This is a genomic window from Streptomyces sp. NPDC054796, assembly GCF_053611545.1.
Window position 1 is genome coordinate 1 of the sequence record NZ_JBSHAO010000015.1, and the last position, 55,336, is coordinate 55,336.

The 55,336-nt window shown below is 70.3% G+C and carries 55 protein-coding genes, 1 tRNA gene and 2 pseudogenes (1 of these 58 cut by a window edge); 23 read left to right on the plus strand and 35 right to left on the minus strand.

The genetic code is table 11. The annotated features are described in order from the left end of the window. Together ACWGJ2_RS14945 and ACWGJ2_RS14950 are read right to left on the minus strand one after the other, a co-directional pair. A partial coding sequence (locus ACWGJ2_RS14945; protein WP_453346498.1) for an MFS transporter occupies positions 1 to 2,042 on the minus strand: 2,042 nt, incomplete at its 3' end. Positions 2,043 to 2,079: 37 nt separating this feature from the next. Continuing rightward, positions 2,080 to 2,562, minus strand: a complete 483-nt coding sequence (locus ACWGJ2_RS14950; protein WP_453346499.1) for a MarR family winged helix-turn-helix transcriptional regulator — start codon at positions 2,560 to 2,562, stop codon at positions 2,080 to 2,082. A 181-nt stretch (positions 2,563 to 2,743) separates the two neighbouring features. On the opposite strand from ACWGJ2_RS14950, the gene ACWGJ2_RS14955 reads away from it, so the two are divergent. Further along, positions 2,744 to 2,956: a hypothetical protein gene (locus ACWGJ2_RS14955; RefSeq protein ID WP_453346500.1), complete on the plus strand. Its 213-nt coding sequence runs from the start codon at positions 2,744 to 2,746 to the stop codon at positions 2,954 to 2,956. Between the two features lie 478 nt (positions 2,957 to 3,434). Here the strand turns inward: ACWGJ2_RS14955 and ACWGJ2_RS14960 are convergent, their stop codons facing one another. From ACWGJ2_RS14960 to ACWGJ2_RS14975, 4 genes are all read right to left on the minus strand, one after another. Next, positions 3,435 to 4,142, minus strand: a complete 708-nt coding sequence (locus tag ACWGJ2_RS14960) for a hypothetical protein (RefSeq protein ID WP_453346501.1) — start codon at positions 4,140 to 4,142, stop codon at positions 3,435 to 3,437. Positions 4,143 to 4,381: 239 nt separating this feature from the next. Continuing rightward, positions 4,382 to 5,272 (minus strand): RNA polymerase sigma factor SigF, encoded by an 891-nt coding sequence (locus ACWGJ2_RS14965; protein ID WP_453346502.1) that lies wholly within the window; start codon positions 5,270 to 5,272, stop codon positions 4,382 to 4,384. A 198-nt stretch (positions 5,273 to 5,470) separates the two neighbouring features. Next, positions 5,471 to 6,289, minus strand: a complete 819-nt coding sequence (locus tag ACWGJ2_RS14970; RefSeq protein ID WP_453346503.1) for an RNA polymerase sigma factor SigF — start codon at positions 6,287 to 6,289, stop codon at positions 5,471 to 5,473. A 329-nt stretch (positions 6,290 to 6,618) separates the two neighbouring features. After that, positions 6,619 to 6,783, minus strand: coding sequence for a hypothetical protein (locus ACWGJ2_RS14975; protein WP_453346504.1), 165 nt, complete (start codon positions 6,781 to 6,783; stop codon positions 6,619 to 6,621). Between the two features lie 244 nt (positions 6,784 to 7,027). Between ACWGJ2_RS14975 and ACWGJ2_RS14980 the strand changes: the two genes are divergently transcribed. Next, positions 7,028 to 7,795: a class I SAM-dependent methyltransferase gene (locus ACWGJ2_RS14980; RefSeq protein ID WP_453346505.1), complete on the plus strand. Its 768-nt coding sequence runs from the start codon at positions 7,028 to 7,030 to the stop codon at positions 7,793 to 7,795. Between the two features lie 27 nt (positions 7,796 to 7,822). Here ACWGJ2_RS14980 and ACWGJ2_RS14985 read toward each other — a convergent pair whose 3' ends face one another. Then, positions 7,823 to 8,029 carry a hypothetical protein gene (locus tag ACWGJ2_RS14985; RefSeq protein ID WP_453346506.1) on the minus strand — a complete coding sequence of 69 codons (207 nt, stop codon included), beginning with the start codon at positions 8,027 to 8,029 and terminating at the stop codon, positions 7,823 to 7,825. 274 nt (positions 8,030 to 8,303) lie between these two features. On the opposite strand from ACWGJ2_RS14985, the gene ACWGJ2_RS14990 reads away from it, so the two are divergent. Beyond that, complete coding sequence (locus ACWGJ2_RS14990; RefSeq protein ID WP_453346507.1) at positions 8,304 to 9,344, plus strand: DUF418 domain-containing protein; 1,041 nt, start codon at positions 8,304 to 8,306, stop codon at positions 9,342 to 9,344. Between the two features lie 745 nt (positions 9,345 to 10,089). Then, positions 10,090 to 10,473 (plus strand): hypothetical protein, encoded by a 384-nt coding sequence (locus tag ACWGJ2_RS14995; protein WP_453346508.1) that lies wholly within the window; start codon positions 10,090 to 10,092, stop codon positions 10,471 to 10,473. A gap of 1,295 nt (positions 10,474 to 11,768) precedes the next feature. On the opposite strand, the gene ACWGJ2_RS15000 is transcribed toward ACWGJ2_RS14995, so the two are convergent. Further along, positions 11,769 to 12,317, minus strand: a complete 549-nt coding sequence (locus ACWGJ2_RS15000) for a GIY-YIG nuclease family protein (RefSeq protein ID WP_453346509.1) — start codon at positions 12,315 to 12,317, stop codon at positions 11,769 to 11,771. A gap of 44 nt (positions 12,318 to 12,361) precedes the next feature. Further along, a complete protein-coding gene (locus ACWGJ2_RS15005; RefSeq protein ID WP_453346510.1) occupies positions 12,362 to 13,405 on the minus strand; it encodes a hypothetical protein in 1,044 nt (347 codons plus the stop codon). A gap of 230 nt (positions 13,406 to 13,635) precedes the next feature. Between ACWGJ2_RS15005 and ACWGJ2_RS15010 the strand changes: the two genes are divergently transcribed. Continuing rightward, positions 13,636 to 13,923 (plus strand): hypothetical protein, encoded by a 288-nt coding sequence (locus ACWGJ2_RS15010; protein ID WP_453346511.1) that lies wholly within the window; start codon positions 13,636 to 13,638, stop codon positions 13,921 to 13,923. A gap of 293 nt (positions 13,924 to 14,216) precedes the next feature. Here the strand turns inward: ACWGJ2_RS15010 and ACWGJ2_RS15015 are convergent, their stop codons facing one another. From ACWGJ2_RS15015 to ACWGJ2_RS15025, 3 genes are all read right to left on the minus strand, one after another. Then, positions 14,217 to 14,438, minus strand: coding sequence for a hypothetical protein (locus ACWGJ2_RS15015; RefSeq protein WP_453346512.1), 222 nt, complete (start codon positions 14,436 to 14,438; stop codon positions 14,217 to 14,219). Between the two features lie 2 nt (positions 14,439 to 14,440). After that, the gene (locus ACWGJ2_RS15020) at positions 14,441 to 14,653 is read right to left on the minus strand and encodes a hypothetical protein (protein WP_453346513.1); all 213 of its coding nucleotides are present in this window, start codon (positions 14,651 to 14,653) and stop codon (positions 14,441 to 14,443) included. A gap of 258 nt (positions 14,654 to 14,911) precedes the next feature. Further along, positions 14,912 to 15,172 (minus strand): hypothetical protein, encoded by a 261-nt coding sequence (locus tag ACWGJ2_RS15025; protein ID WP_453346514.1) that lies wholly within the window; start codon positions 15,170 to 15,172, stop codon positions 14,912 to 14,914. A gap of 78 nt (positions 15,173 to 15,250) precedes the next feature. Here ACWGJ2_RS15025 and ACWGJ2_RS15030 point away from each other — a divergent pair, with 78 nt between their 5' ends. Continuing rightward, positions 15,251 to 16,012 (plus strand): GntR family transcriptional regulator, encoded by a 762-nt coding sequence (locus ACWGJ2_RS15030; protein WP_453346515.1) that lies wholly within the window; start codon positions 15,251 to 15,253, stop codon positions 16,010 to 16,012. A 356-nt stretch (positions 16,013 to 16,368) separates the two neighbouring features. On the opposite strand, the gene ACWGJ2_RS15035 is transcribed toward ACWGJ2_RS15030, so the two are convergent. From ACWGJ2_RS15035 to ACWGJ2_RS15080, 10 genes and pseudogenes are all read right to left on the minus strand, one after another. Beyond that, positions 16,369 to 16,917, minus strand: coding sequence for a HEPN domain-containing protein (locus tag ACWGJ2_RS15035; RefSeq protein WP_453346516.1), 549 nt, complete (start codon positions 16,915 to 16,917; stop codon positions 16,369 to 16,371). Beyond that, entirely contained in the window at positions 16,914 to 18,104 is a 1,191-nt protein-coding gene (locus tag ACWGJ2_RS15040; RefSeq protein WP_453346517.1) for a DUF262 domain-containing protein, read from the minus strand. The genes ACWGJ2_RS15035 and ACWGJ2_RS15040 overlap by 4 nt, the downstream gene beginning before the upstream one ends. Positions 18,105 to 18,725: 621 nt before the next feature. Further along, positions 18,726 to 19,640, minus strand: coding sequence for an IS982 family transposase (locus ACWGJ2_RS15045; protein ID WP_453346518.1), 915 nt, complete (start codon positions 19,638 to 19,640; stop codon positions 18,726 to 18,728). Positions 19,641 to 19,937: 297 nt separating this feature from the next. After that, a complete protein-coding gene (locus tag ACWGJ2_RS15050; RefSeq protein WP_453346519.1) occupies positions 19,938 to 20,393 on the minus strand; it encodes a deaminase in 456 nt (151 codons plus the stop codon). Positions 20,394 to 20,493: 100 nt separating this feature from the next. Then, positions 20,494 to 20,868, minus strand: a pseudogene (locus tag ACWGJ2_RS15055) (RibD family protein); the annotation flags it as partial. A 77-nt stretch (positions 20,869 to 20,945) separates the two neighbouring features. Next, positions 20,946 to 21,242: a hypothetical protein gene (locus ACWGJ2_RS15060; protein ID WP_453346520.1), complete on the minus strand. Its 297-nt coding sequence runs from the start codon at positions 21,240 to 21,242 to the stop codon at positions 20,946 to 20,948. Between the two features lie 158 nt (positions 21,243 to 21,400). Continuing rightward, positions 21,401 to 21,487, minus strand: a tRNA-Ser gene (locus ACWGJ2_RS15065). Positions 21,488 to 21,559: 72 nt separating this feature from the next. After that, positions 21,560 to 22,063, minus strand: a complete 504-nt coding sequence (tadA, locus tag ACWGJ2_RS15070) for a tRNA adenosine(34) deaminase TadA (protein WP_453346521.1) — start codon at positions 22,061 to 22,063, stop codon at positions 21,560 to 21,562. Between the two features lie 175 nt (positions 22,064 to 22,238). Beyond that, positions 22,239 to 22,778, minus strand: a complete 540-nt coding sequence (locus tag ACWGJ2_RS15075) for a tRNA adenosine deaminase-associated protein (protein ID WP_453346522.1) — start codon at positions 22,776 to 22,778, stop codon at positions 22,239 to 22,241. A 205-nt stretch (positions 22,779 to 22,983) separates the two neighbouring features. After that, complete coding sequence (locus ACWGJ2_RS15080; RefSeq protein ID WP_453346523.1) at positions 22,984 to 23,271, minus strand: hypothetical protein; 288 nt, start codon at positions 23,269 to 23,271, stop codon at positions 22,984 to 22,986. Positions 23,272 to 23,363: 92 nt separating this feature from the next. Between ACWGJ2_RS15080 and upp the strand changes: the two genes are divergently transcribed. After that, complete coding sequence (gene upp / locus ACWGJ2_RS15085) at positions 23,364 to 23,999, plus strand: uracil phosphoribosyltransferase (RefSeq protein ID WP_453346524.1); 636 nt, start codon at positions 23,364 to 23,366, stop codon at positions 23,997 to 23,999. Between the two features lie 145 nt (positions 24,000 to 24,144). On the opposite strand, the gene ACWGJ2_RS15090 is transcribed toward upp, so the two are convergent. The 3 genes from ACWGJ2_RS15090 to ACWGJ2_RS15100 form a co-directional block, all read right to left on the minus strand. Further along, entirely contained in the window at positions 24,145 to 24,867 is a 723-nt protein-coding gene (locus tag ACWGJ2_RS15090) for a LytR C-terminal domain-containing protein (protein ID WP_453346525.1), read from the minus strand. A 211-nt stretch (positions 24,868 to 25,078) separates the two neighbouring features. Then, positions 25,079 to 25,375, minus strand: a complete 297-nt coding sequence (locus ACWGJ2_RS15095; protein ID WP_003999914.1) for a type II toxin-antitoxin system VapB family antitoxin — start codon at positions 25,373 to 25,375, stop codon at positions 25,079 to 25,081. 157 nt (positions 25,376 to 25,532) lie between these two features. Then, positions 25,533 to 27,131: a M28 family metallopeptidase gene (locus ACWGJ2_RS15100; RefSeq protein WP_453346526.1), complete on the minus strand. Its 1,599-nt coding sequence runs from the start codon at positions 27,129 to 27,131 to the stop codon at positions 25,533 to 25,535. 213 nt (positions 27,132 to 27,344) lie between these two features. Here ACWGJ2_RS15100 and ACWGJ2_RS15105 point away from each other — a divergent pair, with 213 nt between their 5' ends. Further along, positions 27,345 to 28,025, plus strand: a complete 681-nt coding sequence (locus ACWGJ2_RS15105) for a PepSY domain-containing protein (protein WP_453346527.1) — start codon at positions 27,345 to 27,347, stop codon at positions 28,023 to 28,025. A gap of 17 nt (positions 28,026 to 28,042) precedes the next feature. After that, the gene (locus ACWGJ2_RS15110) at positions 28,043 to 28,402 is read left to right on the plus strand and encodes a YrhK family protein (protein WP_453346528.1); all 360 of its coding nucleotides are present in this window, start codon (positions 28,043 to 28,045) and stop codon (positions 28,400 to 28,402) included. Between the two features lie 43 nt (positions 28,403 to 28,445). Here ACWGJ2_RS15110 and ACWGJ2_RS15115 read toward each other — a convergent pair whose 3' ends face one another. Both ACWGJ2_RS15115 and ACWGJ2_RS15120 read right to left on the minus strand, forming a co-directional pair. Further along, a complete protein-coding gene (locus ACWGJ2_RS15115; RefSeq protein WP_453346529.1) occupies positions 28,446 to 29,672 on the minus strand; it encodes an acyltransferase family protein in 1,227 nt (408 codons plus the stop codon). 308 nt (positions 29,673 to 29,980) lie between these two features. Next, positions 29,981 to 30,556, minus strand: coding sequence for a TerD family protein (locus ACWGJ2_RS15120; RefSeq protein ID WP_453346530.1), 576 nt, complete (start codon positions 30,554 to 30,556; stop codon positions 29,981 to 29,983). Between the two features lie 127 nt (positions 30,557 to 30,683). On the opposite strand from ACWGJ2_RS15120, the gene ACWGJ2_RS15125 reads away from it, so the two are divergent. From ACWGJ2_RS15125 to ACWGJ2_RS15135, 3 genes are all read left to right on the plus strand, one after another. Continuing rightward, positions 30,684 to 31,199: a BlaI/MecI/CopY family transcriptional regulator gene (locus tag ACWGJ2_RS15125; protein ID WP_453346531.1), complete on the plus strand. Its 516-nt coding sequence runs from the start codon at positions 30,684 to 30,686 to the stop codon at positions 31,197 to 31,199. A 3-nt stretch (positions 31,200 to 31,202) separates the two neighbouring features. Next, entirely contained in the window at positions 31,203 to 32,141 is a 939-nt protein-coding gene (locus tag ACWGJ2_RS15130) for a M56 family metallopeptidase (protein WP_453346532.1), read from the plus strand. 353 nt (positions 32,142 to 32,494) lie between these two features. After that, complete coding sequence (locus ACWGJ2_RS15135) at positions 32,495 to 33,799, plus strand: LCP family protein (protein ID WP_453346533.1); 1,305 nt, start codon at positions 32,495 to 32,497, stop codon at positions 33,797 to 33,799. Between the two features lie 35 nt (positions 33,800 to 33,834). Here the strand turns inward: ACWGJ2_RS15135 and ACWGJ2_RS15140 are convergent, their stop codons facing one another. The 4 genes and pseudogenes from ACWGJ2_RS15140 to ACWGJ2_RS15155 form a co-directional block, all read right to left on the minus strand. Further along, on the minus strand, positions 33,835 to 34,971 hold the full coding sequence (locus tag ACWGJ2_RS15140; protein WP_453346534.1) for a polyprenyl synthetase family protein: 1,137 nt from the start codon (positions 34,969 to 34,971) through the stop codon (positions 33,835 to 33,837). 269 nt (positions 34,972 to 35,240) lie between these two features. Continuing rightward, positions 35,241 to 36,263, minus strand: a pseudogene (locus ACWGJ2_RS15145) (tetratricopeptide repeat protein); the annotation flags it as partial. 318 nt (positions 36,264 to 36,581) lie between these two features. Next, positions 36,582 to 38,081, minus strand: a complete 1,500-nt coding sequence (locus tag ACWGJ2_RS15150; protein ID WP_453346535.1) for a hypothetical protein — start codon at positions 38,079 to 38,081, stop codon at positions 36,582 to 36,584. A 54-nt stretch (positions 38,082 to 38,135) separates the two neighbouring features. Beyond that, on the minus strand, positions 38,136 to 38,726 hold the full coding sequence (locus ACWGJ2_RS15155; protein WP_453346536.1) for an HhH-GPD-type base excision DNA repair protein: 591 nt from the start codon (positions 38,724 to 38,726) through the stop codon (positions 38,136 to 38,138). 339 nt (positions 38,727 to 39,065) lie between these two features. Between ACWGJ2_RS15155 and ACWGJ2_RS15160 the strand changes: the two genes are divergently transcribed. Together ACWGJ2_RS15160 and ACWGJ2_RS15165 are read left to right on the plus strand one after the other, a co-directional pair. Next, positions 39,066 to 41,411, plus strand: coding sequence for a terpene synthase family protein (locus tag ACWGJ2_RS15160; RefSeq protein ID WP_453346537.1), 2,346 nt, complete (start codon positions 39,066 to 39,068; stop codon positions 41,409 to 41,411). A 365-nt stretch (positions 41,412 to 41,776) separates the two neighbouring features. Continuing rightward, positions 41,777 to 42,232 (plus strand): hypothetical protein, encoded by a 456-nt coding sequence (locus ACWGJ2_RS15165; protein ID WP_453346538.1) that lies wholly within the window; start codon positions 41,777 to 41,779, stop codon positions 42,230 to 42,232. Positions 42,233 to 42,367: 135 nt separating this feature from the next. On the opposite strand, the gene ACWGJ2_RS15170 is transcribed toward ACWGJ2_RS15165, so the two are convergent. Together ACWGJ2_RS15170 and ACWGJ2_RS15175 are read right to left on the minus strand one after the other, a co-directional pair. Next, a complete protein-coding gene (locus tag ACWGJ2_RS15170; protein ID WP_453346539.1) occupies positions 42,368 to 43,711 on the minus strand; it encodes an SPFH domain-containing protein in 1,344 nt (447 codons plus the stop codon). Beyond that, positions 43,708 to 45,273 (minus strand): SPFH domain-containing protein, encoded by a 1,566-nt coding sequence (locus tag ACWGJ2_RS15175; protein ID WP_453346644.1) that lies wholly within the window; start codon positions 45,271 to 45,273, stop codon positions 43,708 to 43,710. Before ACWGJ2_RS15175 ends, ACWGJ2_RS15170 begins: the two co-directional genes overlap by 4 nt. A gap of 652 nt (positions 45,274 to 45,925) precedes the next feature. Between ACWGJ2_RS15175 and ACWGJ2_RS15180 the strand changes: the two genes are divergently transcribed. Then, positions 45,926 to 48,055 (plus strand): TerD family protein, encoded by a 2,130-nt coding sequence (locus tag ACWGJ2_RS15180; protein WP_453346540.1) that lies wholly within the window; start codon positions 45,926 to 45,928, stop codon positions 48,053 to 48,055. A 62-nt stretch (positions 48,056 to 48,117) separates the two neighbouring features. Here the strand turns inward: ACWGJ2_RS15180 and ACWGJ2_RS15185 are convergent, their stop codons facing one another. Continuing rightward, positions 48,118 to 49,074, minus strand: a complete 957-nt coding sequence (locus ACWGJ2_RS15185) for a DUF72 domain-containing protein (protein WP_453346541.1) — start codon at positions 49,072 to 49,074, stop codon at positions 48,118 to 48,120. A gap of 347 nt (positions 49,075 to 49,421) precedes the next feature. Here ACWGJ2_RS15185 and ACWGJ2_RS15190 point away from each other — a divergent pair, with 347 nt between their 5' ends. From ACWGJ2_RS15190 to ACWGJ2_RS15210, 5 genes are all read left to right on the plus strand, one after another. Then, positions 49,422 to 50,588, plus strand: coding sequence for a helix-turn-helix domain-containing protein (locus ACWGJ2_RS15190; protein ID WP_453346542.1), 1,167 nt, complete (start codon positions 49,422 to 49,424; stop codon positions 50,586 to 50,588). A 112-nt stretch (positions 50,589 to 50,700) separates the two neighbouring features. Then, positions 50,701 to 51,138: a hypothetical protein gene (locus tag ACWGJ2_RS15195; protein WP_453346543.1), complete on the plus strand. Its 438-nt coding sequence runs from the start codon at positions 50,701 to 50,703 to the stop codon at positions 51,136 to 51,138. Next, positions 51,135 to 51,473, plus strand: coding sequence for a hypothetical protein (locus ACWGJ2_RS15200; RefSeq protein WP_453346544.1), 339 nt, complete (start codon positions 51,135 to 51,137; stop codon positions 51,471 to 51,473). Before ACWGJ2_RS15195 ends, ACWGJ2_RS15200 begins: the two co-directional genes overlap by 4 nt. Further along, complete coding sequence (locus tag ACWGJ2_RS15205; protein ID WP_453346545.1) at positions 51,470 to 51,748, plus strand: hypothetical protein; 279 nt, start codon at positions 51,470 to 51,472, stop codon at positions 51,746 to 51,748. Before ACWGJ2_RS15200 ends, ACWGJ2_RS15205 begins: the two co-directional genes overlap by 4 nt. A gap of 31 nt (positions 51,749 to 51,779) precedes the next feature. Further along, positions 51,780 to 52,286: a hypothetical protein gene (locus tag ACWGJ2_RS15210; RefSeq protein ID WP_453346546.1), complete on the plus strand. Its 507-nt coding sequence runs from the start codon at positions 51,780 to 51,782 to the stop codon at positions 52,284 to 52,286. Positions 52,287 to 52,410: 124 nt separating this feature from the next. Here the strand turns inward: ACWGJ2_RS15210 and ACWGJ2_RS15215 are convergent, their stop codons facing one another. After that, a complete protein-coding gene (locus tag ACWGJ2_RS15215; protein WP_453346547.1) occupies positions 52,411 to 52,581 on the minus strand; it encodes a hypothetical protein in 171 nt (56 codons plus the stop codon). Between the two features lie 226 nt (positions 52,582 to 52,807). Between ACWGJ2_RS15215 and ACWGJ2_RS15220 the strand changes: the two genes are divergently transcribed. From ACWGJ2_RS15220 to ACWGJ2_RS15230, 3 genes are all read left to right on the plus strand, one after another. Then, a complete protein-coding gene (locus ACWGJ2_RS15220; protein WP_453346548.1) occupies positions 52,808 to 53,425 on the plus strand; it encodes a Crp/Fnr family transcriptional regulator in 618 nt (205 codons plus the stop codon). Between the two features lie 143 nt (positions 53,426 to 53,568). Further along, the gene (locus ACWGJ2_RS15225; RefSeq protein WP_453346549.1) at positions 53,569 to 54,429 is read left to right on the plus strand and encodes a hypothetical protein; all 861 of its coding nucleotides are present in this window, start codon (positions 53,569 to 53,571) and stop codon (positions 54,427 to 54,429) included. A gap of 394 nt (positions 54,430 to 54,823) precedes the next feature. After that, positions 54,824 to 55,336, plus strand: the 5' portion of a protein-coding gene (locus ACWGJ2_RS15230; RefSeq protein ID WP_453346550.1) for a hypothetical protein. 195 nt of this gene lie beyond the right edge of the window; the window shows 513 of its 708 coding nt (coding positions 1–513); its start codon is at positions 54,824 to 54,826; its stop codon lies off the right edge, out of view.

A 55,336-nucleotide genomic window follows, 5' to 3' on the forward strand; every position in this document is an offset into this window, starting at 1 on the left:
GAGGCCTGGGGCTGGTGGCCGTCGGCGGCGGCGATCAGCACGTAGCTGCCCGCGCTGGGCGCGTCGAGCCCGTAGGAGCCGTCCGCGTGGGCGACGGAGCGGCCGAGCTGACGGCCGCTGAGCGAGATCAGCGTGACCGCGGCACGGGCCACACCGACACCGTCGGCGTTACGGACGGTCCCGCGGACCCCGTAACCGGACTGTCCGGCTCCGGCACCGGCGGAGGCCATCGCTCCGAGAGGTTGTGTCTGTGACATGGGCTGTCCGTACTGCTCCTGCGAGTGCGAGGCGGTGGGGGTGAGGTCGGGCTGCCCCGCGTGGCGGGCGTGCCGCCCGGCTGGCGCACCGGCGCCGACGAGCGCGGGCTCGGGCTCGGGCGCCGGGACGGCGGCGGCCGTGGCCGTGGCCGGAGCGGTCTCGGGAGCCGCGTCGCCCTGCTCCAGGCCCGACTTGGTCTTCAGCGGAACTTCCTTGATGAACAGGACGAAGATCAGTGCCAGCAGCGCTACGGGAGCGGCGTACAGGTAGATGTCGCCGATGCCGTGGCCGTAGGCGCTCTCGATCACCGTCCGGATGGGCCCGGGCAGCTTCTCCAGGTCGGGGATGGCGCTGCCACCGCCGCCCGTCGGGCCGCCGTGGTCCATGCCGATCTTGTGCAGGCCGTCCTCGACGTAGTCCGAGATCCGGTTGGACAGGACCGCGCCGAGCACCGAGACGCCCACCGCGCCGCCGAGGGAGCGGAAGAAGTTGATCGTGGAGCTGGCCGCGCCCAGGTCGGAGGGGGCGACCTGGTTCTGGGTGGCCAGCACCAGGTTCTGCATCATCATGCCGACGCCCAGGCCGAGCAGCGCCATGAAGATCGCCATGTGCCAGTACTCGGTGTCGTAGCGCAGCGTGCCCAGCAGGCCGAGACCCGCGGTCATCAGCACCCCGCCGGAGCACAGCCAGATCTTCCACTTGCCGGTACGGGTGATGATCTGGCCCGAGATGGTGGTGGAGAGGAACAGACCCGCGATCATCGGGATCGTCATCACACCGGCCATGGTCGGGGACTTGCCCCGGGCGAGCTGGAAGTACTGGCTCAGGTAGACCGTCGCGCCGAACATCGCGATGCCCACGAAGAGCGAGGCGAGCGCGGCGAGGGTGATGGTGCGGTTGCGGAACAGCCGCAGCGGGATGATCGGCTCGGCGACCTTCGACTCGATCAGCACGAAGATCAGCGCGAGCACGATCGTGCCGCCGACCATCGTGTAGGTCTGCCAGGACATCCAGTCGTACTTGTCACCCGCGAAGGTGACCCAGATGAGGATCAGCGAGGCCGCGGCGGCGACGAAGAAGGCGCCGGCCCAGTCGACCTTCACGTTCCGCTTCACGACGGGCAGGTGCAGGGTCTTCTGGAGCAGGATCAGCGCGATGACGGCGAAGGGGATGCCGACGTAGAAGCACCAGCGCCAGCCGAGCGCGTCGGTGTCGGTGATCACGCCGCCGAGCAGCGGACCGCCGACGGTGGCGACGGCGAAGACCGCGCCGATGTAACCGGTGTAGCGACCGCGCTCCCGGGGGGAGATCATCGCGGCGATCACGATCTGGGCCAGGGCGGATATACCGCCCATGCCTATGCCCTGCACGGCGCGCGAGGTGATCAGCATCGCCGGATTGTGTGCCAGGCCCGCGCTCGCGGAGGCCAGCACGAAGATGACGATGGCCGTCTGGACCAGCACCTTCTTGCTGACCAGGTCCGCCATCTTGCCCCACAGCGGGGTCGAGGCGGTCATCGTCAGGAGCGAGGCCGTCACCACCCAGGTGTACGAGCTCTGGCCGCCGCCGAGGTCGGAGACGATTCGGGGCAGTGCGTTCGAGACGATCGTCGAGGACAGAATGGCGACGAACATGCCGAGCAGCAGCCCGGACAGCGCCTCCATGATCTGCCGGTGCGTCATGGGCGCGGCTTCGGCGGAGTTGGCCTGCGCGTGCGATGCGTGCTTGGCCCCGCTTTCAGCCCCGGCTCCTTGCACACCGGAATGTGGTGTGGTCGTGGCCATTCGCTTCCTTCTTCTTCCTTCGTGCGTGCGTGCGTGCTCAGCGTCGTGCGGTGGGGATCTTGCTCTGTGTGTCGTTGTGGGTGCCGCGCGTGCGGCAGTCTCCGAAGCTCGTCCGGAGCCGCTCCAGCAGCGCGTTGAGCAGGGCGACGTCGTCGTCGGTCCAGTCGTGCAGGTTCTGCTGGAGCATCTCCGTCGTGTGTTCGGAGAGCTGGTCCAGTTGTTTCTGGCCGTTCTCGCTGATCCGCAGCAGCCGGGAGCGCCCGTCCTGCGGATCGGGGTGGCGTTCGATCCAGCCGCGCTCTGCGACGTGGGTCACGTGGCGGCTGGTGACCGACATGTCCACGGCCATCAGCTCGGCCAGCCTGCCCGTGCGCATCTCGCCGAACTTGCTCAGGAGCATCAGCACGGCGGCCGAGGCGGGCGGGCAGTCATGGGGCAGACCCCGCGCCATCTCCCGTTTGACGGCGCCGATGGCGCTCAGGTGCCGGGCCAGTTCCTCGTACTGACTGCGTGCGGCCATCCGCCACCCCCAGGATTTTGTTGCTTAGGGCAACCATAGAAGCGGTTAGTTGCTGCACGCAAGTTGATTCCGGGCATGCGAGGCAAACAATCAACAAAGTCTCGGTGTGTTGCGGCTCAAGTCGGCCGGGCTCCGGAGCTGGGCTGTATCCCGCTGCCGCGGTTCGCTAAGGTCTCGCCGTATGGCTCACAACCCCCAGTCACCGCAGGGCCCCGAAGGGCACCAGGACCCCGCGGGCAGCACGCAGATGTTCCGCGCGTTCGTCGACGAGGAGGCGCCGCGGCAGCGGGCCGCGCCGCCGCAGGCTCAGGCGGGGCCGCGGGTCGGTCTGATCGTCGGCGTGATCGTCGCCCTCCTCGTCATCGCCGGAGCGGTCTGGCTGGCGCTGGCCTGACACCCCCTTCGCGGGGGCGCCATGAAACGCAGGGTCCCCCCTCCACCGGGCCGCACCCCCTCACGGGGCACGAGGTGAAGCCCTCACGGGGTGCCCCTTGCCTCACAGGGGCGCCTGCCCGGGTGGGGGTTCGTTCGCGTGCGGCCCGTACCGCCAGGTGCGGGCACACAGCATGGGAACAGGCGGAGGGGTCACCGACCGATGGTTGGCCACCGGGTGGGAGGTGGTGCGGTGGGGTGTCCCCGCAGGTCGAGAAAGTCACCGGCCGAGAGCCGTAAACGAGACCTTCACGCCGAGGAGACACCCCGGCGCGGCGCCGACCCCCACCGCACAGCAATCCCACACGGCCACCGGCGCAAGCCAAGAATCACGCGGCGCAAGCCGCATCGCGCCGCAACCACACGCCGCGCCGAAGCCACACAGCCGCACCCGGAACACAACGCACCGCCCAGCGCAGCGCCCCGCACCCCGCGAAGGGCTAACGCTTCCAGCCGGTGACCTTCACGTCCTGGGTCTCGATGTGCATACCCAGCGGCACTCGCCACTGGTCCACGCACACGGTCCAGGTCTTCTCCTTCTTCTCCCCCGCACCGATCGGCACGGGCAGCTTCCGCTCGCTCTCGATCGTCGCCCAGTCCACGCCCAGTCCGCCGATGATGTGCGTACCGAAGGTGACGGTGCCGGTCCGTACGGGCTCACCGCCCGTGTTGCGGAAGGCGACGGTCACCTTCTCGCACCACCTGTCGTCCGTCTTCTTGCGCTCGGGCTCCCCCACCTTGAGCGCCGCGGGCCCGCCGGGCCGTGCCGTCCCGCTGTCCGAGCCGCCGTCCCCGGCACCGGCGTCGTCGCCGCTCGGGCTGGGGTCCGGGCTCGGGTCCGGGTCCGGGTCCGCGCTGCCCCCGGGCTCGGGTCCGGGGCTCTGGGAGCCGCCCCCCGCGTCGTCCGCCTCCCCGCCCGCGTCGGAGGGTGCCGTGCCCGCGCCGGACGGGGTGTCCTCGAGTGAGGGGGACCAGGACGAACCCTCGCCCGCAGCCTCACCCCCTTCATCCAGCGGCACCAGCTCGACGCCGCCCTCCGGAGGAACCCGCTCGGCGGACGACCCCGGCGCGGAGGGTTCCGCCGCGCCCACCGCCACGTACCCCTCGTCGCCGCCCCCACCCCCGCATCCCGCGAGCAGCGGAGTCACCGCGCCGAGACAGAGAAGAGCCGCCGAGGCGGTCAGTGCACCGCCGCCCCGGCGGCCCGTCGCGTATGGCCGTAACGTCGTCGCGGTCGCGGTCCGTCGCGATTGCCATTGCCGTCGCATCGGGCCAGTGTTGCTGACACTACGTCAGATGTGAACCCTGTGAACCCCGCGCCCTGGGCGCGTTCTCCGTGCTTCCGTATCCCCCGAGAAGGCAAAGCACCATCCTCTGCGGTGAGTGGTCAGTCCTCCGCGATCAGTCCCTCGCGCAACTGGGACAGCGTGCGCGTCAGCAGCCGGGAGACGTGCATCTGCGAGATGCCGACCTCCTCGCCGATCTGCGACTGGGTCATGTTCGCGAAGAAGCGCAGCATGATGATCTGGCGTTCCCTGGGCGGGAGTTTGGCCAGCAGCGGCTTCAGCGACTCCCTGTACTCGACGCCCTCCAGCGCGGAGTCCTCGTAGCCCAGCCGGTCCGCGAGGGAGCCCTCGCCGCCGTCGTCCTCCATGGAGGGGGAGTCGAGCGAGGAGGCGGTGTAGGCGTTGCCGACGGCCAGGCCGTCGACCACGTCCTCCTCCGACACTCCGAGGCAGGTGGCGAGTTCGGGCACCGTCGGGGAGCGGTCGAGCGTCTGGGACAGCTCGTCGCTCGCCTTCGTCAGGGCGAGCCGCAGCTCCTGGAGCCGCCGGGGCACGCGCACGGACCAGGACGTGTCGCGGAAGAACCGCTTGATCTCCCCGACGACCGTCGGCATCGCGAACGTGGGGAATTCCACGCCCCGTTCGCAGTCGAAGCGGTCGATCGCCTTGATCAGGCCGATCGTGCCGACCTGGACGATGTCCTCCATCGGCTCGTTCCGGCTCCGGAAGCGGGCCGCCGCGTACCGCACGAGCGGGAGGTTCAGCTCGATGAGCGTGTCGCGGACGTACGTACGCTCCACGCTGTCCTTGTCGAGACCGGCGAGCCGCAGGAAGAGGGAGCGGGAGAGGGTGCGGGTGTCGAGGGCATCGCAGTCTGCGGGCGCGGAATCCACGGTGACCGCGGTGACCGCGGGAGCTTCCAGCGCATCTTGCGGAGCATCGGCTTTCGTGTTCTCGGTGAGCACCTTCGAGCTGCCCAGTTCTACGGACATGCCACCCCCTAGAGGTCGCGGACGGGTCGCGGCGGCACCCTCGCGTGAGGGGAGCACCTCCCCCTGAATACCGGGAGCGCCGCCACGGCAAACGCAGCTCTTGCAGAATGTCACAAGTCAGCAACGCGACGTAGCTTCATGTCGATAAAACTGCACAGTTGAGACCGGTGACCCCCGTGCGGGTGTCCCTCGTTCCGGTTACGCGTCGATCCGGTTTGCGGCGCGCAGCCGCGCGAAGCTGCGCGAGAGCAGCCGCGAGACGTGCATCTGCGAGACGCCCAACTCGGCGCTGATCTGCGATTGCGTCAGGTTTCTGTAGTAGCGCAGCAGCAGGATGCGCTGCTCGCGCTCCGGCAACTGGACGAGCAGATGACGCACCAGATCCCGGTGCTCGACTCCGTCCAGTTCCGGATCCTCGTAGCCGAGCCGGTCCAGCAGGCCCGGCATCCCGTCCTCGCGCTCCTGCGCCGCCTCCAACGACGTGGCGCGGTAGGCCCGTCCGGCCTCGATGCAGGCCAGGACGTCCTCCTCGGCCAGCTTCAGCCGGTCCGCGATCTCGGCGGTGGTCGGCGAGCGGCCCATGAGCGTCGTCAGGTCCTCGGTCGCGCTGCTGACCTGCACCCACATCTCGTGCAGCCGCCGGGGCACGTGGACGGTTCTGACGTTGTCGCGGAAGTACCTGCGGATCTCGCCGACGATCGTCGGCATCGCGAAGGTGGGGAACTGGACGCCCCGGTCCGCGTCGAAGCGGTCGATGGCGTTGATGAGCCCGATCGTGCCGACCTGGACGACGTCCTCCATCGGCTCGTTGCGGCTCCGGAAGCGCGCGGCGACGTAGCGCACGAGGGGCAGGTTGGCCTCGATGAGCGCGTCGCGCACCCGGTTGTGCTCGGGGGTCCCGGCCTCCAGCCCGGAGAGCTGCTCGAAGAGCACCGCGGTCAGTGCCCTGGCCTCCGCGCTCCGGTTCCGGGGAGTCCCCCCGGAAGGAGTCTGGGGGAGGGTCTGGGTCCCACCCACTCAGCCACCACCCCTTTACGGTGTTCACGGTGCAGATCGGTCTCGGTTCGTCGGTCCGCCGGTTCGTCGGGCCAGTAATCCACCCAAAGCGGTCATAGCATCACAAGACATGTGCACTAGGTGCAAGCACCGTATAACTCCGTGTTGGTGACGAGTTGGGGTATACGGCGCCCATAGCCCGTAACCGAACATCAATCCGGAGTCAGGGTGGCGTAAGAGAGGGGGAGGGGCGGGGAGCAGCGGGAAGGGGGCGGGCGACGCGAAGCCCCCCGTCCCGGGGCGGGACGAGGGGCTGTGGCGGTGTGAGCTGCCGGGAGGGGGAGGGGGCGCTAGCTGATGAGCTGCGTCATGAACTCGCCGACCCCCTGGGCCGCGCCCGAGATGCCCTCGAAACCTATCTGGACGAGGTCGGCGGCTCTGGCCGGTGAGGTGATGATCGTGTAGAGCACGAAGACGATCACCAGATAGAGCGCGGCCTTCTTCGCCTGCACCATCGCCCCTGCCTCCCACGCCTGCCGTAGTCCCCTGTTGAAGTCGTGTGAGTGTATCGAGTGCTGTCCAGAGCATGATCCCGGCGTTCGGCACCAAAGCCCCCGCAATCAGGGCCCTTTGCCCGGCCCGCCGGGCCCCGCCGGGCCCTGCCGGGGCAGTGGCGCGGGTCAGGGGCGGGCGGGGGCGCTGCCCAGCGCCGCGTAATCCGGTGGCATGGCCTCCGGCCTGGGACGGAGCATGGGAGCCATGCGTACGCGGCGAACCTTCGACGATCTGGTGGCAGAGGCCGAGTCCGTCCCGGTGGACGGCTGGGACTTCTCCTGGCTGGCGGGCCGGGCCACCGAGGAGCGCCCCTCCTGGGGCTACCAGCGGGCGATGGGCGCCCGCATGGCCCGCGCGTCCGCCGCGCTGGACATCCAGACGGGCGGCGGGGAAGTCCTCGCGGGGGTGCCCGAGCTTCCGGCGCTGACCGTCGCGACGGAGTCCTGGCCGCCGAACGTCGCCAAGGCGACCCGGCTGCTGCACCCCCTCGGCGCGGTCGTCGTCGCGGACGCGGACGAGCCGCCACTGCCGTTCGCCGACGACGCCTTCGACCTCGTCGTCAGCCGCCATCCCGTGACCACCTGGTGGGAGGAGATCGCGCGGGTGCTGCGTCCGGGCGGCACGTACTTCTCCCAGCAGGTCGGGCCCGCGAGCGTCTTCGAGCTGGTCGAGTTCTTCCTCGGCCCCCAGCCCGAGGCGACCCGCCGCGCACGGCACCCCGACGACGCGCGCCGTGCGGCGGAGGCGGCGGGCCTTGAGGTCGTCGAGCTGCGCTCCGAGAGCCTGCGCACGGAGTTCCGCGACATCGGCGCGGTGATCTACTTCCTGCGCAAGGTGATCTGGATGGTCCCGGGCTTCACCGTCGCCGCGTTCCGCGACCGCCTCCGCGATCTCCACGACCTCATCGAGCGCGAGGGCCCCTTCCAGGCCCGCACGACCCGCTTCCTGATCGAGGCCCGTAAGCGGGGGTGAGCGGGACGGGACGGCGCTCGCGCGGCGCTACGGCCAGAGCCCGCGCGCGTACAGGTCCTCGCGGAGCCAGTCCGGCGCGTAGAGCCGCTTCGCGTACTGCTGGGCGCACGGCGAGGGACAGGCGTACTGGCCGCGACCGGGCCCCGATCCCGTCTCGATGACCTGGACGAGCATCATGTCGGCACTGCCGCGCTCACAGACGACGCACCGCACGGCGCCGGGCCACATGGTCACCCTCTTCCTCACCCTTCCCTTTCCCCTCGCGCTGCCGGGCGGCTCAGCGTGCCGCAGGGGTGCGGGGTGGCGCGGGGAGGCGCACGGGGGAGCGGACGGGGGAGGCCCGTTCGGCGCAGACGCGGAGGCGCGGACGCGGAGGCGCGGACGCGGAGGTGCGGACGCGGAGGTGCGGACGCGGAGGTGCGCGGTTGGGCCATATCGGCCGATCGGCCGATGCCGATCGGCCAAGGAGCCGATGCGGGCTCCGGCCCGGCGCGGAGATCGTCGACCCATGACGTCCACGACCCCGACCCCGACCCTGGTCCTCACCGCGCCCGAGCACGCCGCCGCCCCCGGCCGTCCCGCCGCCCCCACCCGCCGGGTCACCGCGCTCGACGCCCTGCGCGGCTTCGCCCTCTGCGGCATCCTCCTGGTGAACATCAACCAGATCGCGCACATGAAGGTGGTCTCCGAGCCGTTCCACTGGTACCCGATCCCCGGGTTCCTGGACCTGTTCGTCCAGCACCGCTTCTTCCCCGTCTTCTGCTTCCTCTTCGGCCTCAGCTTCGCCGTCTTCCTGGACGGGGCCGCGCGACGCTCCGTGCGGCCCCGGCAGCTCCTCCTCCGCCGGCTGATCGCCCTCGGCGTGCTCGGTCTCGCACACCAGCAGCTCCACCCGGGTGAGGCGCTGACGCCGTACGCGATCGTCGGCCTCGTCATCCTGCTGCCCGCCACCTGGCTGCCGACGTGGCTCGTCCTGACCGGCGGCCTGCTGGGCACCGTCGCCTCGGTCACGCTCGCGGGCGGCGGCATCGCCAGCATTCCCGGACTGTTTCTGCTGGGCCTGGCCGTCGCGCGGCTCGGCATCCACCGCACGCTGGAGCGCCGTACCCGCCAGTTGGCCGTCCTGCTCGCTCTCGCCCTCCCCGTCGCGGCGCTCGGCGTCTGGGCGCAGCACACGTATCCGATGGACGGCCCGTACGCGACCCGTATCGCCGCCGCGGCCGGACTCGCCGGCGCCCTCGTCTACAGCACCGCTCTGCTGCTCCTGCTGCGCACCCGACTCGGCCGCCCCCTGTCGGCCGTCCTGGAGCCCCTCGGCCGGATGGCCCTGACCAACTACCTCACCGCGACGCTCGCCGTCGTCGCGGCCGACCACCTGCTCGGCCTCGCGGACTCGGCGCGCTGGGTCACCGCGATGGCGCTGGCCGCCGGTGTCCTGGCGGTGCAGGCCGTCCTCAGCCACTGGTGGCTGGGCCACTTCCGCTACGGGCCGCTGGAGTGGTGCCTGCGCTGCGTCACCTGGTGGAACGTGGTCCCGAACCGCCGCTGAACCGGCGCGGACGTGGACACGTTGTGGGACTTATCCCGCGTTGTGAAGCGGGATCGCTTCCGAAAGAGAGGTCGGAATGCCACCGAGCAGCCGAAGCAGCAGGCAGTCGAGCGCCTGGGACACGCGGGACCTTCAGGTGGAGCTGAGCCGAATCGGCCCAGTCGCCCAGTCGGGTCCTCCCCGCAGCGTCGCACCGTCGTCCCGCTCGCACCAGAGCAGCAGGCACTCGGAATCGAGCCGCCCGGATGTCGAGTACGTAGACGCGCGCGACTACCCGACTCCGAACATCGTCACCGTCACGCCCTCCCCCGCGTTCGACTCCGCGCGGTCCGAGGCCAGCTACGCACCCTCGGCCGCCCCCAGTTACTACAGCGCGCACTCCCGGAGCTCCTACGGGAGTCAGGTCCCGCTCATCCAGCCGGACTCAATCTCTGAGGCGTCCACGTACCAGAGCCGGAGCAGTCGCAGCGGCGCACCACGGGATGACCGCTCGCAATGGAGCGGTACGACGGTCACCCCCAGCCGGGTCGGCGACTACAACCCGAGCCCCCGCACGCACCACTCCTCCAGGCACACCCCCTCCACGCACCACTCCAGGGACGACCGCTCGCAGCAGTACGGACCCGTCAGCCAGGCGCCGACAGCGCCTTCCGACTACACATACGGCTCCGAGAGCACCCGGGGACCGGCAGCTCCTTCCAGCTACCAGTACGGGCCCGCGGGCAGCTACGACGATGGGCGGTCGGTGTCGTACGAATCCACGCTGGAGCGAGTCGACGAGTGGAACAACGGGGTTCGGCCCGAAGACCGGGATGCCCGCGTGGATGCGCAACGGTCGCATGACAGGGGGAAAGAACTGCGAAAGGCCGCACTCTCCGAGCGTCGGGAAAAGGTCGACAGCAAGGCAGCGCGTCACGGCCTCCCGGTCACGACCACCTCAACCGGCAAGTTGGCGATGGTCAACAAGTCGGGCAGGAGCTTGCTGCCGTTTCAGGACCACGGCCCGTATCGGTACGAGCGCAACAAGTACGGGGAGGTGGGCGTCGAGAGGAAAAAGGGGAACTCCGAAGCCTCCAAGGCCATCCTGCGCGGCGAGCCCGCCCAGGGCTCCGGGCGCCGTCGTCGCTAGACGGGTTCCGTCTCCGCGCGGCGGACGGTGACGCGGGGCTTCGCCCCGGCAACTGCTGGACGCGGCCGGTCAGTTTGAGCGCCTTCGCTGACCGACTGTCGCCCGGCCGACTTCTCCCGTATCGCTACGCGACCCGGGCCCGTACAACCGTAGGGCCGGGCCCTCAGCCCGGCTCGGCCCTACGTCCGTGCGAATCGCCTCACCGGGTTGCCTCCTTCCTCTCCGCCGCATCCGGCCCGTGGCGGCCTCCAAGCCGCCCGTTTCCAGTGGTACTTGGCCGACCGCTCGCTCCCGCCACTGAACCACCGCGGACGTGAGTGCGTGGTGTTCCTCAACCCGCGTCGTGAAGCGGGAGCACTTCCGAAAGAGAGGTCGGAATGCCACCAGAAGGAAGCCGAGGCAACACGTACTACTCAAGTGAAGAATTCTTGAGGGTGCGCCGAGGCAACACCACGGTCACCATTACGAACTCCGTCGAGAGCCGTAGCCGTCGCAGGGACGCACCCAGCTACGGCCCCCCGCCGCTGGTCCGTGACGACCGCGAGCGCAGGAGCGACCGCGACCGCGACCGCGAGCGCAGGAGCGAGCGCGACCGCTCCCGCATGAGCGACTCGACGGTCACGCCCCGCGCCATCAGGCCCACCTCGATCTCCGAGGCGCCCTCGGAATCGCACCGCAGCAGCCGGGACAGCCGCAGGGACGGGCCCCGCCTGCTCGGGCCGCCCCCCTCACATCGGAGCGATTCGACGATCACTGCCGGCCACCTGCTGCCCGCCCCGCCGTCCCGTTACGAGGGCTCGCGCCGAAGCAGCCGCATGGAGCCGATCCCCGAATACCGCCCCGCGCCGCCCAGCCGGAGCGAAGTCCGCGACCCCCGCGACCGAGGCGCCCCAGGCGGCTCGTCGGAACTGGGCCGCTCATCCATCGCGGACTGGGCTGCAAATGTGAGGCCCGGATCCCCGGCAGCGCCGTCCGAAGCGTCTTTCGGGCCGGCTCCCAGCGTCTCCGTGCGCTCCAGCGCCTCCAGGCCCCCCGAGTACTCCAGGCACTCCAGGCACTCCAGGCCCTCCGGGCACGGCCTGAAGTAGGGGACAGCCTCCGGTACGGGGCCTTGGCCCCGGCAACGGCTGGACGTGATCGGCCAGCGTGAGGCGCCCTCGCCGACCGACCGTCGCCCGCCCGAGCCGCGAACTGAGCCCCCGTACGCATGACGCAGGGCCGGACCCTCACCAGGGGCCCGGCCCTGCGCTCGTCCCGTGCAAGGCTGACGCGTGCCGTCGCCTCAAGCGGGCCGGTCACGTGGTGACGGGGAGGTCCCGCGCCCTCTGGCGTGCCCGCGCGCGCAGCTCGGTGAGGTGGGGGTGGAAGGCGTTGTGCCGGTTCTGGTCGAGGTTCAGGGGGAGGTCCAGGCGGGCGATCAGATCCGCTTCCACGGTCCACGGCTCAACGTGCTCCAGCCAGCACACCCGCGCGTGCTCGGCCATCCACCGGCTCAGCTCCGCCTCGCCGTCCCTCGCGAACGTCAGACGCTTCCCGCTGCTGCCGACACGGCGCAGCTCCAGCCCCAGCAGGCAGCCCAGCGTGAGCCGCAGTGTGGAGCCGTAGGCGTTGCCCCGGAAGTGGTACCTGACGCGCTTGCGCAGGTTCTGTGTGCTGGTCCTGTTCGACATGCGTCGTGGCGCGATCCCCACGTACAGCAGTCGGCCCGCCGGGAGTTCCGGGTGCGGGGACTCGTCGAAGTGCCAGCCGTACACACCCGGCGTGTTCGGAACCGGGCCCGGACGCGACAGGACGTCGTCGGCCGGCCAGAGCCGTTCCGGGCTGGACAGCGCCGCAGCGTACACACGAGCCTCCTTGAGCCGACCAAGTGCGAACGGTGCTCCGGAAACTACCCCGCGGCACTGACATCCGCGTCCCGCTCCCCGGCCCCCGACCCGGCCCCGCGCGGGCGCAGGCGGTCGTGGAGGGCCGCGAAGGCGGTGAACGTGAGGGGGAGCGTCAGGGCCGCCGCGACGAGGATGCCGACGATGACGGGCGCGAGGATGCCCGCGTAGTACGCGGCGAAGAAGTTGCCCGTGGCCGCTTCGAGGAGCGAGCGCACGAGGGGGCGCAGCGGCAGGGCGAGCTGCGTCACGAGCCGGAGCACTCCGGCCGTGAGCGCGGCCAGCGGCAGCGCGAGGGCGAGCACGCGGAGCCATCCGGTGCGCGTCCACATCAGCTTCCAGGAACGGCGCAGGGCCGCGACGGGGCCGAGGCCGTCGGCTGCGGCAGCCGGGGCGAGGGCGAGCGCGAGGCGCAGCAGCACGGCGATGAAGATGGCCACCATCGGGGAGTCCTGGATGAGGTTGTAGGGCAGCGAGCCGCGTTCCAGGATCTGGTCCTCGGTGTCGATGTGGTAGCCGGTGAGGCTTTCCGACACGTAGATGACGAGCACCGGCAGGGACCAGACGATCAGGCCGCGCAGCGTGTACACGGCGATCATCGGCCACGGCCGCCGCGCGGAGACGGAGACCTCGGCACGGGGCGGGTCCCCCTCTGGGGGCTCCGGAGGCGTCCGCGTCCCCGCCGCGACGGCCCGGGAGCACGCGCCCTGGAGGGCCGCGCTGCCGATGCCGAGGAGGAGCAGGAAGAGGGGCAGTGTGCAGAGGGCGACGAGTCCGAGGTCGGAGCTGTCGTGCAGGTAGGGGTCCTCGACGTAGCGGTACCAGTTGAGCTGGTTCCGCATATGGGTGAAGAGGGGCCAGGAGAGCGCGAATATCGCGGCCGTCAGCAGCAGCCCGGCCAGTCCCGCCAGCCCGACGACGCGCACCGTCGCCCCCGCCAGCACCCCCAGGTGGCGCCGCAGGACGGCGAACGTCGTGGCGGTGACGCCGCGTCGCGGGCTCGCGCCCGTCGATGGCGCCGAAGGGTCGGGCTGTGCGGTGCGCGTCATGGGGGGTGAGCCTTCTGTATGTTCCGGTTCCGTTCCAGGTGGAGACGCGGAGCGGCCCGGCACGGTTCTCCGCACGCGCCCCGGACCTGCGACTTCACGGCCCGACGCGGCATCCGGCGGGCGCGGAGGCCGTCGCGCGACGTGGTGTAGACATGCTGCCGCGCTTGTCGGTAAGCCAATCGCCTTCGAGGAACGGGGAATTCGTCTTCATCATGTTTTCCGTCATTGCCGTGGTCATATCGGTAGTCGTCGGCGCGGTGACGTATCCACTCGTCCGACGTGACCTCAGCCCGAGAGCGACGCTGGTGGCCACCGGGTGCATTGCCGTGGCCGCGGGCATCGGCTGGGTGCTGACGCTTTTCCATGTGCTGGTCGGCTGCGCGGCCGGGCTGATCGTCTACCTGGTCGCGCGCCGACACCTGACGGGCATCCAGGCGGTGGCGGCCGGCGCCGCCGCGTACGCCGCCGGCACGGCGCTGTCGGTGGGCGCCCTGATGATCGCCCTCAGCGGCATGTAGGCGGCCGACCCCGTGCACGACGAAGGGCCGGACCCTCGCCGGGTCCGGCCCTCCATACGTCCTGCTCAAGAGCGGTAGCGGTGGGATTTGAACCCACGGAGGAGTTGCCCCCTCACTCGCTTTCGAGGTCTGTTCGGGGTGGTGAGGGGGGTGTTCGGGGGCGTTCGGCGGTGTTCAGGAGGGGCGGTGGCGGTGCCGTCGGGCCCTTGGTGAACGGGCCTGAACAATCTCGTACGCCGACGAATGAGACGGAAACTGAGACGGGGGTCCGGCGCGAGCGCGGGGGCGTCGACTCAGTCTCCGTCGCCAGGGGACGGGGGCCAGAGTCCGCGTTTGCGGAGGTCGTCGCGGAGCCAGTCGGGTGCGTAGGTGCGGGTGGCGTACTGCTGGGCGCAGGGGGTGGGGCAGGCGTATTGGCCGTGGCCGGGTCCTGAGCCGACTTCGATGATCTGGACGAGCATGAGGTCGATGCGGTTGGTGTTGCAGATGATGCAGCGGGCTGTCTCGGGCCACATGGTCACCATCCCTTTGCGGTGCGGAGTGCGGTGAGGGTGGTTCCGGCGCGGATGACGAGGGCTTCACCGTCGCCGAACTCGATGCGTTTGGCGCCTCCCGCGATGTCGAGCAGGTTGAGGACGGTCATGGGGACGCCGCCGACGTTGATGACGTCGCCCTGGTGGACGGTGGCGGCGGTGATGGTGACGACGACTTGTTTCTCAGTGCGGGACATGGCGGTCCTCGTCCGGAGAGAGGGGACAGGCGCGGGGTCGTCGTTGGCCTCGTTGGCGTTGGCGTGCTTCGTGGGCGAGGACGTAGGGACGGACGAGGGGGAGAGAGGGCTCACTCTCGGACGGCGGGGCGAGGTCGGCAGTGCGGGCGGGCCGGGGAGTCTCCGCCGGACTGGAGTTGGGCGGGGCCTGGCGGTGGCGTCCGGAGGGCGGGAGTAACCAGGCGGCGGCATGGCGGAGAGGCCGGGTGAGGTGGTCGATCACGGGTTCAGCTCCCTTGTGGCGGGCGGCCGGGTGGAGACGAGGGCCCAGGCGGTGGAGCCGTCGGCGTCGCTGTCGAGGCCGAAGCGGTCGCCCCGGTCGAGGGCGGCTAAGACGGCGCGCCAGGTCTCGCGGGAGGGCGCGGCGGGGGCGTCGATCTCGACGCGGACATGACCTGGTCGGCGTCTTACGCGGGGTGTGAACCCGGCAGCGGTCAGCGCCGCCGCGATGGACTGGGCGCGCGCTTCGGGTCCGGGCACAGCGGTCCTCCGACAGGAGAAGGTCACGTGGAGTAAAGCTAGTTAACTAGGTTAGAGCTAGTGGACTAGATTTGCCACATGCCTGAGCAGCCGCCCTACCTCCGTGTCGCTGACCAGCTCCGGCAGCGCGTCAGCGACGGCGCATGGTCACCCGGAGACCGCCTGCCCTCCCGCGCCCAGTTGGGCGCCGAGTACGGAGTCGGCGAGAACGTCATCCGCCGCGCTCAGGAACTCCTCATCTCCCAGGGCGTCCTGGAAGGCCGCGCGGGCTCGGGCACCTACGTCGCCGAACCCCGTCGGCGCCTGCGCATGGTCCGCTCCCACAGCCGCGAACAGAGCGGCGGCTCACCCTTCCGCGCCGACATGAACTTCATGAACAAGGCGGGAACCTGGGAGCACCAGACCGAGGCCAAGATCCCGGCCCCACCAGACATCGCCGCCCGCCTCGGCATCACCGAGGGCGACCTGTGCGTGCGCACCCGCTACGAATTCCTCGCCGACGGCAAACCCGTCCAGCTCTCCACCAGTTGGGAGCCCTACGCGATCACGGGCGGCACTCTCGTCGTCCTCCCCGAGGGCGGCCCCTATGCGGGGCGCGGCGTCGTCGAACGCATGGCGGCCATCGACATCACCGTCACCCACGCCATCGAACAACCCGAACCCGCCCACGCCACAGCGGACGAGGCCCAACTCCTCGGCATCCCCCGCGCCGCCCTGATCACCCGCATCCACCGCACCTACCACGCCACCGACGGCCGCCCCGTGGAGACGGCCGACATCGTCATCCCTGCCGCGCACGCCGAAATCGTCTACGAAGTGCAGATCAGCACCGAGACATAGAGAGCCGACAGTTTCCCTTCGCCCTAAACCAGGAGCGTGAAGGTCGTTGAGGTGTCTCGCCACGGTTGCTGTATTTTTCTGCTTTACTGCCGGTGTTTCGGGATGCGAGATAACGACGTCTAGCACCCAAAGGGATAATATTATCCGATCGCCGCATCGAGTTGCTTTGGGTCCATGAAGGCGTTCACTGCCTGTACAAGGTCATCGAAATCGATCTGATCGGCCAACATGACACTGCGAACTGCATCTACTGCGTAGGGAGAATTAAACAGACGGCCAGCACGGAGGCCCACCCGGTGACCCCAAGAAAGTCGGATTGACAGAAATCGCGGTAAGTCCCCACGCCGAACCCCAAGTCATTCCGTCGATTTATCCGGGTCATTTTGCGCAAAGTCCATTTTCAAGACTTCCGGCAGGGATCTGACGAAGCCGTCACCCCTTAGGTACAAGGCGTAGACTTCCTCTAATGTTTTATCGAGGGGGAATGTGGCATAGTTGTTGTGCACAAGCTGATTCCTGAGTGATCCGAGTTCCATGAAACCGACCATTCCATCCTCGAATTCAGGATTATTTTTACAGTGATCCTTCATCCCTTGTTTAAATTCTGGTCCGAATAGTGCCCAGAATTTGTTTGCGTTGGGGCGATCCCACTCAAACAGAGTGTGATATTGGCGTTTCACTGCTTTCTGATCCACCAACTCGATAATCTTCACGTCCAAGGTATTCACTCGAACATGCTCTATTAGGGATGCACACACCCGAGCCTCAAAATCGCTGGACGCAGCTAGAAGAAGCACCTTTGGCAAGGTTCTTTGAAGCGTGGAGTGATGTGATACCTGAGAGGAAGAGATCAGATAGTCCAGCACACTTTTCTGGTCTTCATACATTCTTTCAATGGGTGTCATGATGCCACTTTCGAAAGCTCCGTTAGGAGTTCTCGAGTGCTCTTGAGGCGCCCCCTAACGTTCGCCGTCTTAGTGGAGCCCTCCTGCTGCCACCTGACGAACTCTGGATGCTTTCCGATGGTCGAAACCCAACTGGGCTGAATCTCCTTTAGCGTGACCCCTTCCTCGCGCATGCTCAACGCGGCACAGTAGATTGATTCAAAAAGTAGCGGACTGAAGCGCGAAGAACCTGCTTTGTATGTCTCCGGCTTCCCGGCTGCATTCAGGGAAAGGAACCAGTTCCACTCTTCACTTGTTACGCTAATAGCTTCGGGGCCGAATCCCTTCGAGTTTTTGCAGTACCGATTAACGAACGCCGTCATCGACCCTGCGTATTCGCCAGTGCCATTCCTCAGCGCCAGGCTGCGAAGGATGATTTCCATGTCTTTCATTCGTGAATCGGGATCTGGTGCTCCCAGTAGCTCACGCCATTTAGCGACTTGGTTCAGGTCGAACAGGCTCGCAAAGAAATCTGAGTGGTAGAGGCTGGCGCGGATCTCTTGGGGGTTTAGATTTACGCCTCCAGTGTTAAGCCGATTGAACATCTCAAACATCGAGGAGTCGTCGTCGCTAGGAGTCATTTGCTTGACGATGATGTTGCGGATCGTTCGAAGGTCGAATTGCCTACGGTAGTCCCCGAGAGTTTTATATGAGAGTCCGGAGAATCTATTCTTTGTGCGACCAGCAATCGTCGGCAGAACAAGATTGAAATTCTCGAAGTAGTCATCGTCTGCCAGGATGTTTTCGGCAATCCCGCCGTCGGTATTAAACAAGCTTCGCAGAGTGGCACGCTTGTCCCTGCGCGGAAATCGCCCCTTAGCGAAGAAGAAAACTGTCAAAAGCCGTTGCTGCCCATCGATTACGAGAAAGTCGTTGCGGTTTTCCTCGTACAGGAATACTTGAGGCACAGGCAGGCCGAGAATGAGGGATTCGATCAGCTTGGAAGCGCGTTTCCTGTCCCATACGTAATTCCTCTGGAAAGGGGGGATCTTGATAGCCCCCTCTTTGATGAAACTGTTAATAGTGAGCGTGTTGAAATCGTTAGGGGATGCCACGATTTCGTATTCGTCGATCTGCCCTGATGAATCGTCATCTTCGGTGATCTCGGAAAGCGCAATATTCTTTAGGTCTGTCGCTTCTTCGGGCAACGGAGTGCTCCTGCTCGGGTGGTCGTTGTCAGTACTCTAGCTTTGTACCGGCGAGTCCGTGGTTCACTTGTTCATCTTTGCTTAGGTGTCGTGCAGAGTGCGTCGGCGGTCGGTGGAGCGGCTTGGGACGGGAGCTGTGGCGAGCGATCATGGCCCCTTGACCCGGCGAGTCGGGCAGTCTGTGGGCCTGCCCGTTGAAGCATGATGTTGGGGCCATGATCATTTGCCCCATGGCGGCTACCTAAAGCCGTGGAGCCAACCGTCCCAGCCACGGGGCGACGATCCAGGTAGCGGGTTTGCCCGCCGGGTACCGGCCGCCCCGATCGGGTCTTTCGGTAACACAAAACTCTCTGTGGCCTGCTGCGCGGCAATCCCTTGTGCCTTATGGTTCCGTGCTTGGTTTTGGCCGCCGGGGCGACGGACGGCACACGCAGTTGGTGGCGTAGACATGGAAGCAGCGGCCGGCGGTCGGTCGACGCCCCCACACTGTGCGCGGCCCCTCAGTCCTTGGATCGATCCCGACTTCGTTGGGTGTCGCGGTCCTGGTGGTCTTGATGTGGTGTGTTCTTCGGCGTGTGCCTCTCGGCCCTAGATGAATGAGTCCAAGAGGTGTGGTGGCGGTTAGTGATCGTAAGCGGTGAGGGACCGCTTGACGGGTTGTCCGGTTCTGTCGTTGTGCCAGATCGCGGCGGTTAACGCGAGGATGCGCAGGAGGACCCGGACTGTCACCCCCGCCGGAGACTTGCCTCCGTGCCTTTCCAGCTCAAGCTGGCCTTTGAAGGTCTGGTTGATCGACTCGATGACCTGCCGGAGTGGTTTGAACAGATGCGTGCCAACCCGCTCGGGCTCGCCCTTGCGAGTCGGCCGTAGCAACGTCAGGTGACGCTCGGTTAGGTCGTGCTCGAACTCCCGGCCGTAGTAGTTCTTGTCGCCGATGATCGTCTGCCGTGGGTGGCTGGCCTGGACCTCCGGTGCGGTGTCGAGCATGTCGCGCAGCGTCTCGCGCTCGTCGGCCTTGGCGCCGGTCAGCGCGAACAGGACCGGCAGACCACCGAGCGTGCAGACCAGGTGCAGCCGCAGGCCCCAGAAGTACCGGGAGTGCGACGCGCAGTAGCCGTACTCGGCCCAGCCCGCGAGATCCGAGCGTTTGGCCGTTTCACGGGAGCAGCCGCAGCCGACCGGGGTGGAGTCGACCAGCCACACGTCATCGCTCCACAGGGAGGTGTCCTGGGCGAGAATCCGGATCATGCTGGTGAGCAGGGAGGACGCGGTACGCAGCCGCTTGCCGTAGCCGGACTGCTGGGGCACATAGGGGAACAAGCCGCGGAAGTCGCGGTCGACACGGCGCAGCCAGCGCCGCTCGGAGGTGTAGCCGAGCAGCGCTGAGGTCACCGCGAGCGTGAGCAGTTCGGCGTCACTGAGCGTAGGCGTAATCCCGACCTTCGGACGCCAGGGGGCCAACCACGGCGAAGCCTTCAGCTCGTCGTCGATCCGGGCGTACAGTGCCGTTGCGAGGGTGTCCAGGTCTTTCGTCACACATCGACTTTGGATGCCCTCGCGCCATGTCCGCAGGCGATCCCTTGGACTCATTCATCTAGGGATGCTGCTGGTTCTTTTCCCTCTCTAGGTCGGCCGCAGCAGCGGTAGCCCACGGGCTTCTCTCGCATCACCGGAGACGGAAGTCCTGGGCAAGGGGCGGTTGAGGCTCACGGCTGACTCTGGTGACCGCGAGCGCAACGATCCTTGAAGTCGCAGAGAAGGTAGTACCTCAAGACCGAGCGCTCTCAGCGCACCCGCCGCCTGAGCGCACTGACTGCGACGTTCCCGCGCAGCTCACCCCAACACGTGCCCGTTCATCGCCCGTGCCGCCTCCGCCAGCTCCGGCAGTTCCTCCACGACGATGCCCGCTGCCTCCAGCGTCTCGACTCCCGTGCAGTTGGTGACGAAGAGGTCGGGCTCGCGCCAGGCGATCATCACGCGGCGGACGTTCGCCCGCAACAGGAGTTGGGTGCACGACAAGGGCCGGGACTTGCGTTGGGAGCAGGGCTCAAAGGTGCTGTAGACCGTGGCCCCCGACAGGCGCTCGTCATCCGTGGCGAGCTTGTTCAGCGCCGACTCTTCGGCGTGGACGTGGGCGTCGACCTCGCGGGAGTAGCCGGAGGACATCTCCTGGCCGTTCGTGTCCACGATGACCGCGCCGACCGAGAACGCGGTGTCGCTGGGAGGGCACTGGTGGGCCAGGTTGATCGCGCGGCGCATCCAGCGGTGGTCCTCGTCGGTGGGGGTCATGCGGCGCTCTCCTTCTTGGGGAGGTAGCGCAAAAAAGGGCCACGTCTCCGATGGTTCGGGCCTCGGCCAGCGTCATGCGGCGGGTGGAGCCGCTGGGGTAGTCGGCAGCGTGGAGGAAGCGGGGTGCGGCGTCGTCGCCGACGACCAGGGGCGCTATGGCCATGTGGATCTCGTCCGCGAGGCCCTGGGAGAGGAAGCCGGTGTGGATACGGCCGCCGCCCTCGACCATCAGGCGCTCGATACCGCGCTCGCCGAGGTCGTCGAGCAGGGCACCGAAGTCGATGTCGGGGCCGGTGGAGATGACGTCGGCCAGGCCCGCCAGGCGCTCGCGGAGCTTCGGCTCGGCAGCGTCGGTCGTGTAGGCGACCTTCTCGCCGCCGTGGTGCCAGAACTTCAGGTCGGCGTCCAGGTCGCCGCTCGCCGAGACCGTGACCTTCAGCGGGTACTCGGGCTTCCCAGCCGCGACACGTGCCACGCGCCGCTGTTCACCAGAAGGCGCGGGTACGCCTTGCCGTGTCTTGACGCAGCCGCTGCTGAGGCGCGGTCAGCACCTCAGGACGAGGCGTCCGGTCGGTGGCGTGGGCGCTGGTTGTATCCGCGGGCCGGGTCGTTCGCGCCGTGTTCCACGATGAGTTCGTTCTCGCGCCGGAGCACTTCCCTGGTCGTCGCGTTCTCGGACTCCCACAGGATCTGCTTGCGAAGAGTGAAGTCCCGCAGGTCCGCGCGGTCGAAGTCACGATCCAGCAGTTCCTTCGAAGGGCTTCCGAAGTAGGTGAGCCGACTGTCAGTGCGGTCCGAGCCGACGTAGATCTTCCCGTTGGGGTACGTGATCTTGTAGATGACCTTCATGCTGTGACGGTAAGGGCACGCACTGACAGTGGACGCCGCCTTCGCGGGTCACCAGGTGCCGCGTCACGTCGACTGACTGAGACCCAAGACTGAGACCCCCCCACGACGAAGGGCCGGACCCCCGTGGGATCCGGCCCTCCATACGTCCTGCTCAAGAGCGGTAGCGGTGGGATTTGAACCCACGGAGGAGTTGCCCCCTCACTCGCTTTCGAGGCGAGCTCCTTCGGCCGCTCGGACACGCTACCGAGAGGAACTCTAGCCCACGGGGCCCCGTGGGTCGAAATCGGTTCCGGGATCGTGCGGGGGATCGCGGCGGATCAGGGGGTGGGGCGGCGGAAGAAGTCGGTGAGGAGGGCGGCGGACTCCTGGGCGAGGACGCCGTGGATGACCTCCGGGCGGTGGTTGAGGCGACGGTCGCGGACCACGTCCCAGAGGGAGCCGACGGCGCCCGCCTTGGCGTCGACGGCGCCGTAGACCACGCGGTCCAGGCGCGCGAGCACGGTGGCGCCGGCGCACATCGTGCAGGGTTCCAGGGTCACCAGCAGGGTGCACCCCGTGAGGCGCCACTCGCCCCTCGCGCGGGCCGCCTCGCGGATCGCGACGACCTCGGCGTGCGCCGTCGGGTCGCCCGTCGCCTCGCGCTCGTTGCGGCCACGGCCCAGGACGCCGCCGTCCGGGCCGAGCACGACCGCGCCGACCGGGACGTCCCCCGTCCCGGTCGCCCGTTCGGCCTCGTCCAGCGCGAGGCGCATCGCCGCGCGCCACGGATCGCGTACGGGGTCGGGCCCGGCGGCGGGCCCCGGAACGGCGTCGGGGGTCATGGGGACAGTGTCCCTCTCGGCCCTGTCGCGCGGGCTCACGCCCCCGCCGCGCACAGCGCCGCGCGCCGTGCGCCGCACGTCGCGCGGCGGACCGGACCCGCCCGCGGTCCGGTCCACCGCCGCACGCACACGCGCCGCACGCACAAGCACGCACGCGCACGCGACGGCCCCACGCTCAGCGCACGGCCTCCAGCACATCCGTGCAGCCCAACGCGTCCGCGATCTCCGTGAGCGCGTCCTCCGAGGTCAGCGTGAGCAGGGCCTTCTCCTCCAGGCCGAAGTCGGAGAGCACTGCCGGGTCGCCCAGCGGCCCGGGTGGCGCGGTGCTCTCCGCGTCCGTGTTCTCGGGGTCCTCCTCCTTGGTCTCATCGGGTTCCCCGTCCTCCGTGCCGTCGAGGTCCACGAGCTGGTCGAGAGCTGCGGGATCCTCGGGCTCGCGGCCCAGCAGCTCGTCGGAGAGCAGTATCTCGCCGTACGAACTGCGCATGGCCGCCGCGGCGTCCGAGACGTAGACGCGTGGATCGTCTTCGCCGTCCACGCGGACGACTCCGAACCACTCACCCTCCTGCTCGATGCAGACCAGCACAGTCTCGTCGTCCGTCGCGGCCTCACGGGCCAGGTCGGCCAGATCGGCCAGGGTCTCCACGTCATCGAGCTCTGCGTCGCTCGCTTCCCACCCGTCTTCGGTGCGCGCGAGCAGTGCGGCGAAATACACCGTGACTCTCCCACTGGTTTCAGATGTGCCCGAGTGCTGCTGACGAGGACTGCGGCCCCGCCCCATCGGAATCGTGGCAGAAACCGAGGCTGTGCGAAGGGTCTTCGACAGTGCGTCGTCCGGGTGTTTGCGCAGATCTCACCGTCCAGACCGCTGATCGCGACACAGAGTGACCGATCGCTGGCGCTGCGCTGCCCCGCATGACTCACCAGCGGAAAGTCCGCATACGCATGTGCTGCCGCATACGGGCGGCGCGGGCGCGGCGCGGCTGGACGCGGTCGCGCAGCTCCCGGGCCTCGTTCAGCTCTCGGAGAAAACGGGCCCGGCGGCGCAGCCGGTCCGCGTCGGTCGCGTTGGACCTGCCACGGCCGCCGGCGTCCGCCGCGCTCCCGGCCTTCCCCGGGCGCCCCGGCTTCCCCGGCTGCTCGGGCTTCCCGGACTGCTCGGGTCTCTCAGGTCTCTCGGATCTCTCGGGCTTCTGCGGATAGGGCATCTGCACACCTCCGGCGTACTCGCCTACCTTCCCTCTCGTCGGCGGGGGTACGCCAGTGCTGTCACGGGGACCGCCTCGGATACTGTCGAAGCATGCGGACCCACGTCGTCGACCACCCGCTGGTGGCGCACAAACTGACCACCCTGCGCGACGAGCGCACCGACTCGCCGACCTTCCGGCGCCTGGCCGACGAGTTGGTGACCCTCCTCGCGTACGAAGCGACCCGTGACGTGCGGACCGAGCAGGTCGCCATCCGGACGCCCGTGACGGAGACGACGGGCGTGCGCCTGTCCCACCCGCGTCCGCTCGTGGTGCCGATCATCCGCGCCGGGCTCGGCATGCTGGAGGGCATGGTCAGGCTGCTGCCGACGGCCGAGGTCGGCTTCCTCGGCATGGTGCGCGACGAGGAGACGCTTCAGGCGTCCACCTACGCCACCCGGATGCCGGACGACCTGTCCGGGCGGCAGGTGTACGTGCTGGACCCGATGCTCGCGACCGGCGGCACGCTCGTCGCGGCCATCAGGGAGCTGATCAGCCGCGGGGCCGACGATGTGACGGCGCTGTGCCTGCTGGCCGCGCCCGAGGGCGTCGAGGTCATGGAGCGCGAGCTGGCCGGTACGCCGGTGACCGTCGTGACGGCCTCCGTGGACGAGCGGCTCAACGAGCAGGGCTTCATCGTGCCGGGCCTCGGCGACGCGGGCGACCGCATGTACGGCACGGCAGGCTGACGGCTCGGCTCGGCTCGGCCCGGTTCGCTGTTCGCGGTTCGCCGACGGTTCGGTTCTGGGCTGAGCGGCCGGTTTCGGCCGTCCCCCCTTGTACGGGGCCGTACGGGTCAGGCCCTCGGGCCCGCCCGCTCAGCCGCTCAGAGCCTCAGCACCGCGACGGCTTCGCCGACGGCTTGGGGTGGGCCAGGGCGGCCAGCGCCTTGTCGGCGTCCTTCTCCTTGGCGAGCTTCTTGAAGTCGTCGCCGAGGACGAGGTCGACGTCGTCGCCGTCGCGTTCGTCGTAGCGGGTGTCGGCGCCCTTGAGCTGGGTGCCGAGGACCTTGAAGTTCGACGCGGTCGTCTTGCCTGGCGCGCCCAGGAGGACGCCGGCCGACTTGACCTTCTTGTCCAGCTCGGCCGGGGCGTTGCCCACCTTGCCGATCTTGAAGCCGCGCTTCTTCAGCTCCTCCGAGGTGGACTTGGCGAGACCGCTCTGCTTGGTGGCGTTGAGGACGTTGACGGTGATGGAGCCGGGCTTCGGCAGCTTGCCGTCCTTCCCGCTCCCCTTGCTGCCCTTGCCGTCCTCGCCGCTCTTGCCGTCCTTCCCGCTCTCGTTCTTTCCGTTCTTCCCGGCGGCCTCGCCCTTCGCCGACTCGGTGTCCCCGCAGTCCTCGCCCGAGGCGCTGGAGGCGCGTGCCGTACCGCTGCCGCCGCCAGAGAAGACGTCGATGAGCTGGAGCGTTCCCCATCCGGCCAGACTGAGCGCCGCGACCGCGGCGATGCTCGCGAGCACGATCCTGCGGCGGTTGCGCGGGCGGCGCATCTGCGGGTAGCGGTCGCCCGTCACACGGTACTTTCCGCCCATGCCGGGGGGAGTCAGCATGCTCATATGCGCAGCGTAATGCGCGATGACAGCACTGCCTACTAGATGATCAATGGCCGGTGCGGGGCACAACCCAAAAGGGCCAATATGCGAGCTGATGTCGCGTCAGACGCGAGGTGGGGAGGGGTGCGGGGGCGTCGCGGCCGTGCACCCGTACGGCTGTACGGGCGCTCCCCCGGCGTGGCGGCAGACCCAGCAGGGGGCCGGGCCCGGCGCGTCAGTCCAGTTCGAGGACGCGGGCGTGCAGTACCTGCCGCTGCTGGAGCGCGGCGCGTACGGCCCGGTGGAGCCCGTCCTCCAGATAGAGGTCGCCCTGCCACTTCACGACGTGGGCGAAGAGGTCGCCGTAGAACGTGGAGTCCTCGGCGAGGAGGGTCTCCAGATCGAGCTGGCCCTTGGTGGTGACGAGCTGGTCAAGGCGCACCGGGCGTGGGGCGACATCCGCCCACTGGCGGGTGCTTTCCCGGCCGTGGTCGGGGTACGGCCGCCCGTTTCCGATTCGCTTGAAGATCACACGGAAAGCCTACCGGGCCGCGGGTGCCGGGCGCAGCCTCCTGCCCCTCTTCTCAGTGGCCCGGATCACGTCCGCTGGTGACGTGATCCGGGCCATGACCTGCCGCGCGGGCGGTGCGCACGGGGTTTACGGGGCCTACGGGAGGTCTACGAGAGGTCTACGGGAGGGCGCCGGTGTCCCAGGAATAGTGACCGACGGCGTTGGCGATCACCTTGAGGTTGACGTCGAACGCCTTCTGGTCGATGTTGCCGATGCCGTCGCACGCCTGGTGGTAGCAGCCGTCGTACGCGGCGCCCGCCGTGCCGCCCCACAGTTCCCGCTGGGCCTCGGTCTTGATGCCCTCGGCCCCGGTGAAGGTGCCGCCCGCGGGGATTCCGGCCTCGATGAAGGGGCCGTAGTCGGAGCGGCCGGTGAAGTCGGTGCCGCGGGGCTGCTCGCCGCGCGAGGTGATGAAGGCGTTGATGTCCGCCTCCAGCGCCGCCGAGCCCTCGGGGCCCGGGCCCTCGCCGACGCCGTCGGAGTCGTCGCCGTCGTACACGAACAGGCCGTAGTTGGGCGACGCGATCATGTCGAAGTTCAGATAGAGGGCGATCTTGTCGCGCTCGGCCTGGGAGAGGTGCTCGACGTAGTGCTCGGAGCCCTGGAGGCCCAGTTCCTCTGCCGACCACAGCGCGAACCGCACCTTGTTCCGCTTGTCCCCCGCGTGCGTGTCGTGCCGCTGCCCGCGTACGAAGGAGGGGTCGGCCTTGGCGAGCTGGAGCGCCGACTCCAGGATGCCCGCGCTGCCCGAGCCGTTGTCGTTGATGCCGGGGCCCTCGGCCACGGAGTCGAGGTGGGCGCCGAGCATGGCGACGTTGTCCGCGTCGCCGCCGCGCGTCTCGGCGATGACGTTCGGGGTGGTGCGCTGCTCCTGGAACTCCCGCACCTCCAGGTTCACCCGCACCGTCCCCCTGGCGACCTCGGCGGAGAGCGCCTCGCCGTCGGCCTTGCTGATCCCGCCGGTGGGGACGCGTCCGGCGGTGGCGTCGCCCAGGGTGCCGTTCAGCTCGCCGTCGACGTTGTTGTAGACCACGGCGCCGACCGCTCCGGCCCCGGCCGCCGCCGCCTGCTTCTCCGCGAAGGTGCAGCCGCCGCGCCGGATGAGGGCGATCTTTCCGTCGAAGGCGCCGGACGCGTAGTCGGCGGCCTGGCAGCCGGTGCTGTCGTCCGCGTCGACGGGGACCTCGGCGACGGCCGCCTCCGTGCCGCCGACCGGCGTGCTCGGGGTGTACGTCATCAGCTTCAGCGGCACGTCGCGCCCGCCCTCGCCGAGGACCGTCAGGCGTTCGGCGAGGGTCTCGCGGTAGACGAAGTCGAAGTCCTCGTAGCTGACCTTGTAGCCCGCCGCCTTGAGCAGCACGCCCGCGTACTTCGCCGACAGCTCGTGGCCACGGGTGCCTGCGGCCCGGTTGCCGTCGTGGGCTTCGGCGATGGCCTGGAACGCCTTCAGATGGCGGGTGGCGGCCTTGGCTCCGGTGCGCTGGACCAGCTTGCGGGCCAGCCTGTCGGCCTCTTTGGCGGGGTCTTTCCCGAGGGCGGCTGCCGCTGCCGCGCTTGCGGTGCGGTCGGCGGCGCGTGCCTCGGCGGCCGAGGGGGAGGTGGAGGCGGCCAGGAGCAGGGGGGCCGCCAGGGCGGTCGCGGCCAGCGCCGCGACGGTCGCGCGACTCCTGTACGGAGCCGGGGCGGGTCTTCGGGAGGGCGCCTGGGCTGTGCGCATGATCGGGTCCTTCCTTCCGGTGCGTGCGGCGCGCGTACGGGTGCGTACGGGCGCGCCGACGGGGAAAGCGCTGCTGTTCGGCGTGGGGGGACCCGTGTCCGGGTTACGGACGCGATGCAGGGAACGTAGCCGCCCCGAGGCGCCGGGGGAACAGGCTGGGGCTCGGTCGTGTGCGCGCTGAGCGCGGGGGCGTGACGGGGTAGAAAGGTTCTTATGCGACGTAACGGTAAATTTCTTTCCCTGCTGGGCGCCACCGGACTGCTGCTGGGCGCCGCGCTGACGGGCTGCTCGGACTCCGGTGGCGGCTCGGGTCCGGGCTCGGACTCGGAGTCGGCGTCCCCGAAGAAGTCGGCGTCGGAGTCGGCATCGGAATCGGCGTCCGCCTCGCCCTCCGGTTCCGTCTCCGGCTCCGGTTCCGCGCCGGCCTCCGTACGGAACGGGCTCAAGGCCCTGGACACCGGCGAGAAGGACGTCCAGGGCGGCACGGCCTTCGACCTGGAACGTGACGACGACGGCTCGCACCTGTGGGACCTGAAGGTCGCGACGGAGGACGGCAAGCAGTTCAATCTGCGGATCTCCGAGGACGGCGGCAAGGTCACCCAGAAGCGCGAGGACACCACGCCCGACGACGACGTGGCCAAGCTGAAGGGCGCCGAGGTCACGGCGCAGAAGGCCGTGGACATCGCGTCAGGCCGTCACAAGGGCGAGGACCTGGCGTCGCTGGAGATCGACCAGGACGCGCGGGGCACGCTCATCTGGCAGGTGAACACGGTCAAGGGCGATGGCGGCGGGGACGGCGCCAGCGCCAGTGCCGACGCCGACGATGCGGCGGAGAACGAGACCCTTATCGACGCCAGGACCGGAAAGGTGACCGGACAGAAGGCCGACGACTGACCGGTGGGAGGAGAGCGATGCGCGGGACAGGTCCGGCTCAGGAGCCCGAGTCGGAGCCGGAGCCGGAGCCGGAGTCCGGGGCCAGGAGGGCGCGGAAAGCCTCGTTGACCGTGCACGTGGGGCACGAGGAACTGGTGATCCGTCAGCGGTACGAGACGGTCAGCATCCTCAACGACATCCTCATCGCCGTCTGGTTCATCGTCGGCAGCGTCATGTTCTTCTCCCCCGACTGGACGAGGACGGGGACCTGGTGCTTCCTCTTCGGGAGCGTGGAGCTGCTCATCCGGCCGGTGATCCGGCTGTCCCGGCAGCTCCACCTCCGGCGGCTCGGCTCCCTGCACGAGGGAGCCACCCCCGAGTCCTCGCAGGACTACTGAACGGCCGCTGAACGGCTGTCGTGCGACGGCTACCGCGCGACGGCTACCGCGCCGCGCTCTTGTCCTCGCGGCGGTGCCGGGCAGCCGCAGCCGGGTCCTCCTTGAAGGCCCACCGCATCTTCGGCTCCATCGCGAACCGGAACGCCCGCTGCACGGGCGTCGTGCACAGCGCCGTGATGACCGCTCCCGCGATGACCGTCACACCGATGGCGCCCCACGGGGTGTGGATCCAGTCCGTCTCGTACCAGTCCCAGAAGCGGGAGCCCTTGGCGAGGAAGCCGTGCAGCAGGTAGCCGTAGAGCGTTCCTGCGCCCAGTGCGGTGAACCACATGTGGCGGCGCGGCACCCAGGCCAGGAAGCAGGCCGTCAGCACCATCGAGCAGCCGAACAGCGCGAAGGTCATCACGACCCCCACCCACCACTGGACGCCCAGCTCCTGTGCGCTGTCGCGGTGGTAGAACCAGACCGAGTTCATGCGCTCGACGGCCCAGTACGAGAAGAGCAGGCCGAGCCCGATCACCGGGAGTGACAGCAGCCGGGCCCTGCGCGTGCGCACCAGGTCGAAGTGCTCGGGGCGCAGGTTGAGGCCGATGACGAAGAACGGCAGGAACTGGAGCACGCGCTGGAGGTCCAGATCGTCGCCGATGTCGGGGGAGACGGAGGCGAGGACGGCGATGGCCAGCGCGAGCGCGACGGGCCAGCGGACCATCTTCCACAGCGGGGTCGTCAGCCGCCAGATGAACAGGGCGGCGAGGAACCAGGTGAGGTACCAGGGGTCGAGCAGGCTGATCGGGTAGCCGGGGTCGTCGTCGGCCCAGCGCTTGAAGAAGCTGTAGGCGACCTCGAAGAGCACGTACGGCACGCCGACGCCGGTGACCAGGCGCTTGAGCTGGTCCGGCCTGCCCGTGAAGCTGCGCGAGAAGTAGCCGGAGATGACCATGAACGCCGGCATGTGGAAGGTGTAGACGAAGATGTAGAGCGCTGCCGCCGTACGCGATTCGTCCCGCAGTGGTTCCCAGGCGTGGCCGAACGCGACGAGCACGATCGCCAGGTACTTGGCGTTGTCGAAGAACGGATCCCGCGACTTCGGTTTCGGCTTCGCGGTGGCGTCGGTGGTACCAGCGGTACCGGTGGCACTGGTGTTACCGGCCGCGTGGCCGGTTCCGGCCACGGCGGCGTCTTGTCTGCCTGCTGCGTCCTTCGACTCCTGGGGGACGGCCGGGGGGAGCGGGGACCGTTGGGGACTGCGTTGGCGCAGGCTGTGTGTCACAGAGCCTCCCGACGGGGGTAACGGCTGCGACGTACGGCATGCCCTGAGCGCGGAGCTGCGGAGAACATCGACAGCACTGTAGTAGGGGCGACCTGAAGCGTAAATTCACCCGGCCCGTCGCGGTACTCCGTGGTGGCTGAAACAGAGTACGCGGTCCGTTCTGCGGCAAGTCGGTGGGCTGGTCACGGAGTTCGCGGGCGGCGCGCGAAGCGACCGGAACCCGTCCCTCTGGCGACCGGAACCCGTCCCTCTGCGGGGGCACCAGCCCGGGCGGGGCGCGGTGGCCTGCCGTGCCCCGCCCCGGAGGCTCAGACGTTGACGCCGAAGTCGGCGGCGATTCCGGCCAGGCCCGAGGCATAGCCCTGTCCGATGGCGCGGAACTTCCACTCGCCGCCGTGCCGGTACAGCTCCCCGAAGACCATCGCGGTCTCCGTCGAGGCGTCCTCGGTGAGGTCGTAGCGGGCCAGTTCCCTGCCGTCGGCGCGGTTGACGACGCGGATGAACGCGTTGCGCACCTGGCCGAAGCTCTGGCCACGGCTCTCGGCGTCGTGGATGGAGACGGGGAAGACGACGCGCTCGATGGCGGCGGGCAGCCCGGCGAGGTTGACGTTCACCGACTCGTCGTCGCCCTCGCCCTCACCGGTGAGGTTGTCGCCGGTGTGCTCGACGGCGCCGTCCGGGCTGGTGAGGTTGTTGTAGAAGACGAAGTGCTGGTCCGAGGCCACCTTGCCCGAGGCGTCGCACAGCAGCGCCGACGCGTCGAGGTCGTAGTCCGTGCCGGTGGTGGTGCGGACGTCCCAGCCGAGACCGACGGTCACGGCGGTGAGGCCGGGTGCTTCCTTGGACAGCGAGACGTTGCCGCCCTTGGCCAGCGAGACTCCCATGTTGTCCTCCGTGCTCTGCGTGCTTGTGCGTGCGTATCGGACGTTCTGGAAATTCTACATACGTGTAGAAGTTGAGGGCCGGGCGCGGCTCAGTAGGATCGACCACGGTGAAGGAGGTGGTGGCGTCATGGCTTCGAATGGCCAGGACGGCGGCGGCCGAGGCGGCGGCCGGAACGCCGGGCGCGCAGGTCACGCCGGGCACGCCGGGGAGCGCCGCGCGCACGGCCGCAGGCGCGGTCAGGGCGAGCTGGAGGCCCAGGTGCTGTCGGTGCTGCGCACGTCGAGGGAGCCGGAGACGGCCGCCTGGGTGCAGAGCCGCCTCGGCGGGGACCTCGCGTACACGACCGTCGTGACCATCCTCACCCGCCTCCACGCCAAGCAGATCGTGCACCGCACGCGCGTCGGACGCTCCTACGTCTGGAGCCCGGCGGCCGACGAGGCGGGCCTCGCGGCCCAGCGGATGCGGCGCGTCCTCGACAGCGAGGCCGACAGGGACGCCGTGCTCACCAGCTTCGTCTCCTCGCTCTCCCCGGAGGATGAGCGGCTGATGCGCGCGCTGCTGCGCGACGCGGCCGACGGCGGTGGCGCGGCCGGTGGTCCCGGTGGCCATGGCGGCGAGGACGCTGACGGCCGCGAGGCGTGAGCGATGGGCGTCTTCGTCTTCCTGCCGCTCATACTCCCGCTGACCGCGCTGCCGATCGCGCGCCTCGCGGAACAGCACCTCCACCCGCGCGCCGCGACCCGGCTGCTGACCGTCTTCGGCTGCGTCCTGGCGCTGTGCAGCACCCTCTGTCTCGGCCTGCTGATGGTCGTCGGCACGGCGCAGTTGCCCGGCAACCCGCTGCCCGACGCCTGGTCGGACCCGGAGGTGCGCGCCGTGGTGCCGTACGACGAGGTCACCGGGACCACGGCCATCGGCGGGCTCGCGCTGGTGCTCGGCGCGGGTGCCGTCACCGTGCGACGGCACCACCGCGTGCGGGCCCGCGCCCTGCGCGCGCTGGAGGGGCTGCCGCCCGACGCCGAGCCGGACCTCGCCGTACTGCCCGACGACGAGCCCTACGCGTACGCGCTGCCCGGATCGCCGGGCCGGGTCGTCGTCTCCACCAGCATGCTCGCCTCCCTGGACGAGTCCGAGCGGCACGCGCTGCTCGCCCATGAGCGGGCCCACCTCGCGCGCGGGCACCACCGCTATCTGCTCGCCGTACGGCTGGCGGGCTGCGCGAACCCGCTGCTGCGGCCCTTGTACGCGGCCGTCGCCTACGGCGCGGAGCGCTGGGCCGACGAGGAGGCCGCGCACGTGGTGGGGGACCGCAAGGTCACCGCGCGCGCCGTCGCCAAGGCGGCGCTCGTCTCGCGGGGGGCGCCCGCGCCGGGGCTCGCGGGGTTCGCCTCGGCCGGGCCCGTACCGCGCAGGGTCGCCGCGCTGCTCGGGCCCGTGCCGCCCGCGCGCAGCTGGCCGCCCGCGGCGAGCCCGGCGGGGCTCGCCGCGTTCGTCGCCGCCGCCGGAGCGACCGCCTCCGCGCTGTCCGCGCTGAACGCGGCCATCGCCCTGTTCCTGGTCCTGAAGGCCGCCACACCGCTGTAGGCCACACCGCCGTAGGCCGTGCCGCTGCCCTGCGCCGTCCTGCCCTGCCCCGTCCTGTCCGGGGTGCGGGACCACTGCCCTCCCTCTTGTTTCTACAAGACTGTAGAGTTGCAGAAATGCGCAACTGACAGACAGCGGTTCCGCCGTGCGCCGCGCGCCGTGCCGGGACCGGGGAGGGCGGTGACGTGATGGCGCGACGGGGAACCGGGGGCCGAGCGGGGCCGCCCGACGCGGGCGCGGCGCGGCGGCACCGCAGGCCGAAGCGGGAGCCGAAACGCGCGCGGGCCCGTCGAGGAGGCGGTCGAGGGGGCGGGGGCGGAGGAGGCGCGCGGCTGACGCGTCGCGGGCGTGCCGTGGTGTGGTGCGGCGGCGTCCTGGCCGTACTGCTCCTGCTGGGCGGCGCGGGCGGCGCCTGGCTCTACGGCAGCCTCGACGGCAACATCCACTCCGCAGAGCTGGGCGACCGCCTCGGCGGCGACCGGCCCGACAACATCAGCCCCGGCTCGAAGAACATCCTGGTCGTGGGCTCCGACAGCAGGGACGGCGCCAACGCCAAGTACGGCAAGGGCCTGACCACCATGCAGTCGGACACCCTCATGGTCGTGCACATGGCCGCCGACCGGAAATGGGCGGGCATCGTCTCGCTGCCCCGCGACTCCTACGTCCACATACCGTCCTGCGAGCGCGGCGACGGCAGCCGCTCGGACCCCCACTTCTTCAAGATCAACGAGTCCTTCGCCATCGGCGGCACCCAGGGCGGCGACGTCGCCGGAGCGGCGGCCTGCACCATCAAGACCGTCGAGAAGAACACCGGGCTGCGCATCGACCACTTCGCCTCCGTCGACTTCCAGGGCTTCAAGGGCATGGTCAACGCCCTCGGCGGGATCGAGGTCTGCCCGGAGGAGGCGATACACGACAAGAAGGCGCACCTGGACCTGGAGGCGGGCTGCCAGACCGTGAAGGACGAGGAGGCGCTCGGCTACGTACGCGCCCGCTACAGCGTCGGCGACGGCACCGACACCGGGCGCATCGGGCGGCAGCAGGAGTTCATGGAGTCGCTGGCCGCCAAGGCGCAGCGGAAGCTGACGAGCCCGAAGGCGCTGTACGGGTTCCTGGACTCCGCCACCAAGTCCCTGACGACGGACGAGGAGCTGGCGGGCATCAAGCCCCTCTACGACCTCGCCTCCGGACTCAAGGACATCCCCGAGGACCGCCTCCACTTCCTCACCGTGCCCAACTATCCGCGCGAGGCGGACGTGCCCAGCGACAAGGCGAACGTGGTCTGGCAGTACCCGCAGGCCGCGCGGCTGTTCACCGCCATGGCCAAGGACGAGGAGGTGACGAGGAAGCGGCTCACGGCGGAGAGCGCGGACCCCCTCCACGCCTCCCGGGTCAGGGTCCAGGTTCTCAACGGCACCTCCGAGGCGGGCGCCGCCGCCGTCGCGGCACGCTCGCTCGCCAAGTTCGGCTTCCCCGTCACCACCGGCAACGCGCCGGAGGAGGCGGCGAAGACCTCGGTCACCTACCCGCCGGGCAAGGCGGCGGAAGCGGAGGTGCTGGCCTCGCGCTTCCCCGGCGTCACCGCGAAGAAGGACGCCGCCGCCACACCGGGGACCGTCACCCTGACGCTGGGTCCCGACTTCGAGGGGCTGGACTGACGGAGCCGGGCGCCCGGCCCCGTCGCGCTCAGGGTTCACATGGCGCGGTGGACCAGGAAGGGCAGCAGGGTGTGCAGGTCGTGGACGGCGGACGGGGCGAGGGGGACCGCGTTCAGGCAGGCGCGGGCCTCCGTCAGATGGGCGTGGGCCTCCCGCAGCGTGGCGGTGCGCCCGCCCGCCTCCTCGACGAGCCATGCCGCCGTACGGGCGGCCTCCGCGTCCATGGGCCGCGGCGAGGCGAGCAGTTCGCCGAGCCGTCGCGCCGCGGACCCGTCGGTGGACAGCGCGGCGAGGACGGGGTGCGTCTTCTTGCCCTGCCGCAGATCGCTGTGCACGGGCTTCCCCGTGACCCGCGGATCACCCCAGATGCCGAGCAGGTCGTCCGCCGCCTGGAACGCCACGCCCAGATGCCGGCCGGCGCGGTCGAGCGTGTCGACGGTGGCCTCCGGCGCCCCCGCGAGCAGGGCGCCCAGGGCCACGGCGCAGCCGAGGAGGGCGCCGGTCTTGGCCTCGGCCATGGTGCGGTACTCGCCGGGGCGCACGGCGTCGGGCCCTCCCCACGGCCGCCGTTCAAAGAGAAGGTCGTCGGCCTGACCTGCCATGAGGTGGCTCTGCGCGGTGGCGAGCCTGCGTACGGCCGTGCCGACGCGCGCGCCGGGCGTCTCCGCGAGGACCTCGACGGCGAGCGCGAAGATCCCGTCCCCGGCGAGGACGGCGGGGCCGGTCCCGTACGCCTTCCAGACGGTCGGCCGCTGCCGACGTGTCTCGTCGCCGTCCATGATGTCGTCGTGCAGGAGCGAGAAGGTGTGGACGAGTTCCACGGCGACCGCGCCCGGCACGGCGTGCTCGCCGCTCGCGCCCGCGGCCTCGGCGCCGAGCACGGCGAGCGCCTGACGCACACCCTTGCCACCGCCGCTGCTGTTGCTGTTGCCGCTCGCGCCTGTGGCCGTGGGTGCGCCTTCGCGGGGTGGCGGGCCGCCCGGCTCGTGCCAGCCCAGCGAGTAGGCGGCCATCTCGCCCAGCCACGGGTGCATGCGCTCGACGGCGGCGACGAGGCCGGGGCGTACGAGCGCGCGGCAGCGGTCGAGCACGCGGCGTGCGTCGGCCGCCACGTCGGGGGGCCCGGCGTTGCGCAGCGCCGTCGCGGCGGACAGGGACGGAGGCGGCGTCATCGCGGGGCTCCCACGGTCTGCACCTCGGCCTGGGCCCCGACAAGGCCCCCCACACCTGCCGGACCCGCCGCACCGGCCCCGTCCGTCGTGCCCGGCCCGTCCGTCGTGCCGGACTTGTTCGTCGCACCGGCCCCGTCCGTCGTGCCCGGCCCGTCCGTCGTGCCGGACTTGTTCGTCGCACCGGCCCCGTCCGTCGCGCCCGGCCCGTCCGTCGCGTGCGACCCGTCCGTCGCGTGCGACCCGTAGGCCGGGCCCGCGTGGGTGAAGGGCTGGATGCCCAGTTCGGCCTGCGCCTTGTCGACCATGGCGCGGGAGTGGCGCAGGCCGGCCGCGTCGAGGGCGTCGCGCAGTTCGTAGAGGTCGGCCGCGGTCTCGGCGCGGTCCCGGCCCAGGCGGGCGAGGGACTTGACGAGTCCGAGCCGCGACAGCGCCTCGCCCCGCAGCTCGCTCATCGCGCGGAAGCGCGCGAGCGCGCGCTCGTACATCGCGCGGGCCTCGTCGTAGCGCCCGGCGCGGAAGAGGACGTTGCCGCGCATCTTGTGGTTGTACGCCAGCGCGCTGGAGAGGTTCATCTCGCGGCAGATGGCCTCGCCCTCGGACAGCAGCTCCAGCGCGCGCCGCGGGTCGTCGCCCCGCGCGGAGAGGATGTCCGCGATGCCGCGCAGCGCCCACGCGTGGCCGCGCCGGTCGTCGGCCTTCGCGGATATCCCCGCCGCCTCCTCGAACATGGCGAGCGCGGTCTCGTAGGAGCCGGTGTTGCGGTGCATCTGCGCGATGCCCTCCAGCGCCCACACGGTGTGCCGCGCCTCGCCGCGCTCGCGGGCCTCGGCCAGGAGCTGTTCGTGCAGTTCGCCGACGGCCTGGTAGTCGCCCTGGATGCGGCCGGTCTCCGCCATGCCCGCGAGCGAGTAGCCGCGGGCGAGCATGTCCTCGCCCCGCCTGCCCAGCTCGGCGGCGATGCCGAGCAGCCGGAAGGCGAGCGCCAGCGCGCCGCGCTGCCTCGCGAGGGTCCCGCCGCTCCACACGGCCCAGGCCATCGCGCCGGTGTCACCGGCGGCGCGGGCCGCGCGGTAGCTGGCCTTCCAGGCCCGGTCCGCCTCTTCGACGTGCCCTAGCCGCCGCCGCGCCTCTGCCACGGCCAGCCCGTAGCGGGCCATGTCGGCCTGCGACCCGGCCCGCTCGGCCGCGCGCAGCCGCTCGGTCCCCTTGGCGAGCACGTCCTCCAGCGACGAGTTCACCGAGAGCGAGCCGAGGTCGCCTTGGTACTCGGGGGCGAATGCCTTGCTGTACATGAATGCCTTTCTGCGCTCCGGGTGCCGTTTCCGGCTCCGGCCCTGCCGTGCGGCGGGAGAGGAAGGGGGTGGCCTTCGCAGGGCGGCTGGTCGGTCGTTCCGGCCACTATACATACCGTGTATACGCGGAGTGTATAGCTGGCTGGACTCCACGGCGTGCTCATCCTTGACGGACGGATACGCCGAGGTCGGACGGTTGCGGTGGCGTTCCCACCGCTGTGGATCTAGGACGCCGAGTGGGCCCGACGGGTTGCTCCGTCCGGGCACGCGATCTGCGGCCCGGGGGCGCGGATCACTCCGTGCCGACTGCCGCGCGGATCACTTCTTGCGCGGGAGCGCGTCGGTCTCCTCGTCCAGCCCGGGGGCCGGGATGCTGTGGCCGCTGGCGAAGCTCTTGAGCGTCGGCGGGGCCGGGGAGGGAGACGGGGGCTTCTTGGCCGCCTGGTAGAGGTAGCAGATCTCCGTCTGGAGGCACTGCTCGCAGAAGGCCGGGGCGGCGAAGGGCGAGAGCGGAACGGGTCCCTCTGGTCTGCGTGCGTAGAGCGTGTCGTCGGCCAGCGGGCTCGTCGAGGTGAAGGTCCGGCGCGCGAAGTCGGGGTGGTCGCCCATGACGTGCTGCGCGACGACCTCGTACGTGCGCGCCCGCGGCCTGTAGGCGCAGGAGACGGTGAGCAGCCAGGGCGTGTCCCCCAGGAAGCGCGCCTGCTCCAGTGCCCGCTCGAAGGGCGCCGCGCAGCGGCTGACGCGCAGGGCGGCCTCGTGGTGGCCGCGCGGCTTGTCGCCGTGCGCCCAGCGGTTGCGCTCCGACTGGAGCGTCCGCAGATGCGTGGCCAGCCCCGGACCTGGCTGGCCCTCGGGCCCCTCCGGCCCGTCGAGCACCGTCGCGCGCAGGCCGGGAGCCAGGTGCGGGGCGGCGTCGAGGGCGGGCACGAGGTTTTCGAGCCAGGGCGGCCATGTGCCGAACGTGATGCCCGACGCGCGGTAATTGGCCGCGAGGCGCATGAGGGCGAGGTCCACGGGCGAGTCGGGGTCGGCGACGGCGGGCGGCGTGCCCGGCCCGTAGCGGGCCTCGCGCTCGGCGTTGAGGAACGCGGCGGCGGTGACGCTCACTGTTGCGGCCAGGATCTCGGCGGCGTCGAGCAGCGCCTGATAGCGGTCCATGCCGGTGCTCGCGCGTTGCAGGGCGCGGACCGCCCGGGCGACGGGGTGCGGGAGCGTGTGGCGCGCGTGCTCCAGCACCGGCGAGGCGATGAGGTCCTGGGCGGGGAGGAGCGGTGGACTCGTCCGGGGGTCGCTCCCGGCGGGGGGCCCGCTCTCGACGTACGTGACGAAGGCGCCGGCGCCTGGCGGTTTCCCTGTCGACGGCTGGGACGGCTGGGGCGGTGTGACGGGCGGCGGCGCGGAGTGCGCGGGGTGCGGCGGCTGGGCGGGGGCCGGTGGAGGTGGGCTCCACTGGGGCGACGGGGTGGCCCGTGGCGGGTGCGTCGGCCCGGACGATGGGCTCGGGCGCCTTCTGCGCCACCAGAACTGGCGCACCGGGAGCCGCAGCCACGTCGGGACCACCCCGAACAGCAGGGTGAAGACGATGACGGCCAGCGTCGTGTCCAGCCACACGGGCAGCGTGCTCGTCGTGCCGGGGTCGTCCCGGCCCGAGGGGATGGCGACGGCGGCGAGGAGGCCCCAGGCCAGGGTCATCCAGAACGCCCAGTCCCGGTACAACGGCGCGTCGTACAGCCCCAGCACGGCGTTGTGCCGCTTCGGCAGGGGCGGGGGCGCTGAGGGAGCCGCCGACGTCCGCTGCCCCGCGTGCCTGTCCATAGGACCACAGTGCCACTGTGGCGAACCTCACATAAGTGGGTGTGCGGTGCAGCCTCAGGGCTTCTTCTTCGCCTCCTTCGCCGTCCGCTTCAACTCCTGCTTGTGCGCGCGCACCTTGTCCAGGGACTCGGGGCCCGTGATGTCGGCCGCCGAGCGGTACGCGTCCTTGTCGCCGTAGGAGCCCGCCGCCTCGCGCCAGCCCTCGGGGGTGACGCCCAGGCGCTTGCCCAGGAGGGCCAGGAAGATCTGGGACTTCTGCTTGCCGTAGCCGGGGAGGTCGTTCAGGCGGGACAGGAGTTCCCTGCCTGTGGAGACGTCGCGCCAGACCGCGCTCGCGTCGCCGTCGTAGTGCTTCACCAGGTACTGGCACAGCTGCTGGACCCGCTTGGCCATGGAGCCGGGGTAGCGGTGGACGGCGGGCTTCTCGGAGAGGAGGGCCGCGAACTCCTCCGGGTCGCGGGCCGCGATCTCGTGTGCGTCGAGATCGTCGCCGCCCATGCGCTGGGCGATGGTGTACGGCCCGGCGAACGCCCACTCCATCGGCACCTGCTGGTCCAGCAGCATGCCGATCATCGCGGCGAGCGGGCTACGGCTGAGCAGTTCGTCGGCTTCCGGCTGTTGGGAGAGGCGAAGGGTGAGGTCCATGCTCCGATGATCGCTCCCGTCGCGCCCCGGCGCACGCGAGGCCCGAGCCCCGAGCCTGCCCGGCCCGCCCGGCCCGCCCGGCCCCGGCGAGGGGGCGCAGCCTAGGCGCCCGCGGACCGCCGCGCGAGCTCTGCGCTCCCGGTTCACTCGAAGGAACGGCTGGTCGGATGGTGTTGTCATGCGCGGGGTAGGGCTCGGGCCGGACAGGTGGGGCATCGAGCGAGAGGGGGAGGCGTGCGGAACGGCTCTCCCGGTCCCGTGAGCGCGACCCGTACGCGGGCGCGCGAGGCCACCTCGGTGAGCCGCCGCCGGACGCTCAGAGGAAAGACCGGGTGACCCGTGACTCAGCCGTTTGAACTGCCCGACTTCTACACTCCGTACCCCGCACGCCTCAATCCCCATCTGGAAGAGGCGCGCAAGCACTCCAAACAGTGGGCGCGGGACATGGGGATGGTGGAGGGCTCGGGAATCTGGGACGAGCACGACCTCGATTCCCACGACTACGCGCTGCTGTGCGCCTACACCCACCCCGATACCGACGGGCCCGACCTCTCCCTGGTCACCGACTGGTACGTGTGGGTCTTCTTCTTCGACGACCACTTCCTGGAGCAGTTCAAGCGCTCCCTGGACCGGCCTGGCGGCAAGGCGTACCTGGACCGGCTGCCCCTGTTCATGCCGATGGACCTGGCCGACGGGATGCCCGAGCCGACCAACCCCGTCGAGGCGGGGCTCGCCGATCTGTGGGCCAGGACCGTGCCCGCCATGTCGCCGGAGTGGCGGGCACGGTTCGCGGAGAGCACGGAGAACCTGCTCAACGAGTCGCTCTGGGAACTCTCCAACATCAACGCGCACCGCATCCCCAACCCCGTCGAGTACATCGAGATGCGGCGGAAGGTGGGCGGCGCGCCCTGGTCGGCAGGGCTCATCGAGTACGCGGCGCGGGCCGAGGTGCCCGCGGCCATCGCGGGCACGCGCCCGATGCGCGTCCTGCGCGACGCCTTCTCCGACGCGGTCCATCTGCGCAACGACCTGTTCTCGTACGAGCGCGAGATCCTGGACGAGGGCGAACTGAGCAACGGTGTCCTCGTCCTGGAGACCTTCCTCGACTGCGGTACACAGGACGCGGCCGAGGCGGTAAATGACCTCCTCACCTCGCGCATCCAGCAGTTCGAGAACACCACCCTCACCGAACTCGCTCCGCTCTTCGCGGAGTACGGCCTCGACGCGCAGGCGTGCGCGGACGTCATGGCATACGTCAAGGGACTCCAGGACTGGCAGTCGGGCGGCCACGAGTGGCACCTGCGCTCCAGCCGCTACATGAACGGCGCCCAGGAAGCGGACCGTTCGGCCGCCGGGATCCTCAACCCCGGCCTGCCAGGGCTGCCCGGTCTGTCCGGACCCACCGGACTGGGTTCCTCCGCCGCCGACATCCGCGCCCTGAAGGGGCCGACCACCACCCGGGCCGAGACCGCGCGGGCGCGCGCCCTCACCCACGCGCCGCACCAGCGCGTCGGCCCGTCCCAGGTGCCGGACCTGGGGATGCCGTTCACGAGGCGGCTCAGCCCGCATCTCGACGCGGCGCGCGAGAACGTCGTCGAGTGGTCGTACCGGATGGGCATCCTGGAGCCCCAGCCCGGCGTGCCCCTGTCGCACGTGTGGGACGAGGAACGGCTTCGCGACCACGACCTGCCGCTGTGCGCGGCGGGCATCCACCCGGACGCGAGCCCCGGCGAACTGGACATCTCCTCCGCCTGGCTGGCCTGGGGCACCTACGGCGACGACTACTACCCCGTCGTCTTCGGCCGCACCAGGGACCTGACCGGGGCCAAGGTGTGCACGGACAGGCTCCGCGATTTCATGCCCGTCGAGGACCCCACGACGACGCCGGAGCCGGTGAACGCGCTGGAGCGCGGCCTCGCCGACCTGTGGACGCGCACCGCCGGACCGATGGCGAAGGACGCGCGGTGCGCGCTGCGCAAGGCCATCGAGGACATGACGGAGAGCTGGCTGTGGGAGCTGGCGAACCAGGCGCAGAACCGCGTGCCCGATCCCGTCGACTACATCGAGATGCGGCGTCACACCTTCGGGTCCGATCTCACCAAGAGCCTGTGCAGGCTGGCCCACGGCGAGCAGGTCCCGCCGGAGGTCTACGGCAGCGGCCCGATGGGCTCGCTGGAGAACGCGGCGATGGACTACGGGATGCTGATCAACGACGTGTTCTCGTACCAGAAGGAGATCGAGTACGAGGGCGAGGTCCACAACGGCATCCTCGTCGTGCAGAAGTTCTTCGACTGCGGCTACGAGGCGGCACTGCGCATCATCGTCGACCTGATGACCTCGCGCCTGAGCCAGTTCCAGCACGTGGCGGCGAACGAACTCCCGGTCCTCTTCGACGACATCGGCCTCTCGGCCGAGGGCCGCGCCGGGGTGGCCGCCTACGTGCGCGACCTGGAGTTCTGGATCTCCGGCATCCTCACCTGGCACGAGGACTGCCGCCGCTATACGGAGGCGGATCTGCGGCGGCACGCGGAGACGCCGGTACGGCTGCCGTCGGACGACCGCCCGCAGGGCGACCGCGCGGGCGCCGAGGGCCCGGCCGCCGGGCTGCTGAGTCTGAGCCGTCCGACGGGCCTCGGTACCTCGGCCGCGCGCGTGGCCCAGGCCCTCGCGGGCAGCGGGAAGTGAGCTGAGTCTGACGGTGTGAGCGGGATGTGACGGTGGGGCCGGTACGGGGTTCCGGGTTCGGCTTCGGGATTCCGTACCGGCCCCGACGCGTTCACGCCTCCGTACCGGCCGCGCTTCCCCAACTCCCCGTCGCGCGGCCAGAACCGGCGCTTCCAGTGAGGGCCACGGCGCGGCGTGCCGGGGTTACTGTGTAATGACCGAGGGCACGTCGCACACCGCTTCCACGCCGGTGTCGTTCCTTTGGCGAGCGGCGGCGATGCCGGTGAGGCGGCGGTGCCCAACCGTCGTGATCACCGTGCCGGGGGCCGGGCCGAGAAGGGCCGGGCTGTCGCCGTCACGGACCCACGCGGCCGAGGAGGCCAGCAGTGACCGACTCCCGTCAGCGACCGCCGCACGAGCACCGCAGCCCGGAGGACACCCGGGCGGAGGGCACACGCGTCGCCGACACAGCCCCGTCAGCCCCAGCCCTCCCGCCGACCCCCTCCCCGTCGCCCCATCCGGCTCACGGCGACGGCCCGTACGGCGACGCGTACGCCGACGACTCCGTGCCCGTGACCGTGCCCCCGCCGGGGCTGGCCGAGGTCCGCGTCGTCGCGGGCTCGGCCGAGGCCGCGCGGCAGGTCGCCGAGGCGCTGCGGCGCGTCTTCGCCGCGACGGAGCAGCGCACTTGCCCGGCCGGCCCGGACGGCGGCACCCGGCTCCACCTCACCGTGGACACCGCGCGTACCCCCGACGTGTCGGCGACGTTCCGGCCCTGGCTGGTGCGGGGCGACGGCGAGGGGGACGGCGGGAGCGGGCCCGCGCGGGACGACGGCCGCTGAACCGTTTCCCCTCCCCTCCCCCCCCCGGGCACTTGACCTGACCCCGCACACGACGAGGGCCCGGCCGTCGTCCGGCCGGGCCCTCGCGTCAGGCGGTCGTGTCAGGCGGTCGCGCACACCGCCGGCGCCGGAGAGCTACTCCGCTTCGCGCCCGTCCAGCCCGTCGAGTACGCGCGACGCGCGCCCCGCGAACTCGTCGGCCGCCGACGAAGCGGGCAGCGCGGTGAGCCTCGGCAGCAGTTGCGCCGTCAGCAGCGTGGACAGCGCGGAGGTGTCGCCGCCGCCCGCGCCGTCCGTGCGGACGACCACGGGCTGCGGCGCCCTGCCCGCCAGCCGTGCGCCGACTTCGAGCCTGCGGCGGGCCAGCTCGTACTGGAGCACCGCCCGGTTGTCGCGGTACGCCTGCGCGAGACGCCGCTGCGCGCGGGCCTCGTTCTCGGCCGAGATCAGCCCGCTCCTGCCGCGCGTCTCGATCTCGAAGCGGACCTTCTGCGCCTCGGTCTCCTGCTCCTCCAGCAACTGGGCCACGTCCTCGCGGGCCTTGTTGAGCGCGGCCTTCACCTCGACGATGCGCGCGTCGCGCACCTTCTTCGCGCGCTCGATGTCCATCTGGAGGCTGTCGATGCGCCGCTTGCGCGTCAGGCCCCATTCCTGCTCGTACGCGGTGCGCTCCTTGGCGACGCGCTCGCGCGTGGCCAGGTGCTGCTGGTACTGCGCGGGCAACTGGACGTCCGGGATGTTGGAGCCGGTGATCCGGACGCCGTAGCGCGAGAGCTGGTGGTTGAGGAGTTCCTGCATGTCGGCGACGTCAGAGCCGCGCAGGTCGTAGGCGCGCTCGGTCTGCACCTGACGGCCGCGCTGCCGGATGGCGTCCTGGACCGCGCTGGACAGCACGAGGTCGAAGTTGCCCGCGCCGATGGTCCGTACGAACAGCACGGCGTCGGTGATGCGGAACTTCAGGAAGAACTCGATCGAGCGCAGCGGCACGTTCTCCCGCGTCGGACAGGCCACGACCGGCGCCGAGTACGGGATCTCGGTGGCCGTGTCCACCACGAAGTCCACCCGCGACCACGGGTGCCACAGGTAGTGGCGGCCGGGGTCCAGGGTGCGGGTGATCGCGCCGTAGCGGGTGAGGATGCCCGTGGTGCCCTGCTCGATCTCGACGATCGAGGAGCGCCACCACCACAGCACCCCGCCCAGCACCAGCACGGTGCCGAGGACGTACGCGGTCGCCGCGAACCCGGCGTAGGCGAAGCCGGCCACGCTGTCGCCCGTCGACTGGGCACCGGCCATCACGCCGGTGAGCAGCGCGAGCAGGCCGAGCCACAGCGGGACCATCCACCACAGCCGCTGGCGGTTGCGGGGGATGATGACCGGGACGATGTTGCCCGCCTCGCCACCGCGCAGCAGTTGCGGGATCTCGCTCCAGGGGGCCACCTCTTCCGAGATGACGGACCTGCGGTTGCGTGCGGTGCTCACTCTGCGCCCTCCTGCTCGGACCCCTCGGAGTTACGGGTGGCGTTGACGTCGGCGTCGGCGTCGGCGCCGGTGCCGGTGCTGTCACCGTCGCCTTCGCCGCTGCGCGCCGTCGGAACGGTCGGGACCGTCGGCTGCTCCGCCTCCCGCAGGGCGCTGATCTCCGCCTCGCGCTCGGCGATGCGGCGGGACACCTCCGTCAGCCGCTCGCGCGAGGCGGCCATGTCGGCCTCGGAGAACAGCTCACCGCCCCGCTCGCCCACCATTTCGCGGGCGAGGGCGAGGAAGTCGACCCCGGCGGCACCGGACGTGCCGTCGGAGCCGTCGGAGCCGTTCGCGCCGCCGATGCGCACCAGCCTCGGCAGGTGGTCGGCGACGCCCTCCAGCGTGTCCAGCACCTGCTGCTGGTAGCGGTACTCCAGGATCTCCGGGGCCTCGGCCGCCGTCACCGCGCGGATGTCGAGCGCCTGCGCCTCCAGGAGCGCCGCGTTCGCGCGGGCCTCCGACTCGGCCTGCACGTACCGCTGCCTGGCCAGCGCCTCGGCGCGGTTCGTCTCGCGCTCGACGGCGGTGTCCATCTGCGCCTGGTGCTGCGCGATGTCCGCCTGGATAGCGGACAGCGTCTCGTGCCGGGTCGCCAGCTCCTTGCTGAGGTCGCCCTCGTCCTGCTCCTTGCGCAGTTGGAGTGCGTACTCGTGCGTGTAGGCCTCCTTCGCCACCCGCACCATCTCGGGCGCGGCGAGGTCCATGCGGTAGGCGCGGTCGGACGGTTCGGCGTGCGTGATGTTCGCGTTGGTCAGCTCGACGGCGGGACGGAACTGCTGGTTGAGCTGCTCCAGCAGACGGCCGGTGTCCTCCCCGACCATGTCGTAGATCCCGGAGGCCTCCTGCTCGTAGATGAGGCTGCGGATCGTCTCGCTGACGGCGTTGTTCAGCTTCTCCTCGAAGCCGCGCACCGCGCCGAGCGTGTAGACGAACTCGACGGGGTCGCTGATCCGGAACTGGATGAAGAGGTCGATCGACGCCTTGACCCCGCCCCGCGTCGGCGCCTCCGCGACCGGCGCGTTGAACGGGTACTCGCGGGTGGTGTTGATGATGTACGAGACCCGCTTCCACGGGTTGAGCAGGATGACCCGGCCAGGGCCCACGACCTGCTCCAGCTTCCCGAAGCGCGTGATCAGCGCCTGGCAGCCGTCGGGCACCATCACCATGCCCTGCCGCCACCACACGAAGCCCACGGCCAGCAGCGCCAGCACCCAGTAGTGCAGGCCGAAGAGGGGGTGGGCGAGGGTGCTGACGCCCGTCGCCGAGGCGGTCGCCGCGGCGACGGAGGTGCCGACCGCGCCCACGACGAGCAGCAGCGACACGGGGAGCATGCTGCGCAGCGACCTGCCGCGCGGGATCACCATCGGGCAGATGGCGTGGACCTTGCGGCCGTCCTCGCGCTTCTGCTCGCTGCGGTTGAGGACCTCTCCGGCCTCGTCGAGCGGAGCGGTCTGCTCCGCCATCACCGTGTCGATGCTGCCACCCTGCTCGCGGGCGGCGGGGAAGTCGGCGGGGTCCATGCCCTCGTCCTCGGGCTCGGCCGCGTCGCCGTTGCCGCCGTCGCGACGCCCGCCGGACCGCTTCCCCGACCCGCGTCCGCCGCGTCCGCCGCCGCCTTGTCCGGTCCGCCGCCTGACCTCCTCCTCGGCCACCCCCTGCACGTCCACTTCGTCGGCGGCCGCCCGCGCGGCTCTCCGTACGTTCTGACCACGTGCCACATGTCCCCCTTGTGCGTCTGTGCTCTTGTGCTCGCCAGCCGTGCGCGGTCCGCGGTCCGCGATACGCGGCTCCGATTGCGGTGCGCGATGCGCGGTGCGCGGCGCTCCGGGTGCGACGCGGGTGGGCGTGCCCCGTATGCGGCGGCGTGCGTGAGCCGTCGCGATCGCGTCGACACGGCTGCGTGTCCCATCCCACACCATGGCGCGGTCAGCACGTAAGGCGGGCGAACGGCGCGTGACCGCACCGTTGCACTCGCGTATGCCCCGTACGTCGCGAACGCCTCGTCCCTGCCCCGCGTTGTCGCCCCTGTCCTGTCAATTCGGCCTGTGTCCCATGTAGTAGCTGTTTGAAGCGTTAAGGTTCAGCTCCCGCACATGCGTGGGGGACATCACATGAGAAGACGCGGGGCCGTGCCGGATCCGGTCCGACGCGACCGCGTGGCTGGGGGGCCACATGTACGAGATGGTCAAGGGCGCCAACGTCGGCCTGGCCGGGCTGAGCGAGGACGCGGGCTCGGTGACCGTGGGACTGAACTGGCGCAGCGAGACGGGCGAGGGGGACGCGGACGTCTCCGTACTGCTGCTGGGCCCGGACGGGAAGGTGCGCGACGACGCGGACTTCCTCTTCTACAACAACCCGGCGGCGGCGGACGGGAGCGTGCAGCTCCTGGGCAAGACTCCGGCGGAGGACGGCAACGAGGACCGCATCAGCCTCGACCTGACGGCGCTGCCGGCGGAAGTGGAGTACGTGGTGGTGGCCGCCAGCCGGTACGGCGGCGCCCGCTTCGGGGACCTGGACGACCTCCGGCTGACGCTGTCCGACCGCACGGGCGAGGGCCTGGCCCGCTTCCGCATCGACGACGCCGGTGTGGAGAGCGCCTTCGTGTTCGGGGAGTTCTACCGGCGCGGCGGCGAGTGGAAGTTCCGTGCGGTGGGCCAGGGCTATGAGTCCGGTCTGGCGGGCCTCGCGACGGACTACGGCATCGACGTCGACGACTCGGAGGAAGCGGAGGACGCGGCGGAGGCCGGGGACGTCGGCGCGGACGGCGCGGACGGTGCGGAGGGACCGGCCGGGACGCTGAGCGGCGAGACCTCCCCTCTGCCGGGAAGCGCGGGGACTCCGGCGCCGTCCCCCGGCAGGAGCGGCCCCGTCGACGGGCTCTCCGTGACCATCCCCGCGCCGGTGGCGGGCGGACAGCCCGCGCCCGCCGCGGCCCCCGGCCCCGCCCCTGTCCCGACCCAGCGCCCCCGCACGGCGCGGAAGAAGATCACTCTGCCCAAAGCCGTCAAGAAGTCCCTCGCGGAGAACGACGCCTGGCCTCGGGCGCGGCTCTTCCCCGCCCCGTCCCTCAAGAGCGACAGGGAGCGCGAGTCACGGGCGACTTCCGTCCTCCTGTCGGTGATGGCGCAGATCCCCGAGTTCGGCCGCAGGCTCACGGCCCCCTACGGCGCCCCTGCGGGGCGCATGGAGACCTTCACCGAGGTGACCCTGCCGAACGGCGACCTCCCCAGACGCCCCGACGGCGTCATCCGGGTCGAGCGCGCGGGAAAGCTGTGGACCGCGCTCGTCGAGGTGAAGACCAACGGCAACCCGCTGAAGAGCGAGCAGGTGCAGGACTACATGAACATCGCGTCGCGCCGTGGCTACGAGGCGGTCATCACCGTCTCCAACGACGTGGCGCTCGAAGGCAGTCCCGTGGTGGACGTCAAGACCGACGGGCGGCGCAAGCACCAGGTCTCCCTCTGGCACCTCTCCTGGGCCGAGGTGGCGCACCAGGCACAGATGCTGATCCGGCACGAGGGCGTGGGCAACGCCGCCCACGCCTGGCTCCTCCACGAACTGCTGCACTACCTCCAGCACGAGAACTCCGGCTGCCACGGCTTCCAGAACATGGGCCCGGCCTGGATACCGGTCCGCAAGAGCATCGACGACGAGACCCTCTGCCAGGGTGACCAGCGCGCGGTGGAGGTCGTCGGCAGTTGGGAACGCCTCGTCCGCCAGATCTGTCTGCGCCTGGGCGGCGAGCTGGGCCAGAAGGTGCTGCCCGTGTGGCGCGGCAAGCGCGGGGAGGACGCCCACGCGCGCCGGTCCCTGCTCGCCGACCAGCTCTGCCGGGACGGCCGTCTGCACGCGGAGCTGCGGGTGGAGGGCACGTCGGGTGTCCTCGCGCTCACCGCCGATCTGCGTACGGGCAAGCTGCGGACGTCGATGGAGATCCCGGCACCCGAGCAGGGATATCCGCTCTCGTGGGCCAAGCGCCTGGTCAGGCAGCTTGGCGAGGCACCGGCCGACGTGCATATCGAGACGCTCGTCGAGGGCGGGGCCGGGGGCGGAGGACCGAGGGGCACGCTGGAGCGGCTCCGTCCCGAACCCGGCGACATCCTCCCGAAGGACGGCGCGCGGATCACCGGGTTCCGGCTGTCCCTCTTCAAGGGGATGGGCGCGGGGCGGGGCAACGCCGCTTCGGGGTTCATCCGCAGCGTCGACGAGGCTGTGGACCGTTTCCTCTCGGGCGTCGTCGTGCCCCTCGACCGGCGACCGGCACGGCGCCCTCAGCGGGCCGAACCGACGCCTGCGGGCTGAGGGCGTCCACGTCCACGGACAGGCCCGCGCGCTGACGGGGGCTCGCGCACCCACCCACCCCGTTACCCCGCCCGGTGCGCGGGCCCTTCGCCTTCCGATGTGACCTCCGACGCGACCGCCGCCGCGTGGTCCGCGCCCGTGGGTGCCCCGAGCAGCCTCCGCATCGACTCCGCCGCCTGGACGGCCGCGTCGGCGCAGCAGTTGTTGAACAGGACGTGGACCTGGTCCGCGCGGCGTGCCATGGAGTGGAGGCGGGGCAGCCACTCCGTCAGTTCCGGTTCCGTGTAGGTGTGCCGGAACCTGGCCTCCTTCGTGCCGGTGCCCCAGTCGGGGCTGCGGCCGTGGAAGCGGGCCACCGCGAGGCGCGGGGAGGTGACCGGGGTGACCGGGGGCAGCGAGGTGGGCAGGGTCTGGGCCATGTCGACGGCGACGGCGGACATGTCCAGCCCTGTGAGCAGGTCAGAGGTGGCGGTGCGGCGGTCCTCGCGCCACCAGTCGGGGTGCCGGAACTCGACGGCGACGGGCCAGCCCCGAGTGCGCTCCGCGCACCGCGCGAGCCGCGCCTCGGCGCGCGGCCCCGGCGCGAACCAGGGCGGGAACTGGAACAGCAGCGTGCCGAGCCGGTCCGCGCGGCGCAGTGGGGCGAGCGCCCCGGCGAACCGTTCCCACACCTCGTCGAGCAGCCCCTCGTCGGGCTCCACCCGGCCTCGTCCCGCGACGCGCAGATCGGCGGGCAGCGCCTCGGACCGGGTCGGGTGCCCCGTCAGCAGGGAGAACGCCTTCACGTCGAACCGGAAGCCGTACGGGGTGCGTTCGGCCCAGAGCGCGCTGTTGCGGGCGCTGGGGAGTGCGTAGTACGTGGCGTCGACCTCCACGACGGGGAACCGTTCCGCGTAGTACCGCAGCCGTCCCTCGGCGTCGCGCCTGCCCGACGGGTACCAGCCGCTGGCCACCAGCGCGCGGTCCGTCCACGAACACGTCCCGACGAGGATCCCGCTCTTCCCGTTTGTCCCACCCATCAGGGCGGAGTACCCGCGCGCCCCGCGAGCAGCCGCGTCAGGCCGGCGAGGATTTTCCCGGGGTACCCGTGAACTTTTCCGCGAGGCCCGCCATCTCACCTTCCGTACGGCACGGCTCCGACAAACCGCCGCCCCCCACGTGGCGGGGCCCCTCCCCTGTGGCCCCCGCCACCTCCCCCCGTCGGCCCCGGTACGCGCGTGACGACGCCGCGCGCACCGGGGCCGACGTGTGGCGCGGGCCCGTGCATGACGAAGGCCCCCACTGTGCATAGTGAGGGCCAACGAGTGTCTCCCGGCGCGGCGCCAGGCGTACCGTTCTGGTGTCGAGTCAGAACGAGGAGACCAGTATGCCCGAGCACGCTGACATCCACATCGGTACCCGTCTCCGCGAAATTCGCAAGCGGCGCGGTTTGAGCCAGCGCGCGCTCTCAGATGCTTCTGGCGTGTCGCTCTCCCTCATCCGCAAGCTGGAGCAAGGAGAGATCACGAATACTCGGCTAGAGACCGCGCACCGGTTCGCCCGAGCTCTGCATGTTCCAACCTCCCGCCTCGTACGCCAGGACGACGCCGAATCAGCGCCCGTGTCCGAACCGTGGCGTCCGCTCCAGCAGGCCGTCGAGCATCCGACCATGCAGCCCGACGAGGCTCCGACGCTCGACGGGGCTCTGGAGGCCCTGCCAGATCTGCGGCGAGCGTACTTCGCCAACGAACTGCACGACGTCTCCAACCTGCTCACACCCCTGTTGCGGGATGCTGACGCACTCGGCGACGACGCGCGCGCCCTCCAGGCCCACGTCCTCCAGATCGCCGGGTCGGTGCTGACCCAGGCCCGTCAGTTCGACGCGGCGGAGACCGCACTGTGTCGGGCACTGGACACGGCAACGGACCGGCTGCGCGCGGCCAGCATCGTCACGACCTGGACGTGGCTCCTTGTTCGGCAGGGACGCTTGGACGAGGCGCGGGAGATGGCGGTGCGGTGGGCGGATGACATGGAACCGCGTGTCTCTCGCGCGACGCCGGAGGATCTCGCGGCGTGGGGCTGGTTGCTGCTCCAAGTGTCAGCGGCGGCCCTGCGCGACAACCGGCACGGTGAGGCGAAGGACGCGATGCGTCTCGCCCGTTCGGTCGCCGTGATGACCGGCTGCGAACTGCCACGTGGCTCGGAGCGGCTGGCGACGTGGGGCCCTGTGACCGTGGCCTACAAGCGGGCTGAGCGTGGGATCGTGCTGGACCGGCCCGACGAGGTGCTGGCGGTGGCTGACCAGTTGAAGGGGACGGGGCAGGCGACGTCTACGGAGTTTCACCGGCACCGGCTGGACGTGGCCCGTGCGCACACGATGATGCGCCACTACGGGGAAGCGGTGGAGGTGCTGTCCGAGGTACGCGAGCAGGCGCCGGAGTGGTTGGCTGTGCAGCGTTCGGCGCGGGACGTGATGGAGGACGTGGTGCAGCACCGGCGGACGCTGACGCCGGAGATGAGGGAGCTGGCGGACGCGGTCGGCATGCCGATGTAGCGGGCAGCTACTGACACTTCTGGCCCTGGCCTGAGGGAACTGCCATTGAGACCGTGGTCACACGGTCCCTACCGTCGGTGACTAACTGATCACACCGACGTATGGGGCCGTCATGGACGCCGCGACGCACGCACCGCCAATTGCCCAGTGGGCTCCGCCTTCCGGGGTCGCCGCTGAGTTATTGCCCGCCGGGGTGTTTTGGGATGCGGTCGTCGTCCCCGCGTACCTCGGCGACCACATCCTGGCCCGGCTCGGGAGGGAGTCCGGCGCCGTCATTCGCGACCCGTACGGGCACCGGTTGACGTGGCTGGTGCCGCACGGCACGACGCGGGGATGGGTCGTTCCCGAGATCACGTGTGTGCAACTGCTCGGCGCTACGCAGCACTTGACGATTCCGCCCGGCTGGTGCACCCGCTCGGCCTTTACGCACTGGGTGCGGGGGTGGACTGAGTACGGGCTGACGGATGCGCGGTTGCTGTACGTGGTGCTGGATGCGGTGATCCGCGTCGAGCACGGGCCCCGCGAGCACGCGAGGGGGGCCGGGCGGTGAGCCCGCACCTCGTGGCCGTCGCCGCGTGCTGTTTCCGTTGCCGACAGCGGCCGGGCACCGTGGAGATCTACGTCCTGCCCAGGGACGAGCCGGTCCCGCGCACCGTTCCGGTGAAGCTCTGCGACGACTGCGCGCGACGGGCCGCCGCACTCTGCTTCCGCTGCCGCGAGGCGCCCGGTATACAGACTGTCCTCGACCTGTACTCCGGCGACGAGCGGGGCGCGAGCCCACAGACACGCACCCGCACCGTCCCCGTGAAGGTCTGCGCCCCCTGTGCGAAGACGATCGCCGCCGAGGACGAAGCCCGCGCCGCGAGCGCGGAGGCGGACCGGTGACCCGCCCCCAGTGCGCGGTGGAGAGCGGCGGCCACGTGGGCCCCGTCATGCGCTACCTGCCCACAGCCCGCTATCCCTGGCACGAGCCGGTGTGGCTCTGCCCCCTCCACGGCGCCTACCTCCCCCTCGCCGCGATCCGCGCCGAGGTCACGGGGGAGACCGTCGCCCGCGCCATCACCGTCTTCACCGGCGCGGGCAAACGCCGCACCGACGACACCGAGCCGCAGCCGGATGCCGAATCACCGCCCACCCTGCGCGTAGTGCGCACACCGTGACCGCCACCCATCACTGACCTGGAGCAGCCTCGTGCCGCGCGACCACACCGTCCTCATCCCCGCCGACCCCGAGGACGTCTTCTACGACCCTCATGGGTGGGCAACGTCATCGGGTTTCCCCGTCGCCGTGCTGGAAGGCCAGCAGGCGCGTTTCGTGATGCGCCGCATCCAGGACCGTGCCGTGCGCCTGATGTACGAGCTGCCGCAGGGCCCCGTCTTCCTCACCAGCTACCCGCGCCCTATGCCGTCCGGGCAGGTCATCGAGATCATGGAAGGCAACCTCGCCACCCTCCTCACCGCCCACGCCTGTCACCCCCTGCGCCTCCGCGAGAAGGGCGAACGCATCACTGTCGACGGGGAGACACGGGACTGCGTGTCCACCCTGCTCGCGCCCCGGCACTGGTGGCAGGCCCGTCACACCCGTATCGGCAAGGCCCTGCAACACGAGGGACGCACCGTCATCCTCACCGCACCCCTCGTCGGCGGACGCACACTCCAACTGGACACCGTCGAACCCGGCCCGGCCCCGGCCCCGTAAAACCCCCGTCCCCTGGGGAACCGTCGGCAGCGGTCCAGGGGACGGGTTCCGGCTCCGGTCTCGTGACGGCGGTACGAGGCCGGAGCCCCTGGCCGCCCAGCCGCCCGGCCGTGAGGAGGCGCCGTCAGCCGTCCTCGCCCTCCGCCGGGAGTTCGGGGATCTCCACGTCCTCGCTGTCGTCCCCGAAGCCGTGGTTCAGGATCTTCGCCGCCTCGGACCGGGTCGGGTGCCCGGCCAGCAGACAGAATGCCTTCACGTCGAACCGGAAGCCGTCCGGTGGTGTTTCTGATGGCATCCGACGCCGTTCATGTCCGTTGGCTGGCCCGGCAGCCGTATTACGAGGCCTGCATTCGTCCTCTCCGGCAACGTCATTAAGCCGTGGTGCGCGACGACCCTTTACGCCTGTACGCGATCCGGTGCACCCGGAGAGAGGGTCGCCAACCTGGAAAGGGAACCCCCGCCGGGCTACAAACAGTGGGAAGGCGTTACCAGTCGAGTTCCGGTGGTACGGAGGTTCTGACGTGGGCGATGCACTGTGGCACGAAGTCTTCGGGGGGCCGCGGCTGCGGTTTCCGAAGGGCAGGACACTGTTGAGGCAAGGGGAGAAAGGAGACTGTCTCTACTGCCTGGTTTCCGGCGTCGTGAGCGTAATTCAGTTTACGCCGGACGGTCGGGAGGTTCCGCTGGCATTTCGCGGTACCGGAGACCTCGTCGGGGATATGTCCATCGTCAGCGGGCGGCCACGGAATGCCTATGTGGTGACGGCCACCGTGTGCGAAGCCGTCCACGTCACGGCTTCTCGCTTCCTCGAACTGCTGGCGCGGCGTGACCTGGTCCTGGGCCTGCTCCGGGCGGCACACGACCGGCAGCACGAGTCCGACCTGCGGCTCGGCGGCGGTGTCCGGGTGACCTCGCTCGAATCGCAACTTGCGAAGTTTCTCCTGGCATTGGCGGAGAAGTCCCAGACGTCACAGGTCAAAGGTTGGACACAGCAGCATATGGCTGCCCGCTTCGGCGTTTCCCACCGGACGCTCTGCGAAGCGCTGATGTCTCTGCGCGCCAGGGGGGCAGTGGCGACGGGATACCGGTGCATCGAGATCAAGGATTACGACACGTTACGCATCATCGCGGACTCCTAGAGCGCTGACTCCGGCGCTGAAAGTGTGCGCTACGTCACGCCGAAAGGATGCAGCCGTCGCGTAAAGGGCGTCCTGACGCTCGCGCAAGCTCGGACTCGGTCGCCTCGCGGCTGTCCGTTCGTCACCGAGCGTCAGGAGACCCCATGCCCGTACAACCGTTCACACAGTGGACGGAAAGCCGTACGCTGCCCGACTATCACGCGCTGCTGGCCGTCGACGCAGAGGGCTTCACACGGCTCCCGTCCGTGCAGCACCCCATGGTGAGCACCCTCATCCCTTCTCTGGTCGACACGGCGCTGACGGCCGCCGGTCTGCCGCAGGTGAGGGATGGCAAGGCATTTCCCGCGCACACCGGGGACGGAGTCGCGTTCGGATTCGCGCCCGCTCTCCTCCCCTACGCCGTGTGGCCATTCCTCGACGTCCTCAACGGCATCCTCAGTCGGCACAACGCGCGGGGTGCTGGCCCGCGCATCCGCCTCCGCGTCGCCCTTCACGTGGGCCCGCTGCCGGACGGCAAGGGGCCCGAAGCCGGAAACGGCACCGCCCGGAACGACACACACCGCCTGCTCGGATCCGACCAGGTCCGGCACTACCTCGCCGAGTCCTGCGAGGAGTCCACCCCCGTGGCCGCGATCATCTCCCACCGCGTCTACGAGGACGTGATCCTCGCCGGGTACACGGGACTTCACCCCCGCCGGTGCATCGACGTGACGGCCACCGTCCCCGACAAGCACTTCGCACAATCGGCCTGGCTGTACGTCCCCTCGCCGTCCGGCAACCTGCTCGGCTCCACGGGCGGAAGCGGCGACGGGAGTGCCGACGAGGCACCGCGTACGAGCGCCCGGGATGCGCGGCGTGAGGAAGGTGCCGGACGCGCGGAAGACACCCAAGGTCGTGTCAACCAGCGGGTTCAGGAGGGGGCCGCTCTCGTCGGAGATGTCACCGGCGGCCTTCGCGTGACGACCGGCGGGGGACCAGCGGCCTCGCCGGGGAAACGCCGGTGAGTACGGCTTCGGAGCGAGACCCCGTTTCTTCGGCTGGGGGCAATCTCTTTCAACACCTCGGCCAGGGGCTGGCCTTCAACGGAGTGCTCTACGGCCAGATCGTCAACCAGACGTGTGCTGGTGTCCATCACTCCACGTGCCCGTCGGCAGCGGTCAGCCCCCTCTCCCCGGACTGTTACGAGCCCCTGTGCGCGACCCTGCTGCGCCTCGCCCGGGCCTGTGAGCGTGCGGCAGTGGCGATATCCGCTGCGGAAGCCCAGTGAGAGAAGGGAGTGAGCAGTTGACATCGAATGTGTATCGAAGCGTCTTCTCCCAGGTGGGGAGGCACGTAACGGCACCACCCGGCGGCACGGCGCCTTTTCTCGCCGTCCCTCTCGACGATGAAACATTGCGTATGTCGCCCCAGGAGGCCCGCGAGGCCCTTTACGGGGTGTGCCCGGAAGGTCTGACGCGGGACATGGTCTGGCGTCACGCAGTCATGGCGGCCCGCCGTGACAAGGCCGAAGTCCCTCCGGGCGCGGGCGGTGGTTCGGGCTCGGACGCGGGTGTGCGCACGGACGCTGAACCCGCCGATGCCGGGCGGCTGTTCGCCGTATGGCTTGCGGCCCCGGGCCTGCGCCGGACGGTGTACCGCCTCACGACGCAGTTTCCTGTCGACCGAGATGACCTGGAGGCCGAGGCGGTCCTGGCCCTGCTGGAAGCGCTGGAAGCCGTGGACCTGGCACGTCCGGACGTCGGCGCCCAGGTGGTCAAGGGAGCGGCGAACCGGATGTGGGCCTACGCCAAACGTGTCCGGCACGAGGTACCCGTCGTGGACATCGCGGGCATGGCGGCGGCACGCGAAGCCGCGGTGACGAGTGCCCAGGGCCCCGTCCCCGCCCCCGCGGAGAGCTGGGAGCTGCACATC

Coding starts and splice junctions, on each gene's coding strand:
- ACWGJ2_RS14950 (WP_453346499.1), bottom strand. CDS start 2,562: ATGGCCGCACGCAGTCAGTACGAGGAACTGGCCCGGCACCTGAGCGCC.
- ACWGJ2_RS14955 (WP_453346500.1), top strand. CDS start 2,744: ATGGCTCACAACCCCCAGTCACCGCAGGGCCCCGAAGGGCACCAGGAC.
- ACWGJ2_RS14965 (WP_453346502.1), bottom strand. CDS start 5,272: ATGTCCGTAGAACTGGGCAGCTCGAAGGTGCTCACCGAGAACACGAAA.
- ACWGJ2_RS14975 (WP_453346504.1), bottom strand. CDS start 6,783: ATGGTGCAGGCGAAGAAGGCCGCGCTCTATCTGGTGATCGTCTTCGTG.
- ACWGJ2_RS14980 (WP_453346505.1), top strand. CDS start 7,028: ATGCGTACGCGGCGAACCTTCGACGATCTGGTGGCAGAGGCCGAGTCC.
- ACWGJ2_RS14990 (WP_453346507.1), top strand. CDS start 8,304: ATGACGTCCACGACCCCGACCCCGACCCTGGTCCTCACCGCGCCCGAG.
- ACWGJ2_RS15005 (WP_453346510.1), bottom strand. CDS start 13,405: ATGACGCGCACCGCACAGCCCGACCCTTCGGCGCCATCGACGGGCGCG.
- ACWGJ2_RS15015 (WP_453346512.1), bottom strand. CDS start 14,438: ATGTGGCCCGAGACAGCCCGCTGCATCATCTGCAACACCAACCGCATC.
- ACWGJ2_RS15020 (WP_453346513.1), bottom strand. CDS start 14,653: ATGTCCCGCACTGAGAAACAAGTCGTCGTCACCATCACCGCCGCCACC.
- ACWGJ2_RS15030 (WP_453346515.1), top strand. CDS start 15,251: ATGCCTGAGCAGCCGCCCTACCTCCGTGTCGCTGACCAGCTCCGGCAG.
- ACWGJ2_RS15035 (WP_453346516.1), bottom strand. CDS start 16,917: ATGACACCCATTGAAAGAATGTATGAAGACCAGAAAAGTGTGCTGGAC.
- ACWGJ2_RS15050 (WP_453346519.1), bottom strand. CDS start 20,393: ATGACCCCCACCGACGAGGACCACCGCTGGATGCGCCGCGCGATCAAC.
- ACWGJ2_RS15060 (WP_453346520.1), bottom strand. CDS start 21,242: ATGAAGGTCATCTACAAGATCACGTACCCCAACGGGAAGATCTACGTC.
- tadA (WP_453346521.1), bottom strand. CDS start 22,063: ATGACCCCCGACGCCGTTCCGGGGCCCGCCGCCGGGCCCGACCCCGTA.
- ACWGJ2_RS15080 (WP_453346523.1), bottom strand. CDS start 23,271: ATGCCCTATCCGCAGAAGCCCGAGAGATCCGAGAGACCTGAGAGACCC.
- upp (WP_453346524.1), top strand. CDS start 23,364: ATGCGGACCCACGTCGTCGACCACCCGCTGGTGGCGCACAAACTGACC.
- ACWGJ2_RS15090 (WP_453346525.1), bottom strand. CDS start 24,867: ATGAGCATGCTGACTCCCCCCGGCATGGGCGGAAAGTACCGTGTGACG.
- ACWGJ2_RS15100 (WP_453346526.1), bottom strand. CDS start 27,131: ATGCGCACAGCCCAGGCGCCCTCCCGAAGACCCGCCCCGGCTCCGTAC.
- ACWGJ2_RS15105 (WP_453346527.1), top strand. CDS start 27,345: ATGCGACGTAACGGTAAATTTCTTTCCCTGCTGGGCGCCACCGGACTG.
- ACWGJ2_RS15110 (WP_453346528.1), top strand. CDS start 28,043: ATGCGCGGGACAGGTCCGGCTCAGGAGCCCGAGTCGGAGCCGGAGCCG.
- ACWGJ2_RS15120 (WP_453346530.1), bottom strand. CDS start 30,556: ATGGGAGTCTCGCTGGCCAAGGGCGGCAACGTCTCGCTGTCCAAGGAA.
- ACWGJ2_RS15125 (WP_453346531.1), top strand. CDS start 30,684: ATGGCTTCGAATGGCCAGGACGGCGGCGGCCGAGGCGGCGGCCGGAAC.
- ACWGJ2_RS15130 (WP_453346532.1), top strand. CDS start 31,203: ATGGGCGTCTTCGTCTTCCTGCCGCTCATACTCCCGCTGACCGCGCTG.
- ACWGJ2_RS15140 (WP_453346534.1), bottom strand. CDS start 34,971: ATGACGCCGCCTCCGTCCCTGTCCGCCGCGACGGCGCTGCGCAACGCC.
- ACWGJ2_RS15150 (WP_453346535.1), bottom strand. CDS start 38,081: ATGGACAGGCACGCGGGGCAGCGGACGTCGGCGGCTCCCTCAGCGCCC.
- ACWGJ2_RS15155 (WP_453346536.1), bottom strand. CDS start 38,726: ATGGACCTCACCCTTCGCCTCTCCCAACAGCCGGAAGCCGACGAACTG.
- ACWGJ2_RS15175 (WP_453346644.1), bottom strand. CDS start 45,273: ATGGACCCCGCCGACTTCCCCGCCGCCCGCGAGCAGGGTGGCAGCATC.
- ACWGJ2_RS15180 (WP_453346540.1), top strand. CDS start 45,926: ATGTACGAGATGGTCAAGGGCGCCAACGTCGGCCTGGCCGGGCTGAGC.
- ACWGJ2_RS15185 (WP_453346541.1), bottom strand. CDS start 49,074: ATGGGTGGGACAAACGGGAAGAGCGGGATCCTCGTCGGGACGTGTTCG.
- ACWGJ2_RS15190 (WP_453346542.1), top strand. CDS start 49,422: ATGCCCGAGCACGCTGACATCCACATCGGTACCCGTCTCCGCGAAATT.
- ACWGJ2_RS15195 (WP_453346543.1), top strand. CDS start 50,701: ATGGACGCCGCGACGCACGCACCGCCAATTGCCCAGTGGGCTCCGCCT.
- ACWGJ2_RS15215 (WP_453346547.1), bottom strand. CDS start 52,581: ATGCCATCAGAAACACCACCGGACGGCTTCCGGTTCGACGTGAAGGCA.
- ACWGJ2_RS15225 (WP_453346549.1), top strand. CDS start 53,569: ATGCCCGTACAACCGTTCACACAGTGGACGGAAAGCCGTACGCTGCCC.